Annotated in this window: 52 protein-coding genes (1 of these 52 cut by a window edge); 32 read left to right on the forward strand and 20 right to left on the reverse strand. The window is 72.5% G+C overall.

The genetic code is table 11. From position 1 onward, the window contains the following. The first annotated feature begins 133 nt into the window (after nt 1-133). Entirely contained in the window at nt 134-1726 is a 1593-nt protein-coding gene (locus ACFWB8_RS18010; RefSeq protein ID WP_385227282.1) for a Na+/H+ antiporter, read from the forward strand. A 22-nt stretch (nt 1727-1748) separates the two neighbouring features. Here ACFWB8_RS18010 and ACFWB8_RS18015 read toward each other — a convergent pair whose 3' ends face one another. Both ACFWB8_RS18015 and ACFWB8_RS18020 read right to left on the reverse strand, forming a co-directional pair. Continuing rightward, entirely contained in the window at nt 1749-2747 is a 999-nt protein-coding gene (locus ACFWB8_RS18015; protein ID WP_385227285.1) for an SDR family NAD(P)-dependent oxidoreductase, read from the reverse strand. After that, nucleotides 2744-3928 (reverse strand): glycosyltransferase, encoded by a 1185-nt coding sequence (locus ACFWB8_RS18020; RefSeq protein ID WP_385227288.1) that lies wholly within the window; start codon nt 3926-3928, stop codon nt 2744-2746. The genes ACFWB8_RS18015 and ACFWB8_RS18020 overlap by 4 nt, the downstream gene beginning before the upstream one ends. An 82-nt stretch (nt 3929-4010) precedes the next feature. On the opposite strand from ACFWB8_RS18020, the gene ACFWB8_RS18025 reads away from it, so the two are divergent. Both ACFWB8_RS18025 and ACFWB8_RS18030 read left to right on the forward strand, forming a co-directional pair. Beyond that, a complete protein-coding gene (locus ACFWB8_RS18025; protein ID WP_385227470.1) occupies nt 4011-4700 on the forward strand; it encodes a response regulator transcription factor in 690 nt (229 codons plus the stop codon). After that, nucleotides 4697-6082 carry a sensor histidine kinase gene (locus ACFWB8_RS18030; RefSeq protein ID WP_385227291.1) on the forward strand — a complete coding sequence of 462 codons (1386 nt, stop codon included), beginning with the start codon at nt 4697-4699 and terminating at the stop codon, nt 6080-6082. The genes ACFWB8_RS18025 and ACFWB8_RS18030 overlap by 4 nt, the downstream gene beginning before the upstream one ends. Nucleotides 6083-6116: 34 nt before the next feature. On the opposite strand, the gene ACFWB8_RS18035 is transcribed toward ACFWB8_RS18030, so the two are convergent. Further along, nucleotides 6117-7169 (reverse strand): mechanosensitive ion channel family protein, encoded by a 1053-nt coding sequence (locus tag ACFWB8_RS18035; protein WP_385227294.1) that lies wholly within the window; start codon nt 7167-7169, stop codon nt 6117-6119. Nucleotides 7170-7234: 65 nt separating this feature from the next. Between ACFWB8_RS18035 and ACFWB8_RS18040 the strand changes: the two genes are divergently transcribed. Next, complete coding sequence (locus ACFWB8_RS18040; protein ID WP_385227297.1) at nt 7235-7804, forward strand: dienelactone hydrolase family protein; 570 nt, start codon at nt 7235-7237, stop codon at nt 7802-7804. A gap of 66 nt (nt 7805-7870) precedes the next feature. Here ACFWB8_RS18040 and ACFWB8_RS18045 read toward each other — a convergent pair whose 3' ends face one another. The 5 genes from ACFWB8_RS18045 to ACFWB8_RS18065 all read right to left on the reverse strand — a co-directional run bounded on the left by ACFWB8_RS18045 (nt 7871) and on the right by ACFWB8_RS18065 (nt 13737). Then, nucleotides 7871-8830 (reverse strand): zinc metalloprotease, encoded by a 960-nt coding sequence (locus ACFWB8_RS18045; RefSeq protein WP_385227473.1) that lies wholly within the window; start codon nt 8828-8830, stop codon nt 7871-7873. A 222-nt stretch (nt 8831-9052) separates the two neighbouring features. Then, on the reverse strand, nt 9053-10711 hold the full coding sequence (locus ACFWB8_RS18050; RefSeq protein WP_385227299.1) for an alkaline phosphatase D family protein: 1659 nt from the start codon (nt 10709-10711) through the stop codon (nt 9053-9055). Nucleotides 10712-10817: 106 nt separating this feature from the next. Beyond that, nucleotides 10818-11615, reverse strand: coding sequence for a DsbA family protein (locus ACFWB8_RS18055; RefSeq protein ID WP_385227302.1), 798 nt, complete (start codon nt 11613-11615; stop codon nt 10818-10820). Between the two features lie 52 nt (nt 11616-11667). Then, on the reverse strand, nt 11668-12351 hold the full coding sequence (locus tag ACFWB8_RS18060; protein ID WP_385227305.1) for a hypothetical protein: 684 nt from the start codon (nt 12349-12351) through the stop codon (nt 11668-11670). Between the two features lie 60 nt (nt 12352-12411). Continuing rightward, nucleotides 12412-13737 (reverse strand): DUF2252 domain-containing protein, encoded by a 1326-nt coding sequence (locus ACFWB8_RS18065; RefSeq protein ID WP_385227476.1) that lies wholly within the window; start codon nt 13735-13737, stop codon nt 12412-12414. Between the two features lie 158 nt (nt 13738-13895). Between ACFWB8_RS18065 and dnaE the strand changes: the two genes are divergently transcribed. Next, nucleotides 13896-17438, forward strand: a complete 3543-nt coding sequence (dnaE, locus tag ACFWB8_RS18070) for a DNA polymerase III subunit alpha (protein WP_385227308.1) — start codon at nt 13896-13898, stop codon at nt 17436-17438. 111 nt (nt 17439-17549) lie between these two features. On the opposite strand, the gene ACFWB8_RS18075 is transcribed toward dnaE, so the two are convergent. Continuing rightward, on the reverse strand, nt 17550-17717 hold the full coding sequence (locus ACFWB8_RS18075; protein ID WP_385227311.1) for a hypothetical protein: 168 nt from the start codon (nt 17715-17717) through the stop codon (nt 17550-17552). A 210-nt stretch (nt 17718-17927) separates the two neighbouring features. Between ACFWB8_RS18075 and ACFWB8_RS18080 the strand changes: the two genes are divergently transcribed. From ACFWB8_RS18080 to ACFWB8_RS18095, 4 genes are read left to right on the forward strand one after another with little or no spacing between them, the layout of a single operon-like run. Next, nucleotides 17928-19238 (forward strand): NYN domain-containing protein, encoded by a 1311-nt coding sequence (locus ACFWB8_RS18080; protein WP_385227314.1) that lies wholly within the window; start codon nt 17928-17930, stop codon nt 19236-19238. Between the two features lie 28 nt (nt 19239-19266). After that, a complete protein-coding gene (locus tag ACFWB8_RS18085) occupies nt 19267-20307 on the forward strand; it encodes an ABC transporter ATP-binding protein (protein WP_385227317.1) in 1041 nt (346 codons plus the stop codon). Then, nucleotides 20304-21080, forward strand: coding sequence for an ABC transporter permease (locus ACFWB8_RS18090; protein WP_385227320.1), 777 nt, complete (start codon nt 20304-20306; stop codon nt 21078-21080). Before ACFWB8_RS18085 ends, ACFWB8_RS18090 begins: the two co-directional genes overlap by 4 nt. Nucleotides 21081-21129: 49 nt before the next feature. Then, the gene (locus ACFWB8_RS18095) at nt 21130-21771 is read left to right on the forward strand and encodes a hypothetical protein (RefSeq protein ID WP_385227323.1); all 642 of its coding nucleotides are present in this window, start codon (nt 21130-21132) and stop codon (nt 21769-21771) included. Nucleotides 21772-21842: 71 nt separating this feature from the next. Here the strand turns inward: ACFWB8_RS18095 and ybaK are convergent, their stop codons facing one another. Genes ybaK through ACFWB8_RS18110 form a run of 3 tightly spaced genes read right to left on the reverse strand, consistent with a single transcriptional unit; the run spans nt 21843 to nt 24742 of the window. Continuing rightward, on the reverse strand, nt 21843-22340 hold the full coding sequence (ybaK, locus tag ACFWB8_RS18100; RefSeq protein WP_385227326.1) for a Cys-tRNA(Pro) deacylase: 498 nt from the start codon (nt 22338-22340) through the stop codon (nt 21843-21845). A 16-nt stretch (nt 22341-22356) separates the two neighbouring features. Then, nucleotides 22357-23094, reverse strand: a complete 738-nt coding sequence (locus ACFWB8_RS18105; RefSeq protein ID WP_385227329.1) for an LON peptidase substrate-binding domain-containing protein — start codon at nt 23092-23094, stop codon at nt 22357-22359. Between the two features lie 46 nt (nt 23095-23140). Next, nucleotides 23141-24742 carry an oxidoreductase gene (locus tag ACFWB8_RS18110; protein WP_385227332.1) on the reverse strand — a complete coding sequence of 534 codons (1602 nt, stop codon included), beginning with the start codon at nt 24740-24742 and terminating at the stop codon, nt 23141-23143. A gap of 151 nt (nt 24743-24893) precedes the next feature. Here ACFWB8_RS18110 and hisD point away from each other — a divergent pair, with 151 nt between their 5' ends. Genes hisD through hisF form a run of 8 tightly spaced genes read left to right on the forward strand, consistent with a single transcriptional unit; the run spans nt 24894 to nt 30610 of the window. After that, complete coding sequence (gene hisD / locus ACFWB8_RS18115; RefSeq protein ID WP_385227335.1) at nt 24894-26216, forward strand: histidinol dehydrogenase; 1323 nt, start codon at nt 24894-24896, stop codon at nt 26214-26216. Further along, a complete protein-coding gene (locus ACFWB8_RS18120) occupies nt 26213-27328 on the forward strand; it encodes a histidinol-phosphate transaminase (protein WP_385227338.1) in 1116 nt (371 codons plus the stop codon). Before hisD ends, ACFWB8_RS18120 begins: the two co-directional genes overlap by 4 nt. Next, nucleotides 27325-27918 (forward strand): imidazoleglycerol-phosphate dehydratase HisB, encoded by a 594-nt coding sequence (gene hisB, locus ACFWB8_RS18125; RefSeq protein ID WP_266577736.1) that lies wholly within the window; start codon nt 27325-27327, stop codon nt 27916-27918. Before ACFWB8_RS18120 ends, hisB begins: the two co-directional genes overlap by 4 nt. Nucleotides 27919-27920: 2 nt before the next feature. Next, nucleotides 27921-28088, forward strand: coding sequence for a hypothetical protein (locus tag ACFWB8_RS18130; protein ID WP_385227341.1), 168 nt, complete (start codon nt 27921-27923; stop codon nt 28086-28088). Next, nucleotides 28085-28735 (forward strand): imidazole glycerol phosphate synthase subunit HisH, encoded by a 651-nt coding sequence (gene hisH, locus ACFWB8_RS18135; RefSeq protein ID WP_385227344.1) that lies wholly within the window; start codon nt 28085-28087, stop codon nt 28733-28735. The genes ACFWB8_RS18130 and hisH overlap by 4 nt, the downstream gene beginning before the upstream one ends. Then, nucleotides 28735-29472 (forward strand): bifunctional 1-(5-phosphoribosyl)-5-((5-phosphoribosylamino)methylideneamino)imidazole-4-carboxamide isomerase/phosphoribosylanthranilate isomerase PriA, encoded by a 738-nt coding sequence (gene priA / locus ACFWB8_RS18140; protein WP_385227347.1) that lies wholly within the window; start codon nt 28735-28737, stop codon nt 29470-29472. The genes hisH and priA overlap by 1 nt, the downstream gene beginning before the upstream one ends. Then, on the forward strand, nt 29469-29858 hold the full coding sequence (locus tag ACFWB8_RS18145; protein WP_385227351.1) for a RidA family protein: 390 nt from the start codon (nt 29469-29471) through the stop codon (nt 29856-29858). Before priA ends, ACFWB8_RS18145 begins: the two co-directional genes overlap by 4 nt. Next, complete coding sequence (gene hisF / locus ACFWB8_RS18150; protein WP_385227354.1) at nt 29855-30610, forward strand: imidazole glycerol phosphate synthase subunit HisF; 756 nt, start codon at nt 29855-29857, stop codon at nt 30608-30610. Before ACFWB8_RS18145 ends, hisF begins: the two co-directional genes overlap by 4 nt. A gap of 152 nt (nt 30611-30762) precedes the next feature. Here the strand turns inward: hisF and ACFWB8_RS18155 are convergent, their stop codons facing one another. Next, nucleotides 30763-31395 carry a TIGR03085 family metal-binding protein gene (locus tag ACFWB8_RS18155; protein ID WP_385227357.1) on the reverse strand — a complete coding sequence of 211 codons (633 nt, stop codon included), beginning with the start codon at nt 31393-31395 and terminating at the stop codon, nt 30763-30765. An 84-nt stretch (nt 31396-31479) separates the two neighbouring features. Here ACFWB8_RS18155 and hisI point away from each other — a divergent pair, with 84 nt between their 5' ends. From hisI to ACFWB8_RS18215, 12 genes are all read left to right on the forward strand, one after another. Next, a complete protein-coding gene (gene hisI, locus ACFWB8_RS18160; RefSeq protein WP_385227360.1) occupies nt 31480-31863 on the forward strand; it encodes a phosphoribosyl-AMP cyclohydrolase in 384 nt (127 codons plus the stop codon). Nucleotides 31864-31883: 20 nt separating this feature from the next. Beyond that, on the forward strand, nt 31884-33374 hold the full coding sequence (locus tag ACFWB8_RS18165; RefSeq protein ID WP_385227363.1) for an anthranilate synthase component I: 1491 nt from the start codon (nt 31884-31886) through the stop codon (nt 33372-33374). A gap of 14 nt (nt 33375-33388) precedes the next feature. Further along, nucleotides 33389-34048, forward strand: coding sequence for a TIGR02234 family membrane protein (locus ACFWB8_RS18170; protein ID WP_385227366.1), 660 nt, complete (start codon nt 33389-33391; stop codon nt 34046-34048). A 140-nt stretch (nt 34049-34188) separates the two neighbouring features. After that, entirely contained in the window at nt 34189-34449 is a 261-nt protein-coding gene (locus ACFWB8_RS18175; RefSeq protein WP_385227369.1) for an HGxxPAAW family protein, read from the forward strand. A 68-nt stretch (nt 34450-34517) separates the two neighbouring features. Continuing rightward, complete coding sequence (locus ACFWB8_RS18180; RefSeq protein WP_385227372.1) at nt 34518-35003, forward strand: DUF2752 domain-containing protein; 486 nt, start codon at nt 34518-34520, stop codon at nt 35001-35003. A 162-nt stretch (nt 35004-35165) separates the two neighbouring features. Next, complete coding sequence (gene trpC / locus ACFWB8_RS18185) at nt 35166-35975, forward strand: indole-3-glycerol phosphate synthase TrpC (RefSeq protein ID WP_385227376.1); 810 nt, start codon at nt 35166-35168, stop codon at nt 35973-35975. A 9-nt stretch (nt 35976-35984) separates the two neighbouring features. Beyond that, nucleotides 35985-36194, forward strand: coding sequence for a tryptophan biosynthesis modulator TrpM (gene trpM, locus ACFWB8_RS18190; protein ID WP_385227379.1), 210 nt, complete (start codon nt 35985-35987; stop codon nt 36192-36194). A gap of 199 nt (nt 36195-36393) precedes the next feature. Continuing rightward, nucleotides 36394-37650, forward strand: coding sequence for a tryptophan synthase subunit beta (trpB, locus tag ACFWB8_RS18195; RefSeq protein WP_385227382.1), 1257 nt, complete (start codon nt 36394-36396; stop codon nt 37648-37650). Next, a complete protein-coding gene (gene trpA, locus ACFWB8_RS18200; protein WP_385227385.1) occupies nt 37647-38462 on the forward strand; it encodes a tryptophan synthase subunit alpha in 816 nt (271 codons plus the stop codon). The genes trpB and trpA overlap by 4 nt, the downstream gene beginning before the upstream one ends. 95 nt (nt 38463-38557) lie before the next feature. After that, nucleotides 38558-39496, forward strand: a complete 939-nt coding sequence (locus tag ACFWB8_RS18205) for a DsbA family protein (RefSeq protein WP_385227388.1) — start codon at nt 38558-38560, stop codon at nt 39494-39496. Nucleotides 39497-39582: 86 nt separating this feature from the next. Further along, a complete protein-coding gene (gene lgt / locus ACFWB8_RS18210; protein ID WP_385227391.1) occupies nt 39583-40596 on the forward strand; it encodes a prolipoprotein diacylglyceryl transferase in 1014 nt (337 codons plus the stop codon). 92 nt (nt 40597-40688) lie between these two features. Continuing rightward, the gene (locus ACFWB8_RS18215; RefSeq protein WP_385227395.1) at nt 40689-42080 is read left to right on the forward strand and encodes a glycosyl hydrolase family 28-related protein; all 1392 of its coding nucleotides are present in this window, start codon (nt 40689-40691) and stop codon (nt 42078-42080) included. 26 nt (nt 42081-42106) lie between these two features. On the opposite strand, the gene ACFWB8_RS18220 is transcribed toward ACFWB8_RS18215, so the two are convergent. The 7 genes from ACFWB8_RS18220 to ACFWB8_RS18250 are packed head-to-tail and all read right to left on the reverse strand — an operon-like array spanning nt 42107 to nt 50082. Beyond that, nucleotides 42107-42919, reverse strand: a complete 813-nt coding sequence (locus ACFWB8_RS18220) for an HpcH/HpaI aldolase/citrate lyase family protein (protein ID WP_385227398.1) — start codon at nt 42917-42919, stop codon at nt 42107-42109. Beyond that, the gene (locus ACFWB8_RS18225) at nt 42916-44139 is read right to left on the reverse strand and encodes a CaiB/BaiF CoA transferase family protein (protein WP_385227401.1); all 1224 of its coding nucleotides are present in this window, start codon (nt 44137-44139) and stop codon (nt 42916-42918) included. Before ACFWB8_RS18225 ends, ACFWB8_RS18220 begins: the two co-directional genes overlap by 4 nt. Continuing rightward, on the reverse strand, nt 44136-45041 hold the full coding sequence (rbsK, locus tag ACFWB8_RS18230) for a ribokinase (protein WP_385227404.1): 906 nt from the start codon (nt 45039-45041) through the stop codon (nt 44136-44138). The genes ACFWB8_RS18225 and rbsK overlap by 4 nt, the downstream gene beginning before the upstream one ends. Beyond that, a complete protein-coding gene (locus ACFWB8_RS18235) occupies nt 45038-46495 on the reverse strand; it encodes an ADP-ribosylglycohydrolase family protein (protein WP_385227407.1) in 1458 nt (485 codons plus the stop codon). Before ACFWB8_RS18235 ends, rbsK begins: the two co-directional genes overlap by 4 nt. Beyond that, the gene (locus ACFWB8_RS18240) at nt 46485-47636 is read right to left on the reverse strand and encodes an ADP-ribosylglycohydrolase family protein (protein WP_385227410.1); all 1152 of its coding nucleotides are present in this window, start codon (nt 47634-47636) and stop codon (nt 46485-46487) included. Before ACFWB8_RS18240 ends, ACFWB8_RS18235 begins: the two co-directional genes overlap by 11 nt. Then, entirely contained in the window at nt 47633-49099 is a 1467-nt protein-coding gene (locus ACFWB8_RS18245; protein WP_385227414.1) for an ADP-ribosylglycohydrolase family protein, read from the reverse strand. The genes ACFWB8_RS18240 and ACFWB8_RS18245 overlap by 4 nt, the downstream gene beginning before the upstream one ends. Beyond that, nucleotides 49096-50082 (reverse strand): ADP-ribosylglycohydrolase family protein, encoded by a 987-nt coding sequence (locus ACFWB8_RS18250; RefSeq protein ID WP_385227417.1) that lies wholly within the window; start codon nt 50080-50082, stop codon nt 49096-49098. The genes ACFWB8_RS18245 and ACFWB8_RS18250 overlap by 4 nt, the downstream gene beginning before the upstream one ends. Before the next feature lie 269 nt (nt 50083-50351). On the opposite strand from ACFWB8_RS18250, the gene ACFWB8_RS18255 reads away from it, so the two are divergent. The 3 genes from ACFWB8_RS18255 to ACFWB8_RS18265 form a co-directional block, all read left to right on the forward strand. Further along, entirely contained in the window at nt 50352-51083 is a 732-nt protein-coding gene (locus ACFWB8_RS18255) for a VIT1/CCC1 transporter family protein (protein WP_385227420.1), read from the forward strand. Between the two features lie 318 nt (nt 51084-51401). After that, nucleotides 51402-56006, forward strand: a complete 4605-nt coding sequence (gene gltB, locus ACFWB8_RS18260) for a glutamate synthase large subunit (protein ID WP_385227423.1) — start codon at nt 51402-51404, stop codon at nt 56004-56006. Beyond that, nucleotides 55999-56506: the 5' end (the start) of a glutamate synthase subunit beta gene (locus ACFWB8_RS18265; RefSeq protein ID WP_385227426.1), read on the forward strand. Its footprint extends 953 nt past the window's final position; only the first 508 of its 1461 coding nucleotides appear in the window; the start codon lies at nt 55999-56001; its stop codon lies off the right edge, out of view. The genes gltB and ACFWB8_RS18265 overlap by 8 nt, the downstream gene beginning before the upstream one ends.

The raw sequence follows: 56506 nt of genomic DNA on the forward strand, positions 1-56506 counted from the left end.
GGGCTGGTTGTGAGGCGGCATCAGTCAAGATCCAGCCCCGCCGGCGTTTGAGGCGCGGGCGCGGAGCCCCGACACGGGGCCGCGCGTTTCCCACCGCGCAACGCCAAGCGCAGCGGACTGGCAGGGTGGGGGAGTGGATCAGCTTGCTCTCCTGTTCGTGCTGTTGCTCGGGGCCGTGGTCACCGTTCCGCTCGGGGACCGGCTGAGGCTGCCCGCGCCCGTGTTGATGACCATCGGCGGGGTGGTGCTCGCGCTGGTCCCGGCCGTGCCGAATGTCGACATCCCGCCCGAGTACATCCTGCCCCTCGTGCTGCCCCCGCTGCTCTACGCCTCCGTGCAGCGCACCTCCTGGAGGCAGTTCGCCGCCAATGTGCGGCCCATCCTCCTGCTGGCCGTCGCCCTGGTCTTCGTGACCACCGCCGCCGTGGCCGCCGTCGCGCACGCCGTCGTACCCGGGCTGCCCGTCGCCGCGGCCGTCGCGCTCGGCGCGCTCGTCGCCCCGCCCGACCCCGTCGCCGCCACCGCGGTCGCCGGCTCGCTCGGGCTGCCCCGCCGACTGGTGTCGATCCTGGAGGGCGAGGGCCTGTTCAACGACGTCACCGCCATCGTGCTCTACCACGTGGCCATCGCCGCCGCCGTCAGCGGCACCTTCTCCTGGCCCGACGCGCTCGGCGAGTTCGTGCTCTCCGCCGTGGTCGCCGTGGCGGTCGGACTGGCGCTCGGCTGGATCGCGAACCGGCTCATGGGGCGGCTCGGCGACGCGACGCTCCAGATCGGCCTCACGCTGCTGGTGCCGTTCGTCGCGTACGTGGTGGCGGAGGAGCTCCACGGGTCGGGGGTGCTGGCCGTGCTGACCACGGCGCTGTTCCTCGCCGAGTACGCGAACGACGCCGACGACGTGCTGGGGCGGCTCGCCGGGCACACGTTCTGGGAGGTCGTCGACATGCTCGTCACGGGCGTGGCGTTCGGGCTGATCGGGCTGGAGCTGCACAACGTGTTCGGCACGGCGGGCGGCCGCGAGTGGGAGATGGCCGGGTGGGCGGCGGTCGTCGTCGTGGTGGTGGTCGGCGTACGGCTGGTGTGGCTGCTGCCGGCGGGATGGCTGGCCAAGCGGCTGCACTCGCGCCGGGACTACGACGAGGAGATCCCGCTGAGCTGGCGGGAGTCGGTCGTGATGTGGTGGTCCGGGATGCGGGGGGTGGCCTCCGTGGCGCTGGCGCTGGCCATTCCGTTCCGTACGGACGGCGGCGAACCGTTCCCCGCGCGGGACCAGATGGTCTTCATCGCCTTCGCCGTGATCATGGCGACCCTGGTGGTCCAGGGGCTGACCCTGCCGTGGCTGGTGCGGAGGCTGGGGGTGGAGGCGGACGCCGACGCGGAGCGGGAGATCGCACGCCGGCTGGCGGTCCGCGCCGCCAAGGCCGCCAAGCGGCGGCTGAAGGAGATCGAGGAGGTGGAGGACCTTCCCGAGGACCTGGTGGAGGTGCTGTACCGCCGGGCGTACGACGTCGGGGCGAGGATCAGCCCCGACATGGTGGACGAGGAGCGGCGGGAGGCGTACGCGAAGCGGGTCGAGCGGATCCGCGACGTCCAGCGGATCCAGCGGGAGATGATGTCGGCCGCCCGCCACGAGGTGCTGTCCGCACGCAGCGAACCCGGCGCCGATCCGGAGATCGTCGACCGGGTCCTGCGTCACCTCGACGTACGCAGCCTGCGGGGCCAGTAGGCCGGGCGCCCCGCCGGGCGCCTCACACCTGGTAGCGGTCCGGGGCGAAGAGGTGGAGGTTCGCCGCGATCCAGTCCGAGGTGCGGCGCAGGCCCTCCGTCAGGGACACCTCGGGCTTCCAGCCGGCCCACTCCAGGGCGCGGGTGTTGTCCGACAGGAGCCGCTGGACCTCGCTGCCCGACGGCCGCAGGCGGCTCGGGTCCACGACGACCTCCGCGTCCCGGCCCGAGGCGGTGATCAGGGCGTCGGCGAGGGCGCCGATGGAGATCTCCTCGCCGGTGCCCAGGTTGACCACCTCGCCCAGCGCCCGGTCGCACTCCGCCACCGCGAGGAAGCCCGCGGCCGTGTCGGTCACGTAGGTGAAGTCGCGCGTCGGCGTCGTCGAGCCGAGGCGGATCTCCCGGGAGCCCGAGTGGAGCTGCGCCAGGATCGTCGGGATCACGGCGCGCGCCGACTGCCGCGGCCCGTAGGTGTTGAACGGCCGCACCACCGTCACCGGGAGCTCGAAGGCGTGGTGGAAGGAGAGCGCCATCATGTCCGCGCCGATCTTCGACGCGGAGTACGGGGACTGCGGCTGGAGCGGGTGGCTCTCGGAGATCGGGGCCGTCAGGGCGGTGCCGTAGACCTCGCTGGTGGAGGTGTGCACGAGGCGGCGCACGCCGTGGCGGCGACAGGCCTCCGCCATGTTCTCGGTGCCGGTCACGTTCGTCTGGACGTACGCGCCCGGCGAGGCGTAGCTGTACGGGATCCCGATCAGCGCCGCCAGGTGGAAGACGGTGTCGCAGCCGGCCACCGCGTCGCTGACCCGGCCCGCGTCGCGGACGTCACCCGCCCACATCTCCACCGGGCCGTCCGGATCGGCGAGGTAGCGGGCCAGGTGGCCCTTCTCGGCGTACGGCTTGTAGTGCACGAAGGCGCGCACCCGCGCACCCCGCGCCACCAGCAGGTCCACCAGCGTCGAGCCGATGAAGCCCTCGGCCCCGGTGACGAGGACAGTCCGGTCGGTCCAGTCGATGCTCATGCGTACTCCAAAGCGGTGGAAGTGAGGCCACTGACACGGAGGACCTCCGCGGCCAGCAGTTCGGCGGCCCGCGCGTGCGGACCGGGGTCGGCGGCGCCGGCCATCGCCGACAGCCGGGCCGGGTCGGCCAGCAGCGGACCGATGAGGTCCGCGAGCTGCTCGGCGGTCGTCGCCGAGTCGGGCAGCAGCAGCCCTGCGCCGGCGTCGGACAGCACCCGGGCGTTGTGGGTCTGGTGGTCGCCGGGGGCGTACGGGTAGGGGACGAGCACGGACGGGACCCCGGTCGCCGCGAGCTCCGCCACCGTCGCCGAACCGGCCCGGCACACCACCAGGTCGGCGGCCGCGTACACCAGGTCCATCCGGTCCAGGTACGGCACGGCCCGCGCGATCCGCTGCCCGCCGGAGGCCGCGAGGTCCGAGACAGTGTCCGGCAGTGTCGCCGGACCCGTCTTGACCAGCAGCTGTACGTCGTCCCGGCCCTGCCAGAGCGCGGCCAGGCCGGTCGCGGCCCGGGTGAGGCGGACGGCGCCCAGACTGCCGCCGTTGAAGACGACCAGGCGCCGCCCGTCCGGGACGCCCAGGGCCCGCCGGGCGTCGAGGCGCAGCGCCGCCCGGTCCGCGGCGGGCATCTCCGCGAGTCCCGACAGGGCCGCGGAGATCGGCATGCCGGTGGTCACTGCCCGCGCGCCGCCCGACAGGTGGGCCCGGCTGCGGTCGAAGGCGACCGCCATGTGCGGGGTGAGCCGGGCGGCGAACTGGTTGGCGCGCCCCGGCACCGCGTTGGACTCGTGGATCACCGCGGGCAGCCCCGCCAGCCGGGCCCCGAGCACGGCCGGCGCGCTCGGGTAGCCGCCCATGCCGACGACGGCGTGCGCGCCCTGCGCCCGGATCACCGACCGGGCCTGCCCCGCGGAGCGCAGCAGCGCGGCGGGCAACAGGTAGCGCTTCGCGCCCAGCGACGGATCGAAGGGGATCATGTCGACGGTGTGCAGCCGGTACCCGGCGGCCGGGATCAGCTCGGTCTCCAGGCCCCGCTCGGTCCCGATGAACGAGATCACGGCCCCCGGGACGGCGGCGCGCAGCGCCTCGGCGAGAGCGAGTCCCGGGTAGATGTGGCCGCCGGTGCCGCCCGCGCCGATCACGACGGAGAGTGGAGCCAGAGGAGTGTCTCGTGTGGTCATGGGCACACGGTCCCGGTGTGGTCTAAGAACGTTCTAAGAGGAACCGCCCGGACCCTTTGGCAGGCTTTGCGTCATGAGCGCCATGAGCAGGCAGCGGATTTTGGTGGTGGACGACGAGCCGGAGGTGCGGGCCGCCGTCGAGGACGGTCTCGCCGTGGAGGGGTACGAGGTGCGCGGGGCCGCCGACGGGCTGGCAGCGCTGGCCGAGGTGGCCGGATGGCAGCCGGACGCGGTGGTCCTTGACGTGATGATGCCGGTGCTGGACGGGCTCGGGGTGTGCCGGCAGCTGCGCGCGGTCGGTGACCGTACGCCCGTACTCGTCCTGACCGCGCTGGACTCGGTGAGCGAGCGGGTGGACGGCCTGGAGGCGGGCGCCGACGACTACCTGGTCAAGCCGTTCGCGCTGGACGAGCTGGTGGCGCGGGTGCGGGCGCTGCTGCGGCGGGCCGCACCGGACCCGGCGGGGGAGCCGGCCGCCCTGGCCTACGCCGACGTGGTCCTCGACCCCGAGACCCGCACCGGGCGGCGCGGGGAGCGGCCGCTGGAGTTCAGCCGGACCGAGGCCGCACTGCTGGAACTGCTCCTGCGCCACCCCGGCCAGGTGCTCCCGCGCGAGCTGATCCTGGAGCTGGTGTGGGGGCGGGACTTCGGTCCGGACTCCAACTCCCTGGCCGTGTACGTCGGTTACCTGCGCCGCAAACTGGAGGCGGGCGGCGAGCCCCGGCTGGTGCACACCGTGCACGGGGTCGGGTACCGGCTGGACGCGGCGTGAGCGGGCTCGGGCGGCGCCGGCTCGGCGGTGCCTGGCGCAGGCGCCGGCCGCTGCGGACCCGGCTGGCGCTGGCCACGACCGCGGCGGTGGCGCTGGTGGCCGTCGGCGTGTGCACCGCGGCCTTCTTCGTCGTACGCGACGCCCTCTACGACCAGCTCGACCTGAGCCTGACCCAGTCGGCCCGGCTCGCCGCCGGGCACAACCAGGGCGCCCCGCCGGGCACCCTGGCGGGAGAGTGCCGGTTCCTGGCCGCGCCCGCCTGCGCGGAGGTGGTGCCGGCCGACCCCGCCAAGGATCCGCGGCCGCCGGGGCAGTTGCCGGTGGCGCCCGCCGCCCGGGAGGTCGCCGCCGGCGAGCGGGCCCCGTACTACACCGACATCACCCTGGCCGGGCACCCGATGCGGATGCTGACCACCGACTTCGCCAAGGGGCGGGCGCTCCAGGTCGCGCTGCGGGCCGACACCGTGCAGGACGGGATCGCGGAGGCCGCGGGCTGGCTCGCTCTGATCGGCACGGCCGGGGTGCTGCTGGCCGCGCTGCTCGGGTACTGGGTCTCCCGTACCGGCCTCGCGCCGGTCACCCGGATCGCGGCGACGGCCGAGCGGATCGCCGCGACCCGCGATCCGCGGCACCGGATCGTACTGCCCCCGCCGGGGCGGGAGGACGAGATCACGCGGCTGGCCGGGAGCTTCAACACCATGCTGGGCGAGCTGGAGCAGTCCGTCACGGCCCAGCGGCGGCTCGTCGCGGACGCCTCGCACGAGCTGCGGACCCCGCTGACGGCGCTGCGCACGAACGCGGAACTGCTGGCGCGGGGCGAGCGGCTGACGCCCGAGCAGCGCCAGCGGGCCTCGCTCGCCCTGGGCCGGCAGCTGCGCGAGGTGACGGGCCTGGTCAACGACCTGATCGAGCTGGCCCGGGACGAGGAGCCGCAGGCGCTGGTGGAACAGGTGAGGCTGGCCGCGCTGGTGGAGGCTTGCGCGCAGTCGGCGCGGGCGCACTGGCCGGCGGTCCCGTTCCGCGTCCGGGTGGCGGGCGCGGAGACGGTGGTGGTGCCGGGGGTGCCGGCGCGGCTGAGCCGGCTGCTGGGCAACCTGCTCGACAACGCGGCGAAGTTCAGCCCCGCCGGGGCCGCCGTGGAGGTGGAGCTGACGGCCGCGGGCGGCCGGGCCGAGCTGACCGTACGGGACCACGGGCCGGGCGTCGCCGAGGAGGACCTGCCGTACGTCTTCGACCGCTTCTACCGGGCCGGCGCCGCCAGGTCCCTGCCGGGGTCGGGGCTGGGGCTGGCGATGGCCCGGCAGATCGCGCGGGCGCACGCGGCCGAGCTGACCGTGGAGCGGGCGCCGGGCGGGGGTGCGGTGTTCCGGCTGGCGTTCTGAGCGGTGGCCGGGCGCCGCCGCCGGGCAGCGCGGCTCAGGCTTGACCCGGCGGGGGCTCGGCGTCGTAGGTGGTGACCCGGGGCAGGGCGTACGGGTGGTGGGTGACCAGCCAGGTGACCATGTGCTCGCGGACCGCGCAGCGCACCTTCCAGACGTCGTCCGAGTCCTTGGCCGTCACCACCGCCCGGACCTGCATGGTGTTCGGGGTGGTGTCGGTGACGGCCAGGTTGCCCGTGCGGCCGTCCCACTCCGGGGTTTCCATCAGGATCCGCTGGAGCTCCTCGCGCATCAGGTCCATCGGCGCGCTGTGGTCCAGGTGCCAAAAGACGGTGCCCGTCATCTGCACGCCGCCGCGCGACCAGTTCTCGTACGGCTTGCTCGTGAAGTACGAGACCGGCATCGTGATGCGGCGCTCGTCCCAGGTGCGGACGGTGAGGAAGGTCAGGGTGATCTCCTCGACCGTGCCCCACTCCTTGTCGACCACCACCGTGTCGCCGATCCGCACGGTGTCGCCGAAGGCGATCTGCAGTCCCGCGAAGAGGTTGCTCAGGGAGGACTGGGCGGCGATGCCGGCGACGATGCCGAGCACGCCGGCCGAGGCCAGCATCGAGGCGCCGACCGTCCGCATCGCGGGGAAGGTGAGCAGCATGGCCGCCACCGCGACCACCACGACGACCGTGGTGACGACCCGCTGGATGAGGGTGACCTGGGTGCGGACCCGGCGGACCCGGGCGTCGTTGGGGTGGCGGGCCGCGTAGCGCGCGTAAGTGGAGTCGACGACCGCCGTCGCGATGCCGACCAGCAGCCAGGCGGTCCCGGCGATCAGGACGAGGCTGAGCGCCCGGCCCACTCCCTCCTCGTGGTCCTGGAGGATCTTCATCTGGTGGTAGGAGCCCCTGAGCAGGCCGGCGCCGAGGACCAGCTGGAAGGGCGGGCGGCAGCGCCGCAGCAGACCCCACAGGGGGGTCTCGCCGTGCCGGGCGTCGGCGCGGCGCAGCAGCAGGTCGAGCAGCCACCCGGCGAGCAGGGTGACGGCCAGGGCGCCGCCGATGACCGCGATCGGGCGCAGTACGGAGTCCGTGTCCATGGGCTCCAACGTAACCGGAAGCCGCCCGGGTACTCGGGCGTTCGGCAACTGGCACGATGGGAGGCATGAACATCATGCTCTTCCATTCGACGTACGGCCTGCGGCCCGCCGTGCAGGAGGCGGCCGACCGGCTGCGCGCGGCCGGTCACGTGGTCCACGTACCGGACCTCTTCGAGGGACGCACCTTCGAGACGGTCGAGGAGGGCATGGCCCACCAGGACGAGATCGGCCGTGACGAGCTGCTCAAGCGGGCGGTGCTGGCCTCCGCCCCGTACTCCGACCAGGGTCTGGTCTACGCCGGCTTCTCCTTCGGCGGCTCCGTCGCCCAGCACCTGGCGCTGGCCGACGAGAAGGCGCGCGGGCTGCTGCTCCTGCACGGGACGGCCGACCTGGAGGACGGCGCCTCGGTGGACGACCTTCCGGTGCAGCTGCACATCGCGGACCCGGACCCGTTCGAGCCGCACGACTGGCTGACCGCCTGGTACCTGCGGATGCAGCGGGCCGGGGCCGATGTGGAGGTCCACAGCTACCCGGGGGCCGGGCACCTGTTCACCGACCCGGGTCTGGACGACTACGACGCGCAGGCCGCCGAGCAGACCTGGACGGTCGCACTGGCCTTCCTCGACAGCATCTAGGCGCGGGAGCAACGGGGTGGGGCCCGGTCCGGCAGGAGAGTGCCGGACCGGGCCCCTTCGCGTGCGTCAGGCGCGGTACGCCGTCCACATGCTCTTCATGCGGGACACCTGGCCCGCGGTGAACTGGTACATGCAGGAGTCGTACGTGTAGTCCATGAAGTTGTGGATCGGGTCCGCGCCCGGGGCGGTGCAGGTGTCACGGCCGGTGGGGCACTCGAAGGCCGCGCTCTTCTCGGCCGGGGTGTCGGAGACGGAGTCACCGCTGCCCGAGCAGCCGCCCTGGAAGGTGTGGTAGAGCCCGAGCCAGTGGCCGACCTCGTGGGTGGCGGTGTCGCCCTCGTTGTAGTTGGCGGCGGAGCCGCCGGGGATCGAGGAGTTGAGGATGACCACGCCGTCCATCTTGGGCTGGGAGGCGTAGGAGCTGGGGAAGGTGGCCCAGCCGAGCAGCCCGCCGCCGAGGTTGGCGGTGTAGAGGTTCAGCGCGTTCTTCCCGCCCTTGCGCAGGGCGTTCTTCATGTTCTTCTCGGCCGTGGTGCCGTCCGAGACGTTGTACCAGGTGGCGTTGTCCGTGTAGTCGGTCCCGGCGAGGCTGAACTGGAAGCCCGAGTCCACGTTTCCGGAGCCCTGACCGGCGTACGCGGAGTTGAGGACCGAGATCTGGCTGTTGATCTGCGCGGCCGTCAGCTTCCCGGTGGTGCCGGAGGTGATGACGTGCACGTACACGGGGATGGACGTGGTGGCCGCGGCCACGGCCGAGCCGGCGAGCTGGCGCTCGTGCCACGCGTTGGCCTGGGACGTCTTCTTCGCCAGGTCGGCGTCCATGGCCTTGACCTGGTCCGCGGTGACCTCGTTCGGGTCGGCGGAGTGCGCGTCCTTGGGGCGGGCGACCCGGGCGTTGGCGGCGGCGCCGCCGGTGGCCTGTTCGGCACAGGCCTCGGCGGGGGTCTTGACGGGGGCGGCGGCGACGGTCGTGGGGGCCGTCAGCGGCGCGAACGCCAAGGTGCCCGCGACGAGCGCGGAGCCCATGATGCGGCGACGGAGCAGGGGGGATATGCGGGCAGCAGCGCGCACGTTGACTCCTCGGAAGCGTGGTGGGGGCGGAGGTTTTTCCTCACGCTGGCGCGAAGCTTACGTGTCCATGTCATTCAATCCGCAAGTGTCTGGAAGTAAAAGATTTGTTGCCGATGTTGAAGATGGGGCGCCTGGTCTGCACCAAGCGCCCCATCGGACAAGAGATTTGACGCTGGATCAGCGCACCGGCTGGTCGGCCCGTTCCACCTTCTGGGAGCCGTTCAGCGTGCGGTACGAGCGCTCCCAGCGGGTCGTCGCGTCCTGCCGCCGCTTGTCGGAGACGACGTAGTAGTCCATCTGCGAGCGCTCGGCCGTCACGTCCAGCACGCCGTACCCGTGGGCGTCCATGTCCAGCCACTTCACGTGCCGGTTGGCGGCCTTGATCGCCGTCTCGGCCACCAGCGAGGCCGTGTCCGCCGGTACGTGCAGCATCTCGTCGATGTTGTCGGAGGTCACCGAGGTCACCACGAACTCCACGCCCGCGGACCGCGACCACGGGTAGGTGGCCGCCGTCACCGGGACGTCGTTCGCCCACGCCATGTGGATGTCGCCGGTCAGGAAGACGGTGTTGCGGATGCCCCGGTCCGTCAGGTGGCCCAGCAGCTCCTTGCGGTCGTCCGTGTACCCGTCCCACTGGTCCACGTTGATCGCGATGCCGCCCTTGGGCAGGCCGAGCAGCTCCGCGAGCGGCTCCAGCAGGTGTGCCGGGAGCGAGCCGAAGGCCACCGGCGAGATCATCACCGAGGTGCCGACCAGCTTCCAGGTCGCCTGCGAGGCCGCCAGGCCGGCCTTCAGCCAGTCCAGCTGGGCCCGCCCGGTGATGGTGCGCTCCGGGTCGTCCACCTTGCCGCTGCCGACCCCGACCTGCTGCGAGCGGAAGGTGCGCAGGTCCAGCAGGTGCAGGTCGGCGAGGGTGCCGAAGCGCAGCCGCCGGTAGACGGTGCCCTCGGTGGAGGTGCGGACCGGCATCCACTCGAAGTACGCCTGGCGGGCGGCGGCCGCGCGGGCCGCGAAGTCGCCCTCGGTGCCCGGCGTGTGGTTCTCGGCGCCGCCGGACCAGGTGTCGTTGGCTATCTCGTGGTCGTCCCAGATGGCGATCATCGGGTGCGCGTGGTGCAGGGCCTGGAGGTCGGCGTCCGTCTTGTACTTGCCGTGCCGGGTGCGGTAGTCGGCCAGCGTGAGGATCTCGTGGGCCGGCTCGTGGCGGCGTACGACGTACTTGTCCTCCGGGTAGCCCCCGGTCTGGTACTCGTAGATGTAGTCGCCCAGGTGCAGGACCGCGTCCAGGTCGCCGCGCGCGGCCAGATGGCGGTACGCCGAGAAGTACCCCGACTCCCAGTTGGCGCAGGAGACCACGCCGAAGCGCACCCCGGGGGTCGCGGCCTCGGCGGCCGGGGCGGTACGGGTGCGTCCGACCGGGGAGAGCGTGGTGCCCGCGGTGAAGCGGTACCAGTACGAGGTCTGCGGCCGCAGCCCGCGCACGTCGGCCTTGACCGTGTGGTCGGAGGCGGCGGAGGAGCTGACGGAGCCGGTGGCGACGATCCGGGAGAAGCCCTTGTCCTCGGCGAGCTCCCAGGTCACCAGGGTGGATGCGCCCTTGCCCGAGCCGGGTACGGCCTCGGCGGCGGGGGTGACGCGGGTCCACAGCAGGATGCCGTCGGGCAGCGGGTCGCCGGAGGCGACGCCGTGCAGGAAGGCGGGGGCGCTCTCGGCGGCGTGGGCGGTGGTGGCGCCCAGCGCGGCCATCGGGGCGAGCGCGGCCGTGGCCGCCGCGGCCAGGACGACCGAACGGCGGCGCGGCGACGAGGCGGTGGAAGAGGAGAGTTGACTGGTCACGGGCGGTCATATTACTGATCGGTATATGCGCGGGTACAGCCCTGTGAAAGCAACGGACGGGCGAACTTTGGGAGTTCGCCCGTCCGTTTGTGCGCGTGGGAGTGGATCAGCCGGCGATGGCCTTGTCGATCGCCGTCGTGAACTGCTCGACCGACTGCGGCAACGGGTCGATCTTCTTGCCGTCCATCTTCAGCGACGGGGTGCCCTGGACGCCGCTCTTGTCGAAGACCTTCGACATCTCGATCGCCCAGCGGTTGTAAGTGCCGTCCTCGACGGCCTTCTTGAACTCGGCGTTGCCCTTGAGCGCCGGCACCTCGTCCGCGATCTTCAGCAGGTAATCGTCCTTGCCGAACTTGTCGTCCTTCTCCTCCGGGTGGTTCGTCGCGGAGTAGAGGGCCGTCTTGTACTCGAGGAACGCGTCCGGGCTGACGTTCAGCGCCGCGCCCAGCGCGCTCAGCGCGTTCTTCGAGCCGGAGCCGCCGAAGCCCTTGTCGAGGAAGGTGGCGCCGATGTACTGGATCTTGTACTTGCCCGCGTCGAGGTCCTTCTTGACCTGCGAGCCGATGGTCTGCTCGAAGGTCGCGCAGACCGGGCAGCGCGAGTCCTCGTACAGCTCCAGGGTCTTCTTGGCGTCCGCCTTGCCGAGGACGACGGTCGTGCCGTTCTCGCCGGTGGTGTTCTTCGGCTGGACGAGGGCGGCGTCCGCGGCCTTCTCCCACTTGCCGGGCTGGTTCGCCTGGACGACCAGGTAGCCGACGCCGCCGGCCAGTGCGAGGGCCGCGACGACGCCGCCGGCCACGAATATCTGCCGGCGGACCCGGGCCTTCTTGGCCTGCTGCTCGCGCTCGGCGCGCAGCCGGTCGCGGGCCGCCGCCTTGTTCGCCTGGCTGTTGCGTGCGCTCATCGTGTTCTCCGTTGGGTGTGACTGGGGTGAAGGGGGGGACTGCTGCCGTACGTCAGGCGCTCGCCAGAGCGCCGCGTACGGGAGGTCCCCGCCGTCCCACGGAGTGCGCGGGGAACCGGGTACGGGCCCCCGCGCCCGGGGGCGCCGGCCGCGCCACCCGCCGCGCCGGACCGCAGGCCGCCGCGGCCGCGACCAGCAGCAGCGGACGGAACGCGAAGGCGGCCACCGCGCGCAGCAGCTGCCCCAGCGCGCGCTCCCCGTGCCGCAGCCACACCGCGGCCAGCAGCCCGACCGAGACGTGCGCGCCCAGCAGCAGCCAGGGAGTCCACGGCCCGGACGCGGCCAGCAGCGCCACCGGATCGGCGGCGGGCCCGGTCACCTCGGCCAGCGGGCCGCCCACCGGCGTACCGCCGCACAGCTCGGCCAGGCCCAGGGCGCGCAGCGGACCCGAGACGGGACCGCCCGCCGGGCCGTAGCAGACGTGCTGGCCGGCGGTGAAGACGGTGTCGGCGGCCAGCTCCAGCGGCACGAGCAGGCCGGCGATGGGGCCGAGGCCCCGCTCGCGGCCCGCGAGCGCGTAGGCGATCACGAACATGGCGGCGAAGGCGCCGCCCACCAGCAGGGGAGGCAGCGGCACCCGGGACATGAGGACGTGCGAGCCGGCCGAGAGCAGCACGACGAGCGTGCTGAACAGCGCGGCTCGCAGCCCTCTCGGTCCCGCCCCTGATATGTCCATCGCGGCGAGTCTGCCATGCGTCCCTGTGAATCCGGGGCCTGGGTCCCGGGCAGGCTGGAACTAGGACATGATCCGGCCGTTGCGGAAGAGGTCCACGAAGATCTGGTGGTCGGCGCGGGCCCGCGCCCCGTAGGCGTGGGCGAAGTCCACGAGCAGCCGCGCGAAGCCCTCCTCGTCGGCGGCGATCGCCGCGTCGATGGCCCGCTCCGTGGAGAAGGGGACCAGGGTCTGCCCGCTCTCGTCCGCGTCGGCGGCCCCGTGCATGGTCGCCGTCGCCCGGCCCAGGTCCGCCACGACGGCCGCGATCTCCTCCGGGTCGTCCAGGTCCGACCAGTCCAGGTCCACCGCGTACGGCGAGACCTCCGCCACCAGCTGCCCGGACCCGTCCAGCTCCGTCCAGCCCAGCCACGGGTCCGCATGCGCCTGCAGCGCCCGCTGGGAGATGACCGTGCGGTGACCCTCGTGCTGGAAGTAGTCCCGCACCGCGCGGTCGGTGATGTGCCGCGACACCGCAGGGGTCTGCGCCTGCTTGAGGTAGATCACGACGTCGTTCTCCAGGGCGTCGCTGTGCCCCTCCAACAGGATGTTGTACGAGGGCAGGCCGGCCGAGCCGATCCCGACCCCGCGCCGGCCCACGACGTCCTTGACGCGGTAGGAGTCCGGCCGCACCAGCGACTCGTCGGGCAGGGTCTCCAGGTACCCGTCGAAGGCGGCCAGCACCTTGTAGCGGGTGGCCGCGTCCAGCTCGATCGTGCCCGCGCCGGGCGCGAAACGGCGCTCGAAGTCCCGTATCTCCGTCATCGAGTCCAGCAGGGAGAAGCGGGTGCGCGAGCGGGCCGAGCGCAGGGCCGCCAGCAGCGGGCCCTCGGCGGTGTCCAGGGTGAAGGAGGGGACCTCCTCGACCTTGGCGCCGGTGGCCAGGCGGTGGATCCGCTCCCGGTAGGCGCCGGCGTAGACCCGCACCAGCTCGCTGATCTGCTCGTCGCTGAGCGCCTTGGTGTAGCCGATCAGGGCGACGGAGGCGGCGAACCGCTTCAGGTCCCAGGTGAAGGGGCCGACGTAGGCCTCGTCGAAGTCGTTGACGTTGAAGATCAGCCGGCCGTTGGAGTCCATGTACGTGCCGAAGTTCTCGGCGTGCAGATCGCCGTGGATCCACACCCGGCCGGTGCGCTCGTCCAGGTACGGGCCGCCGTGCCGGTCGCGCTCCAGGTCCGCGTAGAAGAGGCAGGCCGTGCCCCGGTAGAAGGCGAAGGCGGAGGCCGCCATCTTGCGGAATTTGACCTGGAAGGCGGCGGGGTCGGCGCTCAGCAGATCACCGAAAGCGGTGTCGAACACGTCGAGTATCTGCTCGGCGCGCTGTTCGTTCGTCGTCTCGGGAACCGCCATGGCGGGTGCCTCCTGGTGGCGCGGGGTGGATCGCATTGCGGACGGGGTCCTTGGGTCTGCAACGGATGAAGGTACCCCCTCGGTGCCCGTGATCTGTCACCCGGGAGACGTAGGATTCAGAGCTGCCACCCCTCTCTCCCCTCCGGAGGACCCCCACCGTGACCAAGCCGCCGTTCACGCACCTGCACGTCCACACCCAGTACTCGCTGCTGGACGGTGCCGCGCGGCTGAAGGACATGTTCAACGCGTGCAACGAGATGGGCATGACGCACATCGCCATGTCCGACCACGGCAACCTGCACGGCGCCTATGACTTCTTCCACAGTGCGAAGAAGGCCGGGGTCACCCCGATCATCGGCATCGAGGCGTACGTCGCCCCCGAGTCCCGGCGCAACAAGCGCCGCATCCAGTGGGGCCAGCCGCACCAGAAGCGCGACGACGTCTCCGGCTCCGGTGGTTACACCCACAAGACGATCTGGGCGGCGAACGCCACCGGCCTGAACAACCTCTTCCGGCTGTCCTCCGACGCGTACGCCGAGGGCTGGCTCACCAAATGGCCGCGCATGGACAAGGAGACCATCAGCAAGTGGTCGGAGGGCCTGATCGCCTCCACCGGCTGCCCGTCGGGCGAGCTCCAGACCAGACTGCGCCTCGGCCAGTTCGACGAGGCCCTGAAGGCCGCCTCCGAGTACCAGGACATCTTCGGCAAGGGCCGGTACTTCCTGGAGCTGATGGACCACGGCATCGAGATCGAGCGCCGGGTCCGCGACGGCCTGCTGGAAATCGGCAAGAAGCTCGGCATCCCGCCCCTGGTGACGAACGACTCGCACTACACCTACGCGAGCGAGGCCGGCGCGCACGACGCCCTGCTGTGCATCCAGACCGGCAAGAACCTCTCGGACCCGGACCGCTTCCGCTTCGACGGCACCGGCTACTACCTGAAGTCCACGGACGAGATGTACGCCATCGACTCCTCGGACGCCTGGCAGGAGGGCTGCGCCAACACGCGGCTGGTCGCGGAACAGGTCGAAACCGAAGGCATGTTCCAGTTCCGGAACCTGATGCCGAAGTTCGACATCCCGGACGGCTACACCGAGGTCACCTGGTTCCGCGAGGAGACCATGCGCGGCATGGAGCGCCGCTACCCGGGCGGCATCCCGGACGACCGGATGAAGCAGGCCGAGTACGAGATGGACACGATCATCTCGATGGGCTTCCCGGGCTACTTCCTCGTGGTCGCCGACTTCATCATGTGGGCCAAGAACCAGGGCATCGCGGTGGGCCCCGGCCGAGGCTCCGCGGCCGGCTCGATCGTCGCGTACGCCATGGGCATCACCGACCTCGACCCGATCACCCACGGTCTGATCTTCGAGCGCTTCCTGAACCCCGAGCGCGTCTCCATGCCCGATGTCGACATCGACTTCGACGAGCGTCGGCGCGTCGAGGTGATCCGGTACGTGACCGAGAAGTACGGCGCCGACAAGGTCGCCATGATCGGCACGTACGGCACCATCAAGGCCAAGAACGCGATCAAGGACTCCGCGCGCGTCCTGGGCTACCCGTACGCCATGGGCGACCGGCTCACCAAGGCCATGCCCGCCGACGTCCTCGGCAAGGGCATCCCGCTCTCCGGCATCCTCGACCCCACGCACCCCCGCTACGGCGAGGCCGGCGAGATCCGCGGGATGTACGAGAACGAGCCCGACGTGAAGAAGGTCATCGACACCGCCCGCGGTGTGGAGGGCCTGGTCCGCCAGATGGGCGTCCACGCCGCCGGCGTGATCATGTCCAGCGAGACGATCACCGACCACGTACCCGTCTGGGTGCGGCACTCCGACGGCGTCACCATCACCCAGTGGGACTACCCGAGCTGCGAGTCGCTCGGCCTGCTGAAGATGGACTTCCTCGGCCTGCGCAACCTCACGATCATGGACGACGCCGTCAAGATGGTGAAGGCCAACAAGGGGATCGACATCGATCTCCTGGCCCTCCCGCTCGACGACCCCAAGACCTTCGAACTGCTCGGCCGCGGCGACACCCTCGGCGTCTTCCAGTTCGACGGCGGGCCCATGCGCTCCCTGCTGCGCCTGATGAAGCCCGACAACTTCGAGGACATCTCCGCCGTCTCGGCCCTGTACCGGCCGGGCCCGATGGGCATGAACTCGCACACGAACTACGCCCTGCGCAAGAACAAGCAGCAGGAGATCACCCCGATCCACCCGGAGCTCGAGGGGCCGCTCGAAGAGGTGCTCGCGGTCACCTACGGACTGATCGTCTACCAGGAGCAGGTGCAGAAGGCCGCCCAGATCATCGCCGGGTACTCCCTCGGCGAGGCCGACATCCTGCGCCGCGTGATGGGCAAGAAGAAGCCCGAGGAGCTGGCGAAGAACTTCGTCATCTTCGAGGAGGGTGCGAAGAAGAAGGGCTTCAGCGACCAGGCGATCAAGGCCCTGTGGGACGTCCTGGTCCCCTTCGCCGGCTACGCCTTCAACAAGGCCCACTCGGCCGCGTACGGGCTGGTCTCCTACTGGACCGCCTACCTCAAGGCGAACTTCCCGGCCGAGTACATGGCCGGTCTGCTCACCTCGGTCAAGGACGACAAGGACAAGTCCGCGATCTACCTGAACGAGTGCCGGCGCATGGGCATCAAGGTGCTCCCGCCGAACGTGAACGAGTCGGAGCCGAACTTCGCCGCCCAGGGCGACGACGTGATCCTCTTCGGCCTCACCGCGGTGCGCAACGTCGGCCAGAACGTCGTCGAGTCGATCATCAAGACCAGGAAGGCCAAGGGGAAGTACTCCTCCTTCCCCGACTTCCTGGACAAGGTCGAGGCCGTCGTCTGCAACAAGCGGACCGTCGAGTCGCTGATCAAGGCCGGCGCCTTCGACGAGATGGGCCACACCCGCAAGGGCCTGGTCGCCCACCACGAACCGATGATCGACAACGTGGTGGCGGTCAAGCGCAAGGAGGCCGAGGGCCAGTTCGACCTCTTCGGCGGAATGGGTGACGAGACCGCGAGCGACGAGCCGGGCTTCGGCCTCGACGTCGAGTTCTCCGATGTCGAGTGGGAGAAGTCCTACCTCCTCGCCCAGGAGCGCGAGATGCTCGGCCTCTACGTCTCCGACCACCCGCTCTTCGGCCTGGAGCACGTGCTCTCCGACAAGACGGACGCCGGAATCTCCCAGCTCACCGGCGGCGAGCACTCCGACGGCGCCGTGGTCACCATCGGCGGCATCATCTCGGGCCTCCAGCGCAAGATGACCAAGCAGGGCAACGCCTGGGCCATCGCCACCGTCGAGGACCTGGCCGGCTCCATCGAGTGCATGTTCTTCCCGGCCACCTACCAGCTCGTCTCCACCCAGCTGGTCGAGGACACCGTCGTCTTCGTCAAGGGCCGCCTCGACAAGCGCGAGGACGTCCCCCGCCTGGTCGCCATGGAGATGATGGTCCCCGACCTGACCTCCGCCGGGACCAACGCCCCGGTCGTCCTCACCATCCCGACCGTCAAGGTCACCCCGCCGATGGTGACCCGTCTGGGGGAGATCCTGCGCCACCACAGGGGCAACACCGAGGTGCGGATCAAGCTCCAGGGGCCGCGCACCACCACCGTGCTGCGCCTCGACAAGCACCGGGTCCAGCCCGACCCGGCGCTCTTCGGCGACCTCAAGGTGCTGCTCGGGCCGTCCTGCCTGGCCGGATAGCACCGCCGGCGCCATGTCGCGCCGTACGCGAAGACGCCGTGGAGGCCGTACGCGAAGAGGGCGCGCCCGGGGATCCGGGCGCGCCCTCCTCGTACCGCTCGCGGAGGCGCGTCAGTTGTGGCCGAACCGCTTCGACTTGCCCTTGCGGGCCATGTCCATCGGGCTCGGGGACTGGGACGTCGACTCGGGCGAGGATTCCGTCGAACCCTTCGACAGGTCCTGCTGCGGCGAGCGGGCCTGCTGCTTCTGCGGCTGCTTCTGGTTCTTGTTCTTGGCCATGGTGGAGCCTCCGTGAGGGTCTAGGGGCCAGGACCGCCTTCACACTCACACAGCGCCATAAACGGCGCATTTTGGATCATTACTGCGCGTAGCCGACGGTCCTTCCCCCCGCCCGCCCCGGATCCGCCACGCCGATGATCGAGTTCCGGCCTTCAACCCCCTTGCGGTCGGGCAGACTCGGGGAAACTCCAAGGACCCCCAGGGAAGAGGGTGGTACGCGTGGACCGCTGCGTCGTCCTGGTGGACGCCGGCTATCTGCTGGGCGCCGCCGCGAGCCTCCTCGCAGGGGAGCCCTCCCGCTCCCGGATCACCGTCGACCATGCCGCTCTGATCCAGGGGCTGCGCGAACGCGCCGAGGCCGACACCGAACAGCCGCTGCTGCGGATCTACTGGTTCGACGGTGCACCCGACCGGGTGCCCCAGCCCGAGCACCGCCGGCTGCGCGTCATGCCCCGGGTCACCGTCCGGCTCGGCGCCCTGACCCGCAGCGACGGCCGCTGGGCGCAGAAGGGCGTGGACGCCGCCATGCACGCCGAGCTCACCGAGCTGGCCCGCAACCGCGCCTGCTCCGACGTCGTCCTGGTCACCGGCGACGGGGACCTGCTGCCCGGCCTGATGTCCGCCAAGGAACACGGGGTCGCCGTCCACCTCTGGGCCGTCCAGGCCGCCGACGGCGACTACAACCAGTCCGAGGACCTCGTCGCCGAGGCCGACGAACGCCGCGTCCTGGACCGCGCCTGGATCACCCGGGCCGTCCGCGCCCGCGACCTCACCGGACTGTGCGCCCCCGCGCCCGCGCCCCGCCCCGAGATCGCCGCCATCCTCTCCGCGCCGCTGCCCGAAGCGGCCCTGGCCGAAGCCGCGCGCAACGGCAACGGCAGCGCCGCCCCCGAGGAGCCCCGGGACCACGGCTCACCCGTACCGGCGCCCACCGCCGGCGGCGCGGGCAAGGCCGCCGTCCCCACGCCCAAGGACCTCGCGGGCTCCCTGCGCGCCACCGGCCAGAGCGCCCCGGCCGGCGGCCAGAACAACGGCCCGCAGGCCAACCCCGCCGGAAGCGCCCTGCGCTGGTCCTCCGACAAGGGCTGGATCGACCGGGCCGGACCGCTCGGCGAGCCCGCCGAGACGGCCTCGCTGCCCACCCTCGCCCAGCTCACCTCCGCCGAGCAGCGCTGGGCGGACCGCGAGGAGGACATCACCACCGTCGGCGGCGACCCCTTCGAGGTCGGCCAGGTCTTCGCCCGCCGCTGGATGGAACGGCTCCCCGAGACCGTGCACCTGCAGAAGCTGGCCACCATGTACCCGCGGATCCCGCACCGCATCGACGGGGAGCTGCTGCGCTACGCCGCCCGGTTCGGCCTCCTGGCCCACAAGGACGACCAGATCGACGAGCACGACCGCTACGCCATCCGGGCCGGGTTCTGGCGCGAGATCGACGTACGGGCCGCCGCCGAGCACCTGTCCGCGACACCCGGTCAGGCCGCCGCAGCCCCCGTCCCGGCCGCCCCGGCAGCCGAGTAGGGGCGGGAACCCCGTAGGCTGCTCCCTCGTGAGCACGGGCACAGCACAGGCGAAAATCGGCGTGGCGGCGGCCGGGGGGTCGGCCTCCGACGTGGTCTGCGCGGTGCGTGACTTGGTCAAGACCTATCCCGCGGTACGGGGTCGGCGCGGGGCTCCCGCCCTGCCCGAGACCCGCGCCACCGACGGGATCTCCCTGGACGTCCGGCGCGGCGAGATCTTCGGCCTGCTCGGCCCCAACGGCGCCGGCAAGTCGACGCTGGTCCGGCAGCTGACCGGCCTCATGCGGCCCGACTCCGGAGCCGTGACCCTGCTCGGCCACGACCTGGTGCGCCACCCCGAGCGCGCGGCCCGGCTGCTCGCCTACCTGGGGCAGGAGTCCACCGCCCTCGACGAGCTCACGGTGGCGCTGGCCGCCGAGACCACCGGACGGCTGCGCGGGCTCGGCGCACGGCAGGCGCGGGCCGCGCGGGACTCCGTACTGGAGGAACTCGGGCTGACCGACATCGCCGCGCGGCCCCTGAAGAAACTCTCCGGCGGGCAGCGGCGCCTCGCGTGCGTCGCCGCCGCGCTGGTGGGCGAGCGGCCCGTACTGGTCCTCGACGAGCCCACGACCGGCATGGACCCGGTGGCCCGGCGGGCCGTCTGGGCGGCCGTCGACCGGCGGCGCGCCGAGACCGGCGCCACCGTGCTGCTGGTCACCCACAACGTCATCGAGGCCGAGACCGTCCTCGACCGCGTCGCCGTCATCGACCAGGGCCGGGTCATCGCCTGCGACACCCCTGCCGGGCTCAAGGCCGCGGTCTCCGACGAGGTCAGACTGGAACTGGTGTGGCGGACCGCGCCACCGCTGGACGTGCCGCAGGTCGCGGCGCTGGCGGCCTCGGCCACCGAGTCCGGGCGGCGCTGGGTGCTGCGGCTGGGCCAGGACGAGGCCCGGGCCGCGGTCGCCGCGGTCACCGGGGGGCGGGCCTTCGCCGCACTCGACGACTTCACGCTGGCGACGCCGAGCCTGGAGGACGTGTACCTCGCGCTGGGCGGGCGTACCTCGAAGGGACTGGTGAAGGCGTGACGACCGCCCTTACCGCTGTCGGTGTGCTCGCGCCGCGGGCGCGGTTCTTCCCCGCGCTGGCCGCCGTGTACCGGGCGCAGCTCTCGCGGGCCCGCGTGTCGCGGATACCGCTGCTGTTCGTGGCCACCTTCCAGTCCGTCGGGATCATGATCCTGATGCGCGGGGTGGTCGACGGCGGCTCCGAGGCGCGTGCGGTGGTCGCCGGGTCCTCGGTGCTGGTCGTCGCCTTCGTCGCGCTGAACCTGCTCGCGCAGTACTTCGGCCAGCTGCGGGCCGGCGGCGGGCTCGACCACTACGCCACCCTGCCCGTGCCGCCCGCGTCGGTGGTGCTGGGCGCGGCCGCCGCGTACGCCTCCTTCACGCTGCCGGGGACGCTGGTGACGGCCGTCTTCGGGTGCGTGCTGTTCGGGCTGCCGATGAGCGGGCTGTGGATCCTGGCCGCGGTGGTACCGCTGGCCGGGGCCGCGCTCGCCGGGCTCGGTGCGGCGCTCGGGCTGCTCGCGCCGCGCCAGGAACTGGCCACGCTGGCCGGGCAGCTGGGCATGTCGGCGGCGCTGCTGCTGGGCGTGCTGCCGCCGGAGCGGATGCCCGACGTGGTCGTGTGGGCGCGGGACCTGCTGCCGTCGACGTACGGGGTCGAGGCCTTCGCGCGTACCTTCGCGCCGCACCCGGACTGGGCCGCGGTCGTCCTCGACCTCGGCGTGTGCGGGGCGGTCGGGGTGCTCTCGCTGGCCGTCGCGACATGGGCGTACCGGCGGGCGGCGGTCCGCTGACGCCGGTGCCGGGCGGCCCCCCTCGTTCCAGACCTGGCACGATGTGCGGGTGACCGAAGCCGTAACCCCTCATGACCAGTCGCCGTCGCCGCTCCCGTCGGAGTCCGACGCGGCCATCACCCCGGCGGACATCCGCGACGGGGCCGCCGTCGCCCTGGCGGTGGGGGTGGCCGGAGTGCTGCTCGGGCTGCTGTGGGCGTGGCTGGCGCCGCGGGTGCAGTACGTCTCGAACGGCGAGGCCGTCTTCCTGCGGAACACCGAGAGCGAGGCGCGGATCGGGTCCGACGGGACGTTCATGCTGCTGTCCGTCGGGCTGGGTGCGCTGAGCGCGGTGCTCGTGTTCCTGTGGCGCCGGCGCGGTGGCGTCCCGCTGGTGATCGGCCTGGTGATCGGGTCCGGCTTCGCCTCCCTCGTGGGGTGGCGGCTCGGGCTGTGGCTGGGGCCGACGTCCGATCTGGTCGCGGCGGCGAAGGCGGCGGGCAAGGGCGTCACCTTCGACGCTCCCCTGGAGCTGTTGGCGCACGGGGTGCTGCTGGGCTGGCCGATGGCGGCCGTCGTCGTCCACCTGGCCCTGACGGCCCTGTGGTCCCCCAGCGAAGCCCCCGCCCTCCCGGCCTGGCCGGGCACCTACCCGCCGGCGCACGTCCACACCCCCGACGCGGGCGCCGCGCCCGAGCCGCCGCGCGCCTGACCGCCCGTCCAGCCCCGCCGGCGTCTGAGGCGCGGGGGCCCGGGGGCGGAGTCCCGCAGCGGCACCGCGGGCTACGGGCGGGCGATGGGCGCCACGGCCGCCGACGTCAGCGCGGTCAGCGTGGCCGGGGGGAGTTCGACCTCCAGGCCGCGGCGGCCGGCCGAGACGCAGATCGTGGCGTGCGCGGCGGCCGAGGCGTCGACCACCGTGCGCAGGCGCTTGCGCTGCCCCAGCGGGGAGATGCCGCCGCGGACGTAGCCCGTCGTCCGCTCCGCCAGCGCCGGGTCGGCCATCGCCGCCCGCTTGCCGGCCACCGCCGTCGCCAGGGCCTTCAGGTCCAGCGAGCCCGAGACCGGGACCACCGCCACCGTGAGGACCCCGTCGACCTCCGCGACCAGGGTCTTGAAGACCCGGTCCGGGGAGACGCCCATGGCCTGTGCCGCCTCCTCGCCGTACGAGGGATGCGCCGGGTCGTGCTCGTACGCGTGCACCGAGAACTGCGCACCCGCCGCCGTGAGGGCCGCGATCGCCGGGGTACCGGCCGGCGCGGCCAGCTTCTTCTTCGCCATCAGTTCGGATCCGCCGTCAGTTCGGGCTCGTCGGGTTGCGCGTCAGGTCCACCGCCGGCAGCGAGGGCAGGTGGCGGATCACCGCCGTCTCGGTGCGCAGGAGCCCCAGCTCCTCCGCCAGACGGGTCGCGGTGTCCGGGGCCTGGAGCAGGCGCTGCTTCGCCGGGATGTCCAGCACCGCCGCCGCTGCCACCAGGTAGGAGACCACCGACGGCTCGTCGGGCAGTTCCGCCCCCGTCAGGGAGCGTTCGCGGGCTCCGGCCAGCCGCTTCTGGTAGTTGCGGAACGCCCGCAGCACCCCCTCGGCCAGCGCTCCCGCGCCGTCGCCGGAGTCCTCCGGGAGTTCCTCCAGCTCCGCCGTCAGGTACGGGCCCGAGGAGTCCACCGACAGCAGCCGCACCCGCGTCGTGCCCGTCGCCAGGACCTCGAAGCTTCCGTCCTCCCGCTCCCGGATCGTCGCCGCGTCCGCGATGCAGCCCACGCGGTGGAAGGCCTGGATCGGGTCGGCGCCGAAACCGGCGGCCGGGCCGCGCTCGGGCAGGGCGGTCGGGTCCGGCAGGCCCGGGGCGGTCGGGGCGACCTCGCGGCCGTCGCGGATGGCGACGACCGCGAAACGGCGCGGCTCGTCCTCGCCCGTCTTCAGCAGCTCGCGCATCATGGCGCGATAACGCTCCTCGAAGATGTTCAGCGGGAGGACGAGTCCCGGGAACAGCACCGAGTTCAGCGGGAAGAGGGGCAGGCGAACGGTGGTCACGACGCACAGGGTAGTGGCCTCGGCCCGGGACCGTCTCTCCTGCCCGTCACCCCCGCCGCAGCAGCCGGGACGCTCCCGCCGCCACCGTCGTGGCCAGGATCCACCCCAGGATGACGAGGGCGGCGGCTCCCCACTGCCAGCCGCCCTGCAGCTTCCACTGGTCCTGCTGGCCGAGATCGATGACCGGCAGCAGCAGGTCGAGGGCGTAGAGGGCGGGGTCCCACTGCGGGTGCTCGTCCGCCTTGATCGCCGGTGGCTCCCGGTGCCAGGAGAAGAGCAGGGTGCCCGCCGCCCACAGCACGGCCATCCACAGCGCGGCCCGGCCCGGGCGGTAGCCGTAGACCACCGTCCAGTCCTGGAGGTACCCCCACGCCTTCACCGCAGGCGGCAGGGTCGCCCGCCGCCTGCGCTGCTTGGCGAGCAGCACCTCGCGGGCGTCCGCGTCCTCCCCGGAGGCGCGCAGCACCGCCGCGAGCCGCTCGTACGGCTCCGGGGAGTACTCGGGGGTGGCCGCCTCGACCCAGGCGAGGCGGCGCGACAGCGGGAAGTGGCCCCGGGGCACGAGGTTCTCGTAGGCGAAGCCCTCCATCGACACCCGGCCCGGGCCCGGCCAGCTCGTGGAGGTGTCGACGAGCTTGACCACCTTCGCCCCGGACACCACCACCCGCCCGTGCTCCGGCTGCTCGCCCACGAACCGCAGCTCCGGGGTCTGGATCCGGCGCAGCGAGACCTCCTGGTCCTCGGCCAGGAGGAAGCGCGCGCCGTAGAAGTCGACCGCGTCGCCGAAGCGGCCGTCGTCGAGGCGCAGCCCGCCCCGGCATTCGAAGCGCTGCGCCCGCTGCCCGCGCGTCGGGGTCTGGCCCAGCCCGTACGGGGGAGTGGAGGACCCGGAGTCGCCCGGGGTGTAGCCGAGCGCGATCGAGGTCAGGTACAGGGTCCGCTCGACCGTCAGCTGCGGGGCGTTGAGCGCGCGGCGCCCGTACGGATTGCGCAGGCGGGCGCCGCGCAGGTTCATCGACACGCCGACCTTGGCGCCGCGCAGGCTCACCTCGCCGTACGTCTCCAGCAGCTCGCCCTGGAAGTCCTGCGCGACCGACATGCCGTCGGCGGCGATGGCCCGCCCCTTGTTGTCGCGCTGCACCACGGCCTGGCTGATCAGCAGGTCGGTGCCGATCTGCGCGTCGGTCAGCCGGATGCCGCGGGCCACCCGGCACCGCGGCATGTGTAAATCGCCCTCGGTGTGCAGCCGCGCCGCCTCCAGCCGGGGTATCGCGCAGTTCATCAGCCGCAGCGTGCCGAAGCGGGCCTCCGAGAGCTGGATCTCGCTGTCGAAGCGGCAGGACTGGATCTCGACGTACGGGGAGACCGTGCCGCCGGAGAGATCGAGCCGCCCGGTGATGCGTACGCCGCGCAGCTTCAGCGACGCGACCCGGCCCGGGACCGGCGGCGGGCCGTGCAGCAGCAGCCGCGCCACCACCTGGGCGCGGACGCTGCGCTCGGGGCCCCACACCCGGTCGGTGTGGGGATCGTCCTGGTCGGCGGCCCGGGCGCTGAGATCGCAGACGCTGCCCGTCCGGTACGCGCTCCACATGCCGAGCTCCGGCCCGGTCAGATCGGCCGGCGCCTCGCCCACGCGTGTTTCGGCCATGGCGGCCCCCCTCCGCTGGTCAAGCTCTTCGCAGCCGCTGCCCGCGGACTGCGTGTACATGAACGCTAATGGCCGCCAGTGACATCCGGGGCGTGTATCAACCAGTGATACGGGCGAACGGTGGCGTGAGGCGGTCTGAGAGAATCGGGGGGTGATCTCTCGTATCGACCTGCGCGGTGACGCCCTCCCCGAGGGCGGCGCCCTGCGCGATCTGCTGCCCCGTGCCGAGTTCGACGTGGAAGCCGCCCTGGAGAAGGTGCGGCCCATCTGCGAGGACGTCCATCATCGTGGCACGGCGGCGCTGATCGAGTACGCGCAGAAGTTCGACGGGGTGGAGCTGGAGCAGGTCAGGGTGCCCGCCGAGGCGCTCAAGACCGCCCTCGACGAGCTGGACCCGGCCGTCCGCGCCGCCCTGGAGGAGTCGATCCGGCGCGCCCGGATCGTGCACCGCGAACAGCGCCGCACCGAGCACACCACCCAGGTGGTTCCGGGCGGAACGGTGACCGAGAAGTGGGTTCCGGTGGAGCGCGTGGGGCTGTACGCCCCGGGCGGCCGCTCGGTGTACCCGTCCTCCGTCGTCATGAACGTCGTACCGGCCCAGGAGGCGGGCGTCGAGTCGATCGCGCTCGCGTCCCCGCCGCAGAAGGAGTTCGGCGGTCTGCCGCACCCCACGATCCTCGCCGCCTGCGCGCTGCTGGGCGTCGACGAGGTGTACGCGGTCGGCGGGGCCCAGGCCGTCGCGATGTTCGCGTACGGCACCGAGGACTGCACGGCCGCCAACATGGTGACCGGCCCCGGCAACATCTGGGTCGCCGCCGCCAAGCGCTACTTCACCGGCAGGATCGGCATCGACACCGAGGCCGGACCGACCGAGATCGCGGTCCTCGCGGACTCCACGGCCGACCCGGTGCACGTCGCCGCCGACCTGATCAGCCAGGCCGAGCACGACCCGCTGGCCGCGGCGGTCCTCGTCACGGACTGCGCGGAGCTCGCGGACGCCGTCGAGAAGGAGCTGGCGCCGCAGGTCGCGGCCACCAAGCACGTCGAGGACCGGATCAAGCCGGCGCTCGCGGGCCGGCAGTCCGCGATCGTGCTGGTCGACAGCCTGGAGGACGGCCTCAAGGTCGTCGACGCGTACGGCGCCGAGCACCTTGAGGTCCAGACCGCCGACGCGGCCGCCTGGGCCGCCCGGGTGCGCAACGCCGGCGCGATCTTCGTCGGTCCGTGGGCCCCGGTCTCGCTCGGCGACTACTGCGCCGGGTCGAACCACGTGCTGCCCACCGGCGGCTGCGCCTGCCACTCCTCGGGCCTGTCCGTGCAGTCCTTCCTGCGCGGCATCCACATCGTCGACTACACGCGCGACGCCCTCGCCGAGGTCACCCACCACGTGGTGACCCTCGCCGAGGCCGAGGACCTGCCCGCGCACGGCGCCGCCCTGAAGGCGCGCTTCGGCTGGAAGGTACCGACCTCATGACCGGCACCATCGGCATCGACGACCTCCCCATCCGGGACGAGCTGCGCGGCAAGACCCCGTACGGCGCCCCCCAGCTCGACGTGCCCGTCAAGCTGAACACCAACGAGAACCCGTACGAGCTGCCCGAGGAGCTCGTACGGCGCATCGCCGAGCGCGTTGCCGACGCCGCCCGCACCCTCAACCGCTACCCCGACCGTGACGCGGTCGAGCTGCGGACCGAGCTGGCCGCCTACCTCACCCGTACCGGCAAGCACCCGGTCGCCATGAAGAACGTCTGGGCCGCCAACGGCTCCAACGAGGTCATCCAGCAGCTGCTCCAGACCTTCGGCGGGCCGGGCCGCACCGCGATCGGCTTCGAGCCCTCGTATTCGATGCACGCCCTGATCAGCCGCGGTACCGGGACGGGCTGGATCTCCGGCCCGCGCCGGGACGACTTCACCATCGACGTGGAGGCCGCGGAGCGGACCATCGCCGAGCACGCCCCCGACGTCATCTTCATCACCTCGCCCAACAACCCCACGGGCACCGCGGTCGGGGCCGAGACCGTCCTCGCGCTCTACGAGGCCGCGCAGGCGGCCAAGCCCTCGCTGGTGGTCGTCGACGAGGCGTACGTGGAGTTCAGCCACCGGGACTCGCTGCTGCCCCTCATCGAGGGCCGGCCGAACCTGGTGATCTCCCGGACCATGTCCAAAGCCTTCGGCGCCGCCGGACTGCGCCTGGGCTACCTGGCCGCGCACCCCGCGGTCGTGGACGCCGTACAGCTGGTGCGCCTGCCGTACCACCTCTCGGCCGTCACCCAGGCGACAGCGCTCGCGGCGCTGGAGCACACCGACACCCTGCTCGGCTACGTCGAGCAGCTCAAGGCCGAGCGGGACCGCCTCGTCGCCGAACTGCGGGCGATCGGCTACGAGGTCACCGAGTCCGACGCGAACTTCATCCAGTTCGGGACGTTCGAGGACTCCCACACCGCCTGGCAGAAGATCCTCGACCGGGGCGTCCTGGTCCGGGACAACGGCGTACCGGGCCGGCTGCGGGTCTCCGCGGGCACCCCGGCCGAGAACGACGCGTTCCTGGAAGCGGTTCGCGCACTCAAGAAGGAGCAGCACGCATGAGCCGCATCGGACGGGTCGAACGGACCACGAAGGAGACCTCGGTCCTCGTCGAGATAAACCTCGACGGCACCGGCAAGGTCGACGTCTCGACGGGCGTGGGCTTCTACGACCACATGCTCGACCAGCTCGGCCGCCACGGCCTCTTCGACCTCACGGTCAAGACCGACGGCGACCTGCACATCGACAGCCACCACACCATCGAGGACACCGCCCTCGCGCTCGGCGCCGCCTTCAAGCAGGCCCTCGGCGACAAGGTGGGCATCTACCGCTTCGGCAACTGCACCGTGCCGCTCGACGAGTCCCTCGCCCAGGTGACCGTCGACCTCTCCGGCCGCCCGTACCTCGTGCACACCGAGCCCGAGAACATGGCGCCGATGATCGGCTCGTACGACACGACGATGACCCGGCACATCTTCGAGTCCTTCGTCGCGCAGGCCCAGATCGCGCTGCACATCCACGTCCCGTACGGCCGCAACGCCCACCACATCGTGGAGTGCCAGTTCAAGGCCCTCGCCCGCGCCCTGCGCTACGCCGCCGAGTTCGACCCGCGCGCGGCCGGCATCCTGCCCTCCACGAAGGGCGCCCTCTAGCCGTGAACGGCCTCAACACCATCCTGATCGTCGTCGGCCTCTTCCTGGCCGGCGGCGTCTACTCCTTCCAGAAGCAGCAGATGCCCAAGTCGGTCGTCATCCTGCTCGCCATCGCCTCCGCGATGTGTCTCGTCGCCGGAGTCCTGCGGATCCAAGGAATCTGGGAATGAGCGCTGCCGCCCCCACCAAGAAGGTCGTCGTCTTCGACTACGGCTTCGGCAACGTCCGCTCCGCCGAGCGCGCCCTCGCGCGCGCCGGCGCGGACGTGGAGATCACCCGCGACTACGACAAGGCCATGGACGCCGACGGACTCCTCGTCCCCGGCGTCGGCGCCTTCTCCGCCTGCATGCAGGGCCTGCGGTCCGTCCGCGGCGACTGGATCATCGGCCGCCGGCTCTCCGGCGGCCGCCCGGTCATGGGCATCTGCGTCGGCATGCAGATCCTCTTCGAACGCGGCATCGAGCACGGCGTCGAGACCGAGGGCCTCGACGAGTGGCCCGGCACGGTCGGCCCGCTCAAGGCCCCGGTCGTCCCCCACATGGGCTGGAACACCGTCGACGCCCCGGCCGACAGCCAGGCCTTCGCCGGCCTCGACGCCGACGCCCGGTTCTACTTCGTGCACTCCTACGCGGCGCACCAGTGGTCCCTGGAAGTCACCAACCCGCTGATCCGCGCCCCCAAGGTCACCTGGGCCACCCACGGCGAACCCTTCGTCGCGGCGGTGGAGAACGGGGCCCTGTGGGCCACCCAGTTCCACCCCGAGAAGTCGGGCGACGCCGGAGCCCAGCTCCTCACCAACTGGATCGAGACCCTGTGATGACTGTGCCCACAGCCAAGCTTGAACTCCTCCCCGCGGTCGACGTCCGCGACGGCCAGGCCGTACGCCTCGTACACGGCGTCTCCGGCAGCGAAACCTCCTACGGCTCCCCGCTGGAGGCGGCCCTCGCCTGGCAGGCCGCCGGCGCCGAATGGCTGCACCTGGTCGACCTGGACGCCGCCTTCGGCACCGGGGACAACCGCGCGCTCGTCGCCGAGATCACCGGCGTCATGGACATCAAGGTCGAGCTGTCCGGCGGCATCCGCGACGACGCCTCGCTCGCCGCCGCCCTCGCCACCGGCTGCACCCGCGTCAACCTCGGCACCGCCGCCCTGGAGACCCCCGAGTGGGCCGCCAAGGCCATCGCCGAACACGGCGACAGGATCGCGATCGGTCTCGACGTCCGCGGCACCACCCTCAAGGGCCGCGGCTGGACCAGCGAGGGCGGGGACCTCTACGAGACCCTCGCGCGCCTGGACTCCGAGGGCTGCGCCCGGTACGTCGTCACCGACATCGGCAAGGACGGCACGCTGACCGGCCCCAACCTGGAGCTGCTGCGGGGCGTCTGCGCCGCCACCGACCGGCCGGTCGTCGCCTCCGGCGGCGTCTCCAGCCTGGACGACCTGCGGGCCCTGTCCGAGCTGGTGCCGCTCGGCGTCGAGGGCGCCATCGTCGGCAAGGCCCTGTACGCCAAGGCGTTCACCCTGGAAGAAGCCCTGAAGGCGGTCTCCGCATGAGCAGCACTCCCGAGGTGCGCCGCATCTCCTCCGGCGGCGCCTACGAGGACGTCATCGGCTACTCCCGCGCCGTCCAGCTCCCGAACGGCCTCGTCCTGGTCTCCGGCTGCACCGCGGCCGACGCCAACGGCCCGTACGACCAGGCCGTGGGCGCCTTCGACGTCGCCTTCAAGGCCCTGGCTCAGGTCGGCCTCGGCCCCGAGCACGTGGTCCGCACCCGGATGTACCTCACGCACGCCCGGGACGTGGACGAGGTCGGCCGCGCCCACAAGACGCTCTTCGACGAGGTCCGGCCCGCCGCCTCCATGATCATCGTCTCCGGGTTCGTCAACCCCGGCATGGTCGTCGAGGTCGAGGTCGAGGCGTACAAGCAGGTGTCCTCATGACCCTCGCGGTACGGGTGATCCCCTGCCTGGACGTGGACAACGGCCGGGTCGTCAAGGGCGTCAACTTCCAGAACCTGCGCGACGCCGGCGACCCGGTGGAGATGGCCAAGCTGTACGACGCCGAGGGCGCCGACGAGCTGACCTTCCTCGACATCACCGCGTCCTCCGGGAACCGCGAGACCACCTACGACGTGGTGCGCCGCACCGCCGAGCAGGTCTTCATCCCGCTGACCGTCGGCGGCGGGGTCCGCACCGCGGACGACGTGAACAAGCTGCTGCGGGCGGGCGCGGACAAGGTCGGCGTGAACACCGCCGCCATCGCCCGGCCCGAGCTGATCCGGGAGATCGCCGAGCGTTTCGGCCGGCAGGTGCTGGTGCTGTCGGTGGACGCCCGCCGCACCCCCACCGGCTCCTTCGAGGTCACCACGCACGGCGGCCGCCAGGGCACCGGCATCGACGCCGTCGAGTGGGCGCACCGGGCGGCCGAACTGGGCGCCGGGGAAATCCTGCTGAACTCGATGGACGCGGACGGCACCAAGAACGGGTACGACACCGAGATGATCGCGGCGGTGCGCAAACACGTCACGGTCCCGGTCATCGCCTCGGGCGGCGCGGGCGAGCTCGCGCACTTCCCTCCGGCGATCGCGGCGGGCGCCGACGCGGTGCTCGCGGCGTCCGTGTTCCACTTCGGCGACCTGCGGATCTCCGAGGTCAAGGACGTCCTGCGCGAGGCGGGCCACCCGGTCCGCTGAACCGCCGGACAGGCTGAACGGGACCCCGGGCTCCGCCCGGACCCGCGCCCCGGGTACCCCCGGACTTCGTCAGGGGGTACCCGGAGGCCGGCTTTCGGCCGGCGTTCGAGGCGCGGGTCCGGGGCGGAGCCCCGGCAGGGCCGCCGGGCGGGTCAGATGCCGAGCTTCGCCGTCGTCAGGGAGGCCACCGCCGACTTCTCGCCGTCCAGTTCCACCGCGGCAGCGTCCTGGCGGCCGAAGCAGAACAGCGTCAGCTCGCCCGGCTCGCCGGTCACCGTCACCACCGGCGCGCCCTTGTGCGCCACCGCCGTCTGGCCGTTCGGGCGGCGCAGCACCAGGCCCACCGGGGAGCGGCGGCCCGTCAGCCGGGCCAGCTTCTCCAGCCGGTACCACAGCGCGTCCGCGAACACCGGGTCCAGCACCCGCGGCGACCAGTCCGGCTGCGCCCGCCGGACGTCCTCCGCGTGCACGAAGAACTCCACCGCGTTCGCCGCCTCGTCGATCTGCTTCAGCGCGTACACCGACAGCTTCGGCGGACCCGTCCGGATCAACTGGATCAGCTCCTCGTAGGGCTTGGCCGCGTACTCGGCCATCGCCGCGTCCAGCCGTCCCTTGAGCACGTTCAGCAGCAGACCGCCCGCCGCGTCCGGCCGGCGCTCCCGGACGACCACGTGCGCCGCCAGCTCCCGCGCGCTCCAGCCGTCGCACAGCGTCGGCGCCTCCGGGCCGGCCGCTTCCAACAGATCGGCCAGCAGCAGTCGTTCACGCTTCGCATGGGTAGACATGCGGGCCAGCCTACGGCCGGAACCCGCCCCATGGCTGCTCATCAGGCGGACAGTGATCCGTAACCGCGACCTTCTCGCGGCACAATGGCACCCATGAGTACGTCTTCCCTCGACCCCGCCATCGCCGCGCGCCTCAAGCGCTCCGCGGACGGTCTGGTACCGGCCATCGCCCAGCAGTACGACACCGGCGAGGTGCTCATGCTCGGCTGGATGGACGACGTGGCCCTGCACCGGACCCTGACCACCGGCCGCTGCACGTACTGGTCGCGCAGCCGCGGCGAGTACTGGGTGAAGGGGGATACTTCCGGCCACTTCCAGCACGTGAAGTCCGTCGCCCTCGACTGCGACGCCGACACCGTGCTCGTCAAGGTGGACCAGGTCGGGGCGGCCTGTCACACCGGCGCTCGCACTTGCTTCGATGCCGATGTCCTGCCCCTGGCCGACGCCTCCGGCCAGGCCGCCGAATAGGTTAGGAAAGGTCCCACCCGATGGATCTCGAGACGTTCCGCAAGCTCGCGGCCGACCGCCGCGTCATCCCCGTGAGCCGCAAGCTGCTGGCCGACGGGGACACCCCCGTCGGGCTCTACCGCAAGCTGGCCGGCGAACGTCCGGGAACCTTTCTGCTGGAGTCCGCCGAGAACGGCCGCTCCTGGTCCCGCTACTCCTTCGTCGGCGTACGGAGCGACTCGACCCTCACCGTCCGGGACGGCCAGGCCCACTGGATCGGCTCCGCGCCCATCGGCGTCCCGACCGCCGGCGACCCGCTGGAGGCCCTGCGGCTGACCGTCGAGGCCCTGCACACCCCCCGCGACCTCGCCTCCGGCATGCCCCCCTTCACCGGCGGGATGGTCGGCTACCTCGGCTACGACATCGTGCGCCGCCTGGAGCGCATCGGCGAGCACGGCACCGACGACCTCCAGCTGCCCGAGCTGACCATGCTCCTCACCTCCGACCTGGCGGTCATGGACCACTGGGACGGCACGGTCCTGCTCATCGCCAACGCCATCAACCACAACGACCTCGACACGGGTGTGGACGAGGCGTACGCGGACGCCGTCGCGCGGCTCGACGCCATGGAGGCCGATCTCGCCCGGCCCGCCCCTTACACCCCGGCCCCGCTGCCGGTCTCCGTACTGCCCCCCTACGACGCGCTGTGGGGCGGCGAGGAGTACCAGGCGGCCGTCGTGGACATCAAGGAGCGCATCCGGGCCGGCGAGGCCTTCCAGGTGGTGCCCTCGCAGCGGTTCGAGACCCCCTGCCTCGCCTCCGCGCTGGACGTCTACCGGGTGCTGCGGGCCACGAACCCGTCGCCGTACATGTACCTGTTCCGCTTCGAGAACGGCTTCGACGTGGTCGGGTCCAGCCCCGAGGCCCTGGTCAAGGTCGAGGACGGCCACGCCATGGTGCACCCGATCGCCGGCACCCGGCACCGCGGCGCGACCCCGCAGGAGGACAACGACCTCGCGGACGAGCTGATGGCCGACCCGAAGGAGCGCGCCGAGCACCTCATGCTCGTCGACCTGGGGCGCAACGACCTGGGCCGGGTCTGCGAGCCGGGCTCCGTCGAGGTCGTCGACTTCATGACCATCGAGCGGTACTCGCAGGTCATGCACATCGTCTCGACCGTGACGGGCCGTGTCGCCGAGGGCAAGACCGCCTTCGACGTGCTCACCGCCTGTTTCCCGGCCGGCACCCTGTCCGGCGCTCCCAAGCCGCGCGCCATGCAGATCATCGAGGAGCTGGAGCCCTCCCGCCGCGGCCTGTACGGCGGCTGCGTCGGCTACCTCGACTTCGCCGGGGACTCCGACACGGCCATCGCCATCCGTACGGCGCTGCTGCGCGACGGGACCGCGTACGTCCAGGCCGGCGCGGGTGTCGTCGCGGACTCGGTGCCCGAGCTGGAGGACAAGGAGTGCCGCAACAAGGCGGCCGCCGTGCTCCGCGCGGTGGGAGCGGCGAACCGGCTCCACAGCCGCTGAGGCGGTAGGGGATAGTGGGGTACGTGAGTGCCGTACCCCCGCCCCGAAACGACGCCGCCTCCGAGCCCGAGGGCCCCGACGCCGCAGCCGGCCGCAGCAGCCGCCGCAGCGTTGCCGTGGCCCTGTTGCTCGGCACGCTCGGCGCCACCGTCGTCCTGCTCGCCTCCGGCCGCGTCTGGGCCCGCGGGAGCGCCGCCCTCGGCGGGGGCTCGCTGCCGCTGACCGCGGACGGGCGGGCCGTCACCGGCCTTCCGGCGGCCCTGGCCATCGTGGGCCTGGCCGCCCTGGTCGCCGTCTTCGCCGTACGCGGCAAGAGCCGGCTGCTGGTGTCCGGGCTCCTCGCGCTGAGCGGCCTGGGCGCGGCGCTGGCCGCGCTCTTCAACGCCGACGGCCGCCGGGCGCTCGACGCGGAGGCCGCCCGTGCGGCGGCGGACACCGCGGCGCACGTGGCCGGACTGACGCACACGGCGTGGCCCTACATCACGGCGGCCGGGGCGGCCCTGATCCTGGTGGCGGGGCTGCTGGCCCTGCGCTACGGACGGGGCTGGCCGGCCATGGGCGGCCGCTACGAGCGCGACGGGAGCCCGCGTGCCCGCAGGGTCGCGGCGGTGGACCCGGACCGGCCCGAGGACCTGTGGAAGGCCCTGGACCGGGGCGAGGACCCCACCCGCTGAGGGCGCGACCGGCCCGCGACCACCCCGCGACCGGGCCCGGACCGACCCGCTGGACGCGGACACCGCCCGGTGCGGGACAATGACCACCGAGCGTTCGACACAGCACGTGCGACGTGCGACAGAGCAACGAGGAGCAACTCATGGCGGGCACTAGCCACGGACACACCCCGGCCGCCTGGACCGGTGTCATCATCGCCTTCATCGGTTTCTGCGTCTCCGGCGCCTTCATGGTGCTGGCGAACCCGCTCGGCTTCTGGGCCGGCCTCGTCGTCGTCGCGCTCGGCGGTGTCGTGGGCATGGCCATGAAGGCCGCGGGCATGGGCGCGCCGAAGGCCCCCCACAACGACCTCGCGGAGGTCATCGCCGCCAACGCCGCCGGCAAGGTCCCCGCGAAGGTCTGAGTCGGCAGCGTCGACGTCACGACCGTCGGCTTCGAGAGGCGCGGCCCTGTCGGGCTGCGCCTTTTGTCATGAGCGGAGAGAATCAGCTGGTGGACGCCTCTCGCACTTCCGACGCGGTGCCGCCCCGGGCACCGGCGGCCCCCGCGCCGGCCCCCTCCCGGGCCCGGCGGCTGGCCGCCCCGGCGCTCACGCTGGCCGCCGCCGCCGCGGCGCTCGCGTACGTGGGCACCGTGGACCCGAACGAGCCCGGCCACTATCCGGTCTGCCCGCTGTTCCGGCTCACCGGAATTCTCTGCCCGGGCTGTGGCGGACTGCGCAGTGCGCACGCGTTCGCCCACGGCGATCTCGTCGCCGCTTTCGGGGCAAACGCGATGGCGGTGGTGGGCTATTTCGCCTTCGCGGGCTTCATGATTCTTTGGCTGGTTCGCGCCGGTCGGGGCGGCCCGTCTCCGCGGTTCGCCCTGAGGCCGCTGTACTGGTGGGGGATCGGTGCCGTGGCCTTGGTCTTCTCGGTTGTCCGAAACTTGCCCTTCGGCTCGGCACTGGCGCCCTGAGGTATAGATGAAGTGCAGATTCCGAATGTCCACTTAATGGGACGCCGTCAACCGCGTGCGGAGGGCAAGGCGTCCTGCGGATACCATTTGAATTGCCGACCTTGCTGTTGAACGTGTCTGCAAGGCGGCCGACCGTCATCGACCCGGAAGGGGGCCGCTCGCGTGAGTGTGCTCGACGAGATCATCGAAGGGGTCCGCGAAGACCTTGCCGAACGGCAGGCGCGCGTCAGCCTCGACGAGCTCAAGGAGCGTGCCGCCAAGGCGCCCCAGGCCAAGGACGGCGTCGCTGCCCTGCGCGGCGACAGCGTCAAGGTGATCTGCGAGGTCAAGCGCTCCAGCCCGTCCAAGGGCGCGCTGGCGGCCATCGCCGATCCGGCCGCGCTCGCCGCAGACTACGAGGCGGGCGGTGCGGCGGTCATCTCCGTGCTGACCGAGCAGCGCCGCTTCGGCGGCTCGCTGGCCGACCTGGAGGCCGTCCGCGCCCGCGTGGACATCCCGATCCTGCGCAAGGACTTCATCGTCACGGCGTACCAGCTGTGGGAGGCCCGCGCCTACGGCGCCGACCTCGTGCTGCTGATCGTCGCGGCCCTGGACCAGGAGGCCCTCGTCTCCCTCATCGAGCGGGCCGAGTCCATCGGCCTCACCCCGCTCGTGGAGGTCCACGACGAGGAGGAGGTCGAGCGCGCGGTCGCCGCCGGTGCCAAGATCATCGGCGTCAACGCCCGCAACCTCAAGGACCTCAAGGTCGACCGCTCCACCTTCGAGCGCGTCGTCGGCGAGATCCCGGCCCACATCGTCAAGATCGCCGAGTCCGGCATCCGTGGGCCGCACGACCTGATCGCCTACGCCAACGAGGGCGCCGACGCCGTCCTCGTAGGGGAGTCCCTGGTGACCGGACGCGACCCGAAGGCGGCCGTGGCCGACCTCGTCGCCGCCGGCGCCCACCCCGCCCTGCGCCACGGGCGGAGCTGACCCGCACCCATGGCACCCGACCGCTCCTCCGTCCGCACCCGACCGGGCTCCGGCCCGGCCGCCGTGCCGACGGCACACGCGCCCCTGGCGCGCGGCTGCCGCCCCCGCGGCTGCCGCGCCCCGGCCCGGCGTGTGCACGGGCGACGGGTGCGCTATGTGATCGGCTCCGAGCCCGGTCAGGTCAACGGCATGCGATGGCGTCGCGGAGTCGCGCCGTAACGAGGAGTGCCGCCCCCGGTGTACGCCGTACACCGCGGCCGCCGGCGTCCCCGTACGTCCTGCCGCCCCGCCGACCGGCTCCGGGGGCGGGACGCTCCGTACCGTACGCACGGCATGCCCCAGCGGGGTGTGCGCGCGACGGGCGGACGGCGCAATACGGTGAAAACCACCCGTGACGCAATCCGTAGGAGCACCTGGCATGTCCAGCACCGCGAGCGAGTTCTTCATCCCGGACCCGGAGGGTCACGTCCCCAACGCCGAGGGCTACTTCGGCGACTTCGGCGGCAAGTTCATCCCGGAGGCGCTCGTCGCCGCCGTGGACGAGGTCGCCGTCGAGTACGAGAAGGCCAAGAACGACCCGGCCTTCGCGGCCGAGCTCGATGACCTGATGGTCAACTACACGGGCCGCCCCAGCTCCCTCACCGAGGTGCCCCGCTTCGCCGAGCACGCCGGCGGCGCGCGGATCTTCCTCAAGCGCGAAGACCTGAACCACACCGGCTCGCACAAGATCAACAACGTGCTGGGCCAGGCGCTGCTCACCAAGCGCATGGGCAAGACCCGCGTCATCGCCGAGACCGGCGCCGGCCAGCACGGCGTGGCCACCGCCACCGCCTGCGCCCTCTTCGGCCTCGAGTGCACCATCTACATGGGCGAGATCGACACCCAGCGCCAGGCGCTGAACGTCGCCCGCATGCGGATGCTCGGCGCCGAGGTCATTGCGGTGAAGTCCGGCTCCCGCACCCTCAAGGACGCCATCAACGAGGCGTTCCGCGACTGGGTCGCCAATGTGGACCGGACCCACTACCTCTTCGGCACGGTCGCCGGCCCCCACCCCTTCCCGGCCATGGTCCGCGACTTCCACCGGGTCATCGGTGTCGAGGCCCGCCGCCAGATCCTGGAGCGCACGGGCCGGCTGCCCGACGCCGTCGCGGCCTGCGTCGGCGGCGGCTCCAACGCCATCGGCCTCTTCCACGCCTTCATCCCGGACGCCGACGTCCGCCTGGTCGGCTTCGAGCCCGCCGGACACGGCGTGGAGAGCGGCGAGCACGCGGCCACCCTGACCGCCGGCGAGCCCGGGATCCTGCACGGCTCCCGCAGCTACGTCCTCCAGGACGAGGAGGGCCAGATCACCGAGCCGTACTCGATCTCGGCCGGTCTGGACTACCCGGGCATCGGCCCGGAGCACTCCTACCTCAAGGACACCGGCCGCGGCGAGTACCGCGCGGTCACCGACGACCAGGCGATGCAGGCGCTGCGCCTGCTCTCGCGCACCGAGGGCATCATCCCGGCGATCGAGTCCGCGCACGCCCTGGCCGGCGCCCTCGACCTGGGCAAGGAGCTGGGCAAGGACGGGCTGATCGTGGTCAACCTGTCCGGCCGCGGCGACAAGGACATGGACACGGCGGCCCGCTACTTCGGGCTGTACGACGGCGCTGCCGAAGGGGAGTCGAAGTGAGCACCGGCAACATCGAGCTGCTGAGCAGGACGCTCGCCAAGGCCAAGTCCGAGAACCGCGCGGCCCTGGTCGCCTACCTCCCGGCCGGCTTCCCGACCGTGGACGGGGCCATCGAGGCCGCCAAGGCGGTCCTCGCGGGCGGTGCGGACGTGGTCGAGATCGGCCTCCCGCACAGCGACCCCGTGCTGGACGGCGCGATCATCCAGACCGCCGACGACATCGCCCTGCGCGGCGGCGTCAAGATCGCCGACGTGCTGCGCACCGTGCGCGAGGCGCACGAGGCGACCGGCGCCCCGATCCTGGTGATGACGTACTGGAACCCCATCGACCGCTACGGCGTCGAGCGGTTCACGGCCGAGCTGGCCGCGGCCGGCGGCGCGGGCTGCATCCTGCCCGACCTGCCGGTCCAGGAGTCCGCGCTGTGGCGCGAGCACGCGGAGAAGCACGCTCTGGCGACCGTCTTCGTCGTGGCCCCCAGCAGCAAGGACGCGCGCCTGGCCACCATCACGGCGGCCGGCTCCGGCTTCGTCTACGCCGCTTCGCTGATGGGCGTCACGGGCACCCGCGAATCGGTCGGCAACGAGGCCCAGGACCTGGTGCGCCGCACCCGCGCGACCACCGAGATGCCGGTCTGCGTCGGCCTGGGGGTCTCCAACGCCGTCCAGGCCAAGGAGGTCGCCGGCTTCGCCGACGGCGTCATCGTCGGCTCGGCCTTCGTCAAGCTGCTGCTGGACGCGCCGGACGAGGCCGCGGGCCTGGCCGCCGTGCGGGCTCTGGCGGGCGAGCTTGCGGAAGGCGTACGCAGGTCCTGACGCCGGGCGGGCCCCGACCGGGGTTCTGTAGCCCGTTCGAGTGGAAACGGGAGCGGGGAGGCACGCGAGTGCCTCCCCGCTTCGTTTGGCCGAACGTGAGCGAGAAGAACGACGGTGCGAACCGCGATGCGACGAAACGATCGGCCCGGGAGCGACTCCTCGTGGAGCGCGAGCGGCAGAAGACCCGGGACAAGCGCCGGCGGACCCTCGTCGTGGCGTCGGCGGTGGTCGGCGTACTCGGCCTGGCGGCCGTCGTCGGCCTGATCGCGGCCAACACCGGAAAGGACGGCTCCTCGGCCAAGGGCGGTCCCGTGGTGGCCCCCTCGGGAGCCACCGGCAAGGACGCGCTCGCCATCCGGGCCGGCAAGGACGGGGCCAAGTCCACCCTCACCGTGTGGGAGGACTTCCGCTGCCCGGCCTGCAAGGCCTTCGAGGACAACTACCGGGCCGTCATCCAGGAGCTGGAGGCCAAGGGGCTGCTCAAGGTCGACTACCACCTGGCGACCCTGATCGACGGGAACATGGGCGGCAGCGGATCGCTGCGGGCCGCCAATGCGGCCGCCTGCGCCCAGGACGCCGGCAAGTTCCCCGCGTACCACGACGTGCTCTTCCAGAACCAGCCGGAGGAGGTCAACGACGCGTACGCGAAGAACGCGAAGCTGCTGGAGCTGGCGGGCAAGGTGGAGGGGCTCGACACCGCCGAGTTCCGCTCCTGCGTCGAGGACGGCAAGCACGACGCCTGGGTGATGAAGTCGAATGAGGCCTTCCGGGCCGGGAAGTTCCGCGGCACCCCGACCGTGCAGCTCGACGGCAAGGACATCTTCGCCGACCAGGCCAATCCGCTGACCCCGCAGAAGCTCAAGGAGCAGGTGGAGGCTGCGGCCAAGGGCACGGGCGGCGCGTCGGCCGCCCCGAAGCCCTCGGCGTCCGGGTCGGCGTCGGCCTCGCCGTCGGCCTCCGCGTCGGCTTCGGCGTCCGCCAGGTCGAAGGCGGGCGCCCCCAGGTCCACCCCCCGGGGGACTTCGCAGGAGTAGGGCCGGTTTGGGTCAGTCTCGATTCAGCAGCACCTTGCCGGGCGGTTGCGGTCCCCGCCGCCCGGCAGGGTAGCGTCGGGTCTGCCATGAACCTTGCCTTCATTCCCAGTCCGTCGACCGGCGTGATCCATCTCGGACCGATCCCGCTGCGCGGCTACGCGTTCTGCATCATCATCGGCGTCTTCGTCGCCGTCTGGCTCGGCAACAAGCGCTGGGTCGCCCGCGGCGGAAAGCCCGGCACGGTCGCGGACATCGCCGTGTGGGCGGTTCCGTTCGGCCTGGTCGGCGGTCGCCTCTACCACGTGATCACCGACTACCAGCTCTACTTCGGTGAGGGCCGCGACTGGGTCGACGCCTTCAAGATCTGGCAGGGCGGCCTCGGCATCTGGGGCGCCATCGCGCTGGGCGCGGTCGGCGCCTGGATCGGCTGCCGTCGGCGCGGCATCCCGCTGCCGGCCTGGGCGGACGCCCTCGCCCCCGGGATCGCGCTGGCCCAGGCCTGCGGGCGCTGGGGCAACTGGTTCAACCAGGAGCTGTACGGCCGCGCCACCGACCTGCCCTGGGCGGTGAAGATCAGCGACGGACCGAACCGGGTCGCCGGGACGTACCACCCGACCTTCCTGTACGAGTCGCTGTGGTGCATCGGCGTCGCCGCCCTGGTGATCTGGGCCGACCGCCGCTTCAAGCTCGGGCACGGGCGGGCGTTCGCGCTGTACGTCGCCGCGTACTGCGTCGGCCGCGGCTGGATCGAGTACATGCGGGTCGACGAGGCCCACCACATCCTGGGCCTGCGGCTGAACGTCTGGACCTCGATCGTCGTGTTCGTCCTCGCCGTCACCTACTTCGTGCTGTCGGCGAAGCTGCGGCCGGGCCGCGAGGAAGTCGTGGAGCCGGACCCCTCCGGCGCTCCGGCCGCGGACGCTTCGGCTCTGGCCGCGGACGCTTCGGCTCCGGCGGCGGCCGCGGATGCCGACGCGGATGCGGATGCGGACGCCCCGGCAGAGCCGAAGGACGCCGAGGCCGCGGACGCCGCCGAGACCGGCAAGGCGGTCGACCCCGAGACGGACGCGCCCGCCGACGCCAAGGCCGACAAGGCCTGACACGGTCCGACCGAAGGGGCGCCGCGCGGACGCGGCGCCCCTTCGGCATGTCCGGGACCTGCCACACCCGGCTGGCATGATCATGTCTGACGATGATCGTTGTCGAGGGGGAGAACATGACCGGACAGCCGAAGACCGCCCGCAGGGCGCTGCTCACCGGGGCCGTGGCCGGACTGGCCGCTGGCGCCGCCGTGATGACCACCGGCGGGACGGCCGCGGCGGCCACGGCCGCGGGCACGCCCGACTGGTTCGACGTCAAGACGCACGGGGCGATCGGCGACGGCGCGGCCGACGACGCCCCCGCGATCCAGCGGGCGCTCGACGCGGCGGCCGCCGCGGGCGGCGGCACCGTCTACTTCCCCGTCGGGAAGTACCTGGTCAAGCCCACCGCCGGGCAGCCGGCCCTGGCCGTCAAGGGCGACGGCATCCGCCTCGCCGGCGCCGGAGCCAAGGCGGCCACGCTGATCAAGGGCGGCGACGGCATCCTGCTGCGGATGTCCGGCACCGGCCCCTCCGGCTCGACGGGCTCCACCCACCGCCGCTACTGCTCGGTGGAGAACCTCGGCTTCAACGGCAACCGCAAGACCGGACTGCTGCTGGAGCTCTACTACAACAACAACTCCTACTTCCGCGACGTCTTCATGTCGTCGAACAACGACATGTGCATCGACGCCGTCGAGTTCTGGGACTCCCGCTTCTACAACCTCGTCATCGAGGACAGCACCGGCGCCACCGGCAGCACCACCCAGCCCAACATCTGGCTGCGCAACGCCTCCTCCGCCACCGCGGACACCTGGGGTTACAGCCAGGACAACATCAACCAGATCCACTTCACCGGCTGCCGCCTGGAGGCCTTCGGCACCGGCGCGCTGTGGATCGGCCAGGGCGCCGTCACCTCCAACAACCCCAACGGCGTCTACATCACGGACTGCAAGTTCGAGACCTCCCGGATGCAGGGCGGCCCGCACCTGAAGACCGACGCCGGCTCCAAGCACGTCTACGCCACGAACATCTACTGCTACGCGGGCGACTTCGCGGCCGGTACCCCGGCCACCGCGCGCAACATCATCAGCTGGGCGGCCAGTTCCAGCGCCCTGGAGAACGTGGTCATCGCCAACAAGGCGGGGAAGGCCACCGTCAACGCGGGCGTGGCCCTCTACTCCGGCCCCGGCTCGACGGCGGTGCTGCGCAACGTCGTGGGCCTCTACGGCACCGCACCGACCGGCACCCACATCTACTACGAGCAGTCGTCCACCGGCGACTTCCGGGTGGAGAACAGCTACGGCAGCAGCGGCGCCCAGGCCACCGGCACGGTCCCGGTCAAGAACGCCCCGAACCCGCCGCTGCGGCTGGTCCCGGGACCGGTCAACGACGCCTCCTTCACCCGCCCGCCGCTGGACGGCACGATGGCCGTGGACTCGGTCAACAAGCGGCTGTACGTACGGGTCGGCGGCCAGTGGCTCTGGTCGGCCCTCAACGACTGATCATCCCGGCGGGTCGCCCCGGCCGGTCACCGGTCGGTGCGCCGGGACAGCGTCAGGGTGCGGTGCGCCGCCGCCACGACCGCCGGGTCCACGAACCGGCCGTCGGGCAGCGCCTGCGCACCCGGCGTGGCCCGCGCGGCCGTGACGATCTCCTGGGCCGCGGTGATCTCCTCCGGGCCGGGCAGGTAGGACCGCTCGATCACCGGGAGCTGGCGCGGGTGGATCGCCGCCCGGCCCAGGAAGCCGAGGGCGCGGCCGCGCGCGCAGGAGACGGCCAGCGCCTCCAGGTCCCGGATGTCGGGGAACACCGACTGGGCCGGGGGCGCCAGACCCGCCGCCCGGGCGGCGAGCACCACCCGCGAGCGCGGCCAGTCCAGCCCCGCCTCGGCGCTGACCCCGAGGTCGGCCCGTAGATCGGCCTCCCCGAGGGAGAGCCCGCGCAGGGCGGGGTGCGCGCGGCCGATCTCGTACGCGCGCTCCACGCCCAGCGCGGACTCCAGCAGGGCGTACAGGGCCACCCCGCCGGTGCGCTCGGCGACGCCGGAGACCTGCTCGGGCGCGGAGACCTTCGGCAGACGCAGCCCTGCCAGGCCCCGCAGACCGCTCAGGGCGGCGAGGTCGGCGCCGGCCCAGGGGGACTCCAGGGCGTTGACCCGTACGTGGACGGGGACCTGGTGGTCCCCGGTGAGCAGTTCGGCGGTGGCGGCGCGGGCGTACTCCTTGCGGGAGGCCGACACCGCGTCCTCCAGGTCCACGATCACGGCGTCGGCCCCGGAGCGCAGGGCCTTGACGACCACCTCGGGGCGGTCGCCGGGCACGTACAGCCAGGTCAGGATCACAGGGCCCCCTCGCTGCGCAGAGCAATGATCTCGGCCGGGCTCAGGCCGAGTTCGGTGAGGACGGCGTCGGTGTCGGCGCCGTGCGGGCGGCCGGCCCAGTGGATCCCGCCGGGGGTCCCGGAGAGCCGGAAGAGGACGTTCTGCATGCGGATCGGGCCGAGTTCCGGGTCCTCGACCTCGGTGACCGTGCCGAGGGCCGCGTACTGGGGGTCGGCCATGACGTCCCGTACGTCGTAGACCTGCGCGACCGCGGCCTGGGCGTCCTCGAAGGCGGCCACGACCTCCTCCGCCTTGTGGCGGGCGATCCAGCCGCCCACCGCCTCGTCGAGCACGTGCGCGTGGGCCGCCCGCCCCGAGCCGGTCGCGAACCACGGCTCGGCGATCAGCTCGGGCCGGCCCACCAGCCGCAGCACGCGCTCGGCGATCGACTGGGTGGAGGCGGAGACCGCCAGCCAGCGGTCGTCCGCGCTGCGGTAGGTGTTGCGGGGGGCGTTGTTGGTGGAGCGGTTGCCGGTGCGCGGCTGGACGTAGCCGAGCTGGTCGTACCAGAGCGGGTGCGGGCCGAGCACCGTCAGGATCGGCTCGATGATGGCCAGGTCCACGACCTGGCCCTGCCCGGTGCGGTCGCGGCCGGCCAGCGCCGTCATCACGGCGTACGCGGTGGTCAGCGCGGCGATCGAGTCCGCGAGCCCGAACGGCGGCAGCGTCGGCGGCCCGTCCGGCTCGCCGGTGATCGCGGCGAACCCGCTCATCGCCTCCGCGAGGGTGCCGAAGCCCGGGCGGTGGGCGTACGGGCCCTGCTGGCCGAAGGCGGTGACGCGGGTCAGGATCAGCCGCGGGTTGGCGGCGGACAGCTCGGGCCAGCCCAGTCCCCAGCGCTCCAGGGTGCCGGGCCGGAAGTTCTCCACGATCACGTCGGCGGTGGCGGCGAGGCGCAGCAGGGTGTCCCGGCCGCCCGGGGTGGAGAGGTCCAGGGTCATCGTCCGCTTGTTCCGCCCGAGGAGCTTCCACCAGAGCCCGATGCCGTCCTTGGCGGGACCGTGGCCGCGGGAGGGGTCGGGGCGGTGGGGGTGCTCGACCTTGACCACCTCGGCGCCGAAGTCGCCGAGCAGGGTGGCGGCGAGGGGGCCCGCGAAGAGGGTGGCCAGGTCGAGGACCCGCAGTCCGGCGAGGGGGGCGGGGGCGACGCCGGTACCGGTGCCAGTGCCGGTGCCGGTCATGACCGTTCCTCTGGCCCGGCGAAGGCGTCGGTCTCGGCGCGGGACGGCATCGAGTCCTGGGCGCCGGGCCGCTGGACGGACAGCGCGGCGGCCGCGGAGGCCCAGCGCAGCGCCTCGGGCACGGGCCGGCCCTCGCCGAGGGCCACCGCGAGCGCGCCGACGAAGGTGTCCCCGGCCGCGGTGGTGTCCACGGCCCGGACCCGGGGCGCGGGCACGGTCAGCGGCTCCCGCCCGCGGGCGGCGTACAGCACCCCGGCCGCGCCGAGGGTGACGACCACCTCGGGCACGTCGTTCAGCAGCGCTTCGGCGGCCTGGCGGGGGTCGGTGAGCCCGGTGAGGGCGGCGGCCTCGTGCTCGTTGGGCACCAGCAGGTCGGTGGCGGCGAGGAGTTCGGGCGGCAGGGGCTGGGCGGGAGCCGGGGTGAGGACGGTGCGCACGCCGTGGGCGCGGGCGGCCCGGGCCCCGGCGAGGACGGCGGCCAGGGGGAGTTCGAGCTGGAGGAGGAGGGAGCCGGCGGCGGCGATGCGGGACTCGTCCCCCACCTCCAGGCCCGTGACGTGGGCGTTCGCGCCCGGGATGACGATGATGCTGTTGCCGCCCTCGTCGTCCACGGTGATGTGCGCGGTGCCGCTGGCGCCCTCGACGGTGCGCAGCGCGGCCGTCTCGACCCCGGCCGCGGCGAGCGCGGAGCGCAGCCGTACGCCGAACTCGTCGGCGCCGACCGCGCCGATCATCACCACCTCCCCGCCGGAGCGGGCGGCGGCGACGGCCTGGTTGGCGCCCTTGCCGCCGGGAACAGTGCGGAAAGCGCGGCCGGTCACGGTCTCGCCGAGGCGGGGGGCCTTGGGGACGTAGGCCACGAGGTCCATGTTGGTACTGCCGAGCACGGCGATGGCCGTCATGAGCGTGCTGCCTCCTGTGCGGTGAGGTGGGCGAGGGTGTCGAAGCCGGCGCCGTCGAAGCCGGCGACGGTCGTGGCGAGGCGGTTCTTGAGCGGGGCGGACCAGCGGTGCGGGACCTCGCCGGCGATCAGCGCGGAGAGGGCGCCGGCGGTGGCCCCGTTGGAGTCGGTGTCCCAACCCCCGGACACGGCACGGCAGATGGAGTGGCCGAAGTCGCCGTCCGCGTGCGTGAGGGCGGCGGCGATCAGGGCGGTGTTGGGGAGGGCGTGGACCCAGTGGTGGTGGCCGTAGCGGGCGTGCAGGCGGTCGACGACCCGCTCGAAGTCGGCCTCGCGCTCCGCCGTGGTGATCCCGAAGCGGACGGCTTCGGCGAGGCGTGAGCGGGGCGGTACGACGGCCAGCCCGGCCCGGAGCGCGGTATGGACGTCGGCCCGGCCGGCGGCGGCCCGCGCGGTCGCGGCGGCGATGAAGAGCGCGGCGTAGACGCCGTTGGCGGTGTGGGTGAGGGCGGCGTCCCGGTACGCCTGGGCCGCGGCGGCGGCCGGGTCGCCCGGGTTGGTCCAGCCGTGGACGTCGGCGCGGATGAGGGCGCCGATCCATTCGCGGAAGGGGTTGTGGCGGGTGGCGGTGTCGGGGGGCTCCAGCCCTTGGAGGAGGTTGCGGTAGGCGATGCGCTCGGCGGTGAAGGTGCGGCCGGCGGGGAGTTCGTCGAGCCAGAGGCGGCCGAGGTCGGCGGTGGTGAACGTCTTGCCGTGGCGCTGGAGCAGGAGGAGCCCGAGGAGGGGGTGGTTGAGGTCGTCGTCCTCGGGCATGCCGTCGATGTTCTCGGCGAGGGAGGTGGGGGCGGAGCGGCGGTTCCACGGGTGGGCGGCGAGCAGCTCGGCGGGAACGCCCTTGGCGGTGAACCAGTCGTCGAGCGGCCAGTTCCCGGTGGCCCGGGCCAGCGCCCGGATCCCGTGGAGCGGCAGCTTCTCGACGGGCTTCCCGAGCAGACACCCGGCGGCCCGTCCCACCCACGCGGCCTCCAGCCTGTGCCGCAGCCCGGGCCCGACCGGCCCCGTCACCGGGGCGGGGTCGGTGGAGGGCGGTGGTGCGGGCCAGGAAGCGGTGATGGCCGGCCAGGATTCCGGCTCGTCGGGGCCCAGTGGGCGCGGGAGCTCGGCGAGCTCGTCCAGCAGGCGGGCCGCCAGGGTGCGGAGCCGCGGCGGGGCAGGGGCGGGGGAGGCCCCGGCCCGCTCGGGCGCCGTGTGCCCGCCGGCGGCCAGCCAGGCCCGCAGCAGTGGCTCGGCGGCCCGCGCCCGGCCGTCCTCGGCCGCCTGCCGGAACTCGTGCCCGACCAGATCCTCCGGCTGCGCCCAGGTCAGCCGGATCAGATCGGCGCCGTGGGCGGCGGCCACACCCGGGCCGGGGCGGGCGGGGGCCCCGGGGGGAGGGGCCGGGCGGTCAGAGGTCATCGGGGGGCGTGATCGCGGAGAAGGCCGACTCGTGGGCGCGGCGGCGGTCGCGGTCGCGGACGAAGACCTCCCGGGCCACAGCGGCCAGTGACGCGGCCGGGGCGTGCAGGTCCAGGCGGCTCGCCTCCGCGACCTGCTTCGCCCAGGCGGCGGGGATCACGGCCTCGCCGCCCATCGCTCCCGCGAGCGCCCCGGCCATCGTGGCGATCGAGTCGCAGTCCCGGCCGTAGTTGACGGCGCCGAGCACCGCGGCCTCGTACGCCCCGTCCGCGACGAGCAGCATCCCGAGGGCGATCGGGAGTTCCTCGATGGAGTGCAGGCGCGAGGGTCGGCGCGCGCCGAGCGAGGGAGCGCGGTAGTCCGGGCCGACCGAGTCGTACGGGACCACCGCCGCCCGGAGCGGGGCGAGCGCCGACTCGAAGTCCCGGTGGCGCGAAGCGGCTTCGCGTACGGCCGCGATGGCGGCGCGGGTGCCGTCCTTGGCCAGGGACAGCGCGGTGTCCACCACCGACGCGGCCGTGGCCCCGGGGGCGCAGGCCGCCGCGACCGCCGCGGCGAACACCCCCGCGGCTTCCCGCCCGTACGAGGACTGGTGCGCCCCGGCGATGTCCAGGGCCTCGGCGTAGGCCCCGGCGGGATGTCCCGCGTTGACGATGCCGACCGGCGCCATGTACATCGCCGCCCCGCAGTTGACGATGTTGCCCTCGCCGGCCTCGCGCGGATCGGCGTGGGCGTAGTGGATCCGGGTGACGATCCACTTCTCCGCGAGGAAGACCCGCTGGAGGGGCAGGGCTTGCGCCTCCAGCTCCGGGATCCAGCGCGGTGTCGACATCAGGTCCGGGACCAGGTGCTCGGCGACCGCGTAGGCGTCCAGGTGGTCCCGCACGGCCTCGTAGACCCGTACCAGCGCGTGCGTCATGAGGGTGTCGTCCGTGACGTGCCCGTCGCCCTTGTGGTAGGGGGCGATCGGCCTGGCCGTACGCCAGTCCGCGTACCAGGGGCCGACGATGCCGTGCACCCGGCCGCCGTGCCGTTCCACGATCTGTTCCGGGCTCCAGCCCTCCACCGGGCCGCCGAGGGCGTCGCCGACGGCGGCTCCGACCAGAGCGCCTGCGGCCCGGTCCTCCAATGTGAGCGTCATGTCCGAATCATCATTCCTTGGGTGTGGGTGTGGGTCTGGTTCTGGTTCTGGGGCTTGGGCGAGGTGAGTTCCGTACGCGCGAGCAGCGCGGCGAGTTCGACGAGATCGGTGCCCGCGAGTCGGGGCAGGGCGCAGCCGGAGAGGGTCCGGCAGGCGTCGCGCCAGGCGGCGGGGATCGAGTCGCCGCCGCCGAGCGCGCCGGTGAGCGCGCCGGCGAGGGCCGGGGCGGAGTCCGCGACGCGGGACAGGCAGGCGGCGGCCGGTACCGCCTCGACGACCTTGCCGCGGGCGGCGGTTGCGAGGGCGAGGGCGACCGGGACGGTCTCGGCGGCGGCGATTCCGTAGCTGTAGACGTGGTCCACGATCTCGTGCTCGAGGGTGGGGACGATGGCGAACGCGCCGCCACCGCCCGTATGGGTACGGGCGAGTGTGACGGCGTGACGGGCGTTGCGGCCGATCTCGGTGGCCTCGGGGAGCTGGCCGAGGGCCGCCTCGACGGCGGTGTCCGTGTCGGCGCCGCCGAGCGCGGTGGCGATGGCGGCGGCCATGGCGCGGGCGCCGTGGACGCCGTCGCCGTCCTGGGTGTAGCGGGCGTCGAACTCGGCGAGGTCGGCGGCCGCGGCCGGGTCGCCGGGGTGGACGACGGCCAGGACGCAGGCGCGGATGCAGGCGGCGTCGTCGAAGTAGTGCGGGTTGTCGTGCCCGGTGGCGGGCGGGCGCAGCCCGGCGGCGAGGTTGCCGAGGCCGGCCCGTACGGAGATCCGGGCGCGCAGCGGCAGCACCGCCGACTCCACCTCCGGGGCCCGCTCGGCCGCGGCCGCGACCTCGCTGGCCAGGGCGTTCCACGCCAGGTCGATGGCGGCCCGCATCCGCCGCGACCGGCTCAGGTCGCTGAGCAGGACCCCGGCCGCCGTCAGGACGGACTCGGCGGCGAAGGCGGCCCACTCGGCGTCGTCGGACGGGCCGAGGCGCAGGGGTTCGGGGGGCTGGTTCAAGGCGATCGGGACGGGGAGGGTCGTGGTCGCGTTCTGCTCGGCGAAGGTGTCGAGCTCGCGGGTGAGGCGACGCGTCCACTCGGGCATCCGGCTGGCGCGGTGGCGTGCCGCGGGCCATCCGGCGGCGTCGCCCGCGGCCAGGCCGAGCAGCAGCCCCTCGATCCGCCGGACCCCGCCGCCCACCGCGGCCGTGGCCGCGGGCGCCGGTGCCGACGCGGGCGCCGGTGCCGACGCGGGCTCCAGTGCGGGTGAGGAAGCCGGCGCGGGGCCCCGCGCCGGCACCGGTGGAGGCGCGATGGCCGGGGCGGACACGGGAGCCGGCGTGGCGGCGGGAGCCGACACCGTCGCCGGAGCCGCCGTCGGAGCCGCCGTCGGTTCGGCCGTCGGCTTCGGCGGGGGTCCGGACGCAGGGGGCGGGCCGGACAGGGGGTCCGGGGTGAAGGGTGCCGGGGCCGGGGGTGGGGTCATCGGGGGGTCTCGTATTCCGGGGTGAGGAGGTCCGCGATGTCCAGGACGTGGTAGCCGCGCATCGAGGGGAGGCAGCTGCCGCGGACCGGGCCGATCGCCGAGGACCAGGTGGAAGGGATCGCGGAGGTACCGGCCATCGCACCGGACAGCGCGCCCGCCACCGCCGCCGTGGTGTCCGCGTCCCGGCCCATGTTCACCGCCATCAGCACCGAGCCCGCGAAGTCGCCGCCGTACGCGGCGAACGCCCCGAAGGCGAGTCCGACGGCCTCGGGGGCCAGGTCCGTCCACGGGTAGCCGCCGATCACGACCGCCGAGCGGACCGCCCGCTCGCCGCGCGGGGCGGCCGTCACCGCCCGGCGCAGGGAGCGGGCCGTCCAGGAGTCGGACGGGATGACCGACAGCGCCGCCGAGATCACCGAGGCCGCGCTGCCGCCCGCCATCGCCGCCGCGACCCCCGCCGCCACCGCCTGGCCGCCGTAGATGCCCTCGCCGTCGTGGCTCACGCAGCCGTCGATCGCGACCAGGCGCGCCGCCTCCGCGGGGCGGCCCGCCGCGAAGACCCCGAAGGGGGCCGCCCGCATGGCCAGGCCGTCCGACCACGCGTGGCGGTGCTGCGCCGAGATCGGGGCCGCGAGCCCGCGCCGGAGGTTCTCCAGCGTGCCCCGCTCGGAGAAGCCGGCCCCGCGGAACGGTCCCTCGTCGAGGTCCGCGATCCAGTGGTGCCAGGCCCGCTCCACGTGCGAGACCGTGAGCGCCGAGCCGTGGCGGGCCAGCAGCAGCCCGGAGAAGATCGCGTACTCGGTGTCGTCCGTGCCCGCCGGGTCCTCCGACACGAAGCCCTCGATCCGGCCCCACTTCGCCCGGATCTCCGACGGCTTCATGTTCTCCGCGGGGGCGCCCAGCGCGTCACCCACCGCGAGCCCCAGAAGAGCGCCCCGGGCCCGTTCGAGGAGGACCTGCGGATTGCATGCAATCAGCTCCATGGCGCGCCTCTCCACTTGATGGGACTCATCTTGAGCCCTTGGGGGATTTGTGCCACGGCATACGGTTTGTCGCTCGTCGCGAAACACCCCGCCCGCACCCTCGTCACCCGGTCGCCGACCCGTAAAACCCCAGGTAAGTACGGCCTTCCTTGCTGGCGGGCACCCGAAATCGTGCGTAGTTTCGAGGTGTTCAGGGGGAGTGGGTGCCTGCGTGTCGTGCGCGGCGTTGCCTCCGCGTACCCACTCGTACAAAAGGGGAGAAAGCCGCCATGTCCATCATCGACATCGAAGCACCGCTGCACACCGCCCACCGCGACAACCACACCCACCGCGACGTCAACGGCGGATGGCTGCGGCCGGCCGTTTTCGGTGCGATGGACGGACTCGTCTCGAACCTCGCCCTGATGACCGGTGTGGCCGGCGGCACCGTCGCCCCGCACACCATCGTGGTCACCGGGCTGGCCGGCCTCGCCGCGGGCGCCTTCTCGATGGCGGCCGGAGAGTACACCTCGGTCGCCTCGCAGCGTGAGCTCGTCTTGGCCGAACTCGACATAGAACGCCAGCAGTTGCTGGGGCACCCGATCGACGAGATGGAGGAGCTCGCCGAGCTCTACGTCTCGCGCGGGGTCGAGCCGGCGCTGGCCCGCGAGGTGGCCGTGCAGCTGTCCCGCGACCCCGAGCAGGCGCTGGAGATCCACGCCCGGGAGGAGCTCGGGATCGACCCCGACGACCTGCCGTCGCCGCTGGTCGCGGCCGTGTCCTCCTTCGGGTCCTTCGCGCTGGGCGCGCTGCTCCCCGTACTGCCGTACCTGCTCGGCGCCACGAGCCTGTGGCCCGCGGTGCTGCTGGCCCTGGTGGGGCTCTTCGCCTGCGGCGCGGTCGTTTCCCGGGTCACCGCCAGGTCCTGGTGGTACAGCGGTCTGCGGCAGCTCGTCCTGGGTGGCGCGGCCGCGGGTGTGACGTACATCCTGGGAACCTGGATCGGCGGAGCCATAGGCTGACCACGCTGGGAGTGAGACACTATGCGGCACGCAACATAAGTAGTCAGTTACTCGGCGGTTTCGATCCCATGTCCGCCGGGCATCAGACCAGGGCGCTGCGGGCAACGAGGCCCACCCGCGTCGGGACCTTCGCCCCGTGGTCGATTCCACCCCACCTGCGAAAGTCCCCTCTTTTCTGCTTCGTGCAGTGTCCGCATGCTGGAATGGCATATCCGCTTCTCGGGATTGTCGTCATCATGTAATCTGCACGAAATTTCGCAGAGGGCCAACGTCGTCCCTCGGCTATGCACATATGCCACGACGACGACGGGAGAGCCGATGCGTTCCGCATCCACGCACTCCGCGACCGGCCTCAGCAACACCGCCTGGTCGCCCATGGACGGTCGCCCCGCCCAGCAGGGCATGTACGACCCGCGCAACGAGAAGGACGCCTGTGGCGTCGGTTTCGTGGCGAACCTCACCGGCGAGGCGACCCACACGCTCGTCGAGCAGGCGCTGACCGTATTGCGGAACCTTGAGCACCGAGGCGCCACCGGATCCGAGCCCGACTCGGGCGACGGCGCCGGAATCCTCTCCCAGGTGCCGGACGCGTTCCTGCGCGAGGTCACCGGATTCGAGCTTCCCGCGGCCGGCGCGTACGCCGTCGGTATCGCCTTCCTCCCCGCCGACGGCACCGCACAGGCCGTCGCCGTGGAGCAGATCGAGGCCATCGCCGCCGAGGAGAACCTGACGGTCCTCGGCTGGCGCGAGGTCCCGGTGACGCCGGACCTGCTCGGCAACGGCGCCCGCGCCACCATGCCGGCCTTCTCGCAGCTGTTCGTGTCCGGTGGAGGCACCAGCGGCATCGAGCTGGACCGCAAGGCCTTCGTGCTGCGCAAGCGCGCCGAGCGCGAGGCCGGGGTCTACTTCCCGTCGCTCTCCGCACGCACCATCGTCTACAAGGGCATGCTGACCACCGGCCAGCTGGAGCCCTTCTTCCCGGACCTCTCCGACCGCCGCTTCGCCTCCACGCTCGCGCTGGTCCACTCGCGGTTCTCGACGAACACCTTCCCGTCCTGGCCGCTCGCCCACCCGTACCGCTTCGTCGCGCACAACGGCGAGATCAACACGGTCAAGGGCAACCGCAACTGGATGAAGGCCCGCGAGTCCCAGCTGGTGTCGGACGCCTTCGGCGAGGGCGCACTGGACCGGATCTTCCCGATCTGCACCCCGGACGCCTCCGACTCCGCCTCCTTCGACGAGGTCCTGGAGCTGCTCCACCTCGGCGGCCGCTCCCTGCCGCACAGCGTGCTGATGATGATCCCCGAGGCGTGGGAGAACCACACCTCGATGGACCCGGCCCGCCGCGCGTTCTACAAGTACCACTCCACGCAGATGGAGCCCTGGGACGGCCCGGCCTGCGTCACCTTCACCGACGGCACCCAGGTCGGCGCGGTCCTCGACCGCAACGGCCTGCGCCCCGGCCGCTACTGGGTCACCGACGACGGCCTCGTGGTCCTCGGCTCCGAGGTCGGCGTGCTCGACATCGACCCGGCCAAGGTCGTCCGCAAGGGCCGCCTGCAGCCCGGCAAGATGTTCCTCGTCGACACCGCCCAGAAGCGGATCATCGAGGACGACGAGATCAAGTCCGAGCTCGCCGGCGCCGCTCCGTACGCCGAATGGCTGGAGACCGGCGAGATCGAGCTGTCGGACCTGCCCGAGCGCGAGCACATCGTCCACACCCACGCCTCGGTCACCCGCCGCCAGCAGACCTTCGGCTACACCGAGGAAGAGCTGCGCGTCATCCTCGCGCCGATGGCCCGTACCGCCGGCGAGCCGCTCGGCTCCATGGGTACGGACTCCCCGATCGCGGCCCTGTCCGAGCGCCCGCGGCTGCTCTTCGACTACTTCACGCAGCTCTTCGCGCAGGTCACCAACCCGCCGCTGGACGCCATCCGCGAGGAGCTCGTCACCTCGCTGCTGTCCTCGCTCGGCCCCCAGGGCAACCTGCTGGAGCCGAACGCCGCGTCCTGTCGCAGCGTCACCCTGCCCTTCCCGGTGATCGACAACGACGAGCTCGCCAAGCTGATACACGTCAACGCCGACGGCGACATGCCGGGGATGAAGGCGGCCACCCTCTCGGGCCTCTACCGGGTCTCGGGCGGCGGCGACGCGCTGGCCGCGCGGATCGCGGAGATCCGCGCCGAGGCCGACGCGGCCATCGAGAACGGCGCCCGCCTGATCGTCCTCTCGGACCGCCACTCGGACGCCGAGCACGCGCCGATCCCGTCGCTGCTGCTCACCTCCGCCGTGCACCACCACCTCATCGCCACCAAGCAGCGCACCCAGGTGGGCCTGCTGGTCGAGGCCGGCGACGTCCGCGAGGTCCACCACGTCGCGCTGCTCATCGGCTACGGCGCCGCCGCCGTGAACCCGTACCTCGCCATGGAGTCCGTCGAGGACCTGCTGCGCGCGGGCACCTTCCTGTCCGGCCTGGAGCCGGAGCAGGCCATCAAGAACCTGATCTACGCGCTCGGCAAGGGCGTCCTGAAGGTCATGTCCAAGATGGGCATCTCCACCGTCGCCTCCTACCGCGGCGCCCAGGTCTTCGAGGCCGTCGGCCTGAACGACGAGTTCGTCGAGACCTACTTCAACGGCACCGCCACCAAGATCGGCGGCGCCGGCCTGGACGTCATCGCCAAGGAGGTGGCCGCGCGCCACGCCAAGGCGTACCCGGCCTCCGGCATCGCGGCCACGCACCGCGCGCTGGAGATCGGCGGCGAGTACCAGTGGCGCCGCGAGGGCGAGCCGCACCTGTTCGACCCGGAGACGGTCTTCCGCCTCCAGCACGCCACCCGCAACCGCCGGTACGACATCTTCAAGCAGTACACGGACCGGGTGAACGAGCAGTCCGAGCGCCTGATGACGCTCCGCGGGCTCTTCGGCTTCAAGAGTGAGGACCGGCCGTCGATCTCCGTCGACGAGGTCGAGTCGGTCGCCGACATCGTCAAGCGCTTCTCCACCGGCGCCATGTCGTACGGCTCCATCTCCAAGGAGGCGCACGAGACCCTCGCCATCGCCATGAACCAGTTGGGCGCCAAGTCCAACACCGGTGAGGGCGGCGAGGACCCGGACCGCCTGTACGACCCGGCGCGCCGCTCCTCCATCAAGCAGGTCGCCTCCGGCCGCTTCGGTGTCACGAGCGAGTACCTGGTCAACGCGGACGACATCCAGATCAAGATGGCCCAGGGCGCCAAGCCCGGCGAGGGCGGCCAGCTGCCCGGCCACAAGGTCTACCCGTGGGTCGCCAAGACCCGGCACTCCACCCCGGGCGTCGGCCTGATCTCCCCGCCGCCGCACCACGACATCTACTCCATCGAGGACCTGGCTCAGCTGATCCACGACCTCAAGAACGCCAACCCGGTCGCCCGCATCCACGTGAAGCTGGTCTCCGAGGTCGGCGTGGGCACCGTCGCGGCGGGCGTCTCCAAGGCGCACGCGGACGTCGTCCTCATCTCCGGCCACGACGGCGGTACGGGCGCCTCCCCGCTCACCTCGCTGAAGCACGCGGGCGGCCCCTGGGAGCTCGGCCTCGCCGAGACCCAGCAGACCCTGCTGCTCAACGGGCTGCGCGACCGCATCGTGGTCCAGACGGACGGCCAGCTCAAGACCGGCCGCGACGTGGTCATCGCCGCGCTGCTCGGCGCCGAGGAGTTCGGTTTCGCGACCGCGCCGCTCGTCGTCTCCGGCTGCGTCATGATGCGCGTCTGCCACCTGGACACCTGCCCGGTCGGCATCGCCACCCAGAACCCGGTCCTGCGCGACCGGTTCTCCGGCAAGCCCGAGTTCGTCGTCAACTTCTTCGAGTTCATCGCGCAGGAGGTGCGCGAGCTCCTCGCCGAGCTGGGCTTCCGCTCGATCGAGGAGGCCGTCGGTCATGCCGAGCTGCTCGACACCAGCAAGGCCGTCACGCACTGGAAGGCGCAGGGCCTCGACCTCGAGCCCCTCTTCTACGTGCCCGAGCTGCCCGACGGTGCGGTCCGCCACGCCCTGATCGAGCAGGACCACGGTCTGGCCAAGGCCCTCGACAACGAGCTCATCGAGCTCGCGGCCGACGCGCTGAACGCCGACTCCGCCGAGAGCGCCCAGCCGGTCCGCGCCCAGGTCGCGATCCGCAACATCAACCGGACCGTCGGCACCATGCTCGGCCACCACGTCACCAAGAAGTTCGGTGGCGCGGGCCTGCCCGACAACACCATCGACCTGACCTTCACGGGCAGCGCCGGCCAGTCCTTCGGCGCCTTCCTGCCGAGCGGCATCACCCTGCGCCTGGAGGGCGACGCCAACGACTACGTCGGCAAGGGCCTCTCCGGCGGCCGTGTCGTGGTCCGCCCGGACCGCGGCGCCGACCACCTCGCCGAGTACTCCACCATCGCCGGCAACACCATCGGCTACGGAGCCACCGGCGGCGAGATGTTCCTGCGCGGCCGCACCGGCGAGCGCTTCTGCGTCCGCAACTCGGGTGCCCTGGTCGTCTCGGAGGGCGTGGGCGACCACGGCTGCGAGTACATGACCGGTGGCCACGCCGTCGTCCTGGGCGAGACGGGCCGCAACTTCGCGGCCGGCATGTCGGGCGGCGTCGCGTACGTCATCGACCTCGACCCCGACAACGTCAACGTCGGCAACGCGGGCGCCGTCGAGACCGTCCTGTCCGACGCGGACAAGCAGTGGCTGCACGATGTGGTGCGCCGCCACGAGGAGGAGACCGGCTCGACCGTGGCCGCGAAGCTCCTGGCTGACTGGTCCGTCGCGGTGGACCGCTTCAGCAAGATCATCCCGACCGCGTACAAGGCAGTGCTCGCCGCCAAGGACGCCGCTGAGCTGGCCGGACTCTCGGAGTCCGAGACCACCGAGAAGATGATGGAGGCGGCGACCAATGGCTGACCCGAAGGGCTTCCTCACCACCCCGCGCGAGACCGCCTGCACCCGTCCCGTGGCCGACCGGCTGAAGGACTGGAACGAGGTCTACGTCCCGGGCTCGCTGCTCCCGGTCATCAGCAAGCAGGCCGGGCGCTGCATGGACTGCGGCATCCCGTTCTGTCACAACGGCTGCCCGCTCGGGAACCTGATCCCGGAGTGGAACGACTTCGCGTACCGCGAGGACTGGACCGCCGCCTCGGAGCGTCTGCACGCGACGAACAACTTCCCGGAGTTCACGGGCCGCCTGTGCCCCGCTCCGTGCGAGTCGGCGTGCGTGCTGGGCATCAACCAGCCGGCCGTCACGATCAAGAACGTCGAAGTCTCGATCATCGACAAGGCCTGGGACAACGGCGACGTCACCCCGCAGCCGCCGGAGCGCCTGTCCGGCAAGACCGTGGCCGTCATCGGCTCCGGTCCGGCCGGTCTGGCCGCCGCCCAGCAGCTGACGCGGGCCGGCCACACGG

The sequence above is a fragment of the Streptomyces sp. NPDC060031 genome, assembly GCF_042736805.1.
Taxonomy (GTDB): Bacteria; Actinomycetota; Actinomycetes; order Streptomycetales; family Streptomycetaceae; genus Streptomyces.

Coding starts and splice junctions, on each gene's coding strand:
- ACFWB8_RS18015 (WP_385227285.1), bottom strand. CDS start 2,747: ATGAGCATCGACTGGACCGACCGGACTGTCCTCGTCACCGGGGCCGAG.
- ACFWB8_RS18020 (WP_385227288.1), bottom strand. CDS start 3,928: ATGACCACACGAGACACTCCTCTGGCTCCACTCTCCGTCGTGATCGGC.
- ACFWB8_RS18025 (WP_385227470.1), top strand. CDS start 4,011: ATGAGCAGGCAGCGGATTTTGGTGGTGGACGACGAGCCGGAGGTGCGG.
- ACFWB8_RS18035 (WP_385227294.1), bottom strand. CDS start 7,169: ATGGACACGGACTCCGTACTGCGCCCGATCGCGGTCATCGGCGGCGCC.
- ACFWB8_RS18040 (WP_385227297.1), top strand. CDS start 7,235: ATGAACATCATGCTCTTCCATTCGACGTACGGCCTGCGGCCCGCCGTG.
- ACFWB8_RS18045 (WP_385227473.1), bottom strand. CDS start 8,830: ATGGGCTCCGCGCTCGTCGCGGGCACCTTGGCGTTCGCGCCGCTGACG.
- ACFWB8_RS18055 (WP_385227302.1), bottom strand. CDS start 11,615: ATGAGCGCACGCAACAGCCAGGCGAACAAGGCGGCGGCCCGCGACCGG.
- ACFWB8_RS18060 (WP_385227305.1), bottom strand. CDS start 12,351: ATGGACATATCAGGGGCGGGACCGAGAGGGCTGCGAGCCGCGCTGTTC.
- ACFWB8_RS18065 (WP_385227476.1), bottom strand. CDS start 13,737: ATGGCGGTTCCCGAGACGACGAACGAACAGCGCGCCGAGCAGATACTC.
- ACFWB8_RS18075 (WP_385227311.1), bottom strand. CDS start 17,717: ATGGCCAAGAACAAGAACCAGAAGCAGCCGCAGAAGCAGCAGGCCCGC.
- ybaK (WP_385227326.1), bottom strand. CDS start 22,340: ATGGCGAAGAAGAAGCTGGCCGCGCCGGCCGGTACCCCGGCGATCGCG.
- ACFWB8_RS18110 (WP_385227332.1), bottom strand. CDS start 24,742: ATGGCCGAAACACGCGTGGGCGAGGCGCCGGCCGATCTGACCGGGCCG.
- ACFWB8_RS18120 (WP_385227338.1), top strand. CDS start 26,213: ATGACCGGCACCATCGGCATCGACGACCTCCCCATCCGGGACGAGCTG.
- hisB (WP_266577736.1), top strand. CDS start 27,325: ATGAGCCGCATCGGACGGGTCGAACGGACCACGAAGGAGACCTCGGTC.
- hisH (WP_385227344.1), top strand. CDS start 28,085: ATGAGCGCTGCCGCCCCCACCAAGAAGGTCGTCGTCTTCGACTACGGC.
- priA (WP_385227347.1), top strand. CDS start 28,735: ATGACTGTGCCCACAGCCAAGCTTGAACTCCTCCCCGCGGTCGACGTC.
- ACFWB8_RS18145 (WP_385227351.1), top strand. CDS start 29,469: ATGAGCAGCACTCCCGAGGTGCGCCGCATCTCCTCCGGCGGCGCCTAC.
- hisF (WP_385227354.1), top strand. CDS start 29,855: ATGACCCTCGCGGTACGGGTGATCCCCTGCCTGGACGTGGACAACGGC.
- ACFWB8_RS18155 (WP_385227357.1), bottom strand. CDS start 31,395: ATGTCTACCCATGCGAAGCGTGAACGACTGCTGCTGGCCGATCTGTTG.
- hisI (WP_385227360.1), top strand. CDS start 31,480: ATGGCACCCATGAGTACGTCTTCCCTCGACCCCGCCATCGCCGCGCGC.
- ACFWB8_RS18165 (WP_385227363.1), top strand. CDS start 31,884: ATGGATCTCGAGACGTTCCGCAAGCTCGCGGCCGACCGCCGCGTCATC.
- ACFWB8_RS18175 (WP_385227369.1), top strand. CDS start 34,189: ATGGCGGGCACTAGCCACGGACACACCCCGGCCGCCTGGACCGGTGTC.
- ACFWB8_RS18180 (WP_385227372.1), top strand. CDS start 34,518: ATGAGCGGAGAGAATCAGCTGGTGGACGCCTCTCGCACTTCCGACGCG.
- trpM (WP_385227379.1), top strand. CDS start 35,985: ATGGCACCCGACCGCTCCTCCGTCCGCACCCGACCGGGCTCCGGCCCG.
- trpB (WP_385227382.1), top strand. CDS start 36,394: ATGTCCAGCACCGCGAGCGAGTTCTTCATCCCGGACCCGGAGGGTCAC.
- lgt (WP_385227391.1), top strand. CDS start 39,583: ATGAACCTTGCCTTCATTCCCAGTCCGTCGACCGGCGTGATCCATCTC.
- ACFWB8_RS18215 (WP_385227395.1), top strand. CDS start 40,689: ATGATCGTTGTCGAGGGGGAGAACATGACCGGACAGCCGAAGACCGCC.
- ACFWB8_RS18225 (WP_385227401.1), bottom strand. CDS start 44,139: ATGACCGGCACCGGCACTGGCACCGGTACCGGCGTCGCCCCCGCCCCC.
- rbsK (WP_385227404.1), bottom strand. CDS start 45,041: ATGACGGCCATCGCCGTGCTCGGCAGTACCAACATGGACCTCGTGGCC.
- ACFWB8_RS18235 (WP_385227407.1), bottom strand. CDS start 46,495: ATGACCTCTGACCGCCCGGCCCCTCCCCCCGGGGCCCCCGCCCGCCCC.
- ACFWB8_RS18240 (WP_385227410.1), bottom strand. CDS start 47,636: ATGACGCTCACATTGGAGGACCGGGCCGCAGGCGCTCTGGTCGGAGCC.
- ACFWB8_RS18245 (WP_385227414.1), bottom strand. CDS start 49,099: ATGACCCCACCCCCGGCCCCGGCACCCTTCACCCCGGACCCCCTGTCC.
- ACFWB8_RS18250 (WP_385227417.1), bottom strand. CDS start 50,082: ATGGAGCTGATTGCATGCAATCCGCAGGTCCTCCTCGAACGGGCCCGG.
- ACFWB8_RS18255 (WP_385227420.1), top strand. CDS start 50,352: ATGTCCATCATCGACATCGAAGCACCGCTGCACACCGCCCACCGCGAC.
- gltB (WP_385227423.1), top strand. CDS start 51,402: ATGCGTTCCGCATCCACGCACTCCGCGACCGGCCTCAGCAACACCGCC.